Genomic DNA, 57,671 nt, shown 5'->3' with positions numbered 1-57,671 from the left:
GACATGAACCAACGGGTGAAGAATCCGCGGTTGTCGTGGTGATCATCGTGGCCGTGTGCGGCTGCGTCTGCCATACCCGAACTCCCTCAAGCTGTCGTCGATCCGGCCTGGCAGACCGGCATTATCACGCTTTCTTTAACGCACCCGTGATCACCGGGCAATGCGTCACGGTGGCCTGTTGGTGCGCCTCTGCCAGAATACCACAGTTGGCAGAGGCTGGTTTTGCGTTACCTGCGGCGGATTGCCGCAACGGCTGTCACTTCGCGGGGGACACGCTGGTCAGATATGCCGCGATGTCGGACTGGTTGCGGTTCAGCTTGAAGGTCATCTTGCTGCGGACGCTGTCATCACCGGATTTATCCTCGACCCATTGCGTGGGGTCGGTGACATAGGCCACCAGCTCTTCCTCGGTCCAGTCCATGTCGGGGTTGGCTGCGGCGGCCGCCAGAATACCGTCGCCATAACGGAAACCTTCCTGCGACGCGATTTTTCGACCCATCAAGCCCCAGAGGTTCGGACCGACCGCGCCGCCCCGGACGATGTCGGTGCCACTGTCGTCCTTGATCATATGGCAGGCGCGGCATTTGCGGAATTCTTTTTCACCGGCAGCCACATCGCCCGCATCCTGTGCAACGGCGGGAATGGCTAGGGTCGCGCCCAGAAGGGCGCCAACAATGGTTGATTTCATAATAATATCCTCGCTGGACCCGAGGTCGGGTCAGTATCTGATGCCGATCCTACAATCAGCTAGGACGGGAAATCCAGTCAGCGAAACGTCGCATTCCGAGAATTGATCAGGTCTGGCTGAAAACGCTGGTAAATCCGTGACGCAACGCCACGTCCAGATCGGCCATCCCAACAGGCAGACCCATATCGACCAGCGACGTGACCCCGTGGCCACTGATACCGCAAGGGACGATCCCGTCATAATGGTCCAGATCGGGGTCCACATTAATAGAGATCCCGTGGAAGCTGACCCAGCGACGCAGTTTCACCCCGATGGCGGCAATCTTGTCTTCGCGCGCACTGCCGTCGAACAGGGCCGGCTTGTCAGGGCGGGGGACCCAGACGCCGACGCGCCCTTCGCTGATGTGGCTGCTGACGCCGAATTCGGCCAGCGCTGCAATCACCCATGCTTCAAGCTGGCCGACAAAGGCGCGGACGTCGCGGCCCCGTTTGTTCAGGTCCAGCATGACATAAACGATTCGCTGGCCCGGACCGTGATAGGTATATTGCCCGCCGCGCCCTGTCGCATGGACAGGAAAGCGCGGGTTCAGCAGATCCTGCGGTTTGGCGCTGGTGCCGGCGGTGTACAGCGGCGGATGTTCGACCAGCCAGATGCATTCATCGGCCTCGCCCGCCAGAATTGCGGCAACGCGGGCTTCCATGAAGGCCACGGCCTCGTCATGACCTGTCAGGCCGTCACTGATAATCCATTCAACCATGGGGCAGGATGTGGCGCGACTGGCGTGGTTCGTCAATCCTGTTCGACAAGGCTGACGGGTGACAAAAACCTCTTTTCTTTGTCTGAAGGCTCGGTTATGACGCGGCTACCTCAAGATGCGGCCGTGGCGGAATTGGTAGACGCGCAGCGTTGAGGTCGCTGTTCCTTAACCGGAGTGGAAGTTCGAGTCTTCTCGGCCGCACCAGATGTACCATTAAAAAAGCGCCTGCCCTGATGTTCAGGGCGGCGCTTTTTTCGTTTTGATCTGCAGGCAGACGGAAAAGCGGCTGCATCGGGATACAGCCGCTTGTCGCGATCAGTTGACGATTTTTTCGACCGCAGCGCCCGCACCTGTGGCGATTTGTAGAACGGCCCATTCCTTGGCTGCATCATTGCGTGCCGATGCCGCTGACAGACGGGCGGCCGCACGCTGGCGGTCGGCGTCCAGAAGGTCCACCAGTTCCAAAGCGCCGGCTTCGAAATTGGTGCGTGCCAGCTGGTAGGCCCGATCATAAGAGGCCGCAGCCTTATCCAGCGTGGCGACCCGCTGACGATAACGGCGCAGGTTGGACTGGCTGGTCTGCACATCTTCGACCGCGGCGGCGATCTGGGTGCGATAGGCGATATCGGCCTGACGCGCCTCGGAGATACGACGGCTGCGTGTGGCCTGCAACAGACCCTGATTTGCGATCGGCAGCGAAATTCCCGGACCGAAGCCCCAGCTGTTCGAACCGCTGGAATCGCTGACTGTTCCGTTGAGGGTCAGCGATGGCAGCATATCCGCTGTGGCCACGCCGATTTCGGCCAGTGCCTCGACCAGATCCTGTTGGGTGGACAGGATGTCGGGGCGGTTGCGAAGCAGATCCGCAGGAACGCCGGTGCCCGGGCCGGGTGGAATGCGCAGCGCACTGGAACCGGATTTCATGCGCCTCATCAGCGGGTTGGCTTGCTGGTTCAGCAGCGTCGAAAGACTATAGACCTCGGCGTTGAACAGAGCCTCGTAGTTGGGCAGATCCGCGCGGGCGGTTTCCAGCAGGGCCTGCGTCTGTGCGGTATCATATTCGGTCGCCAGACCCAGCGACAGCATATTGTTGGTGACCTGCAGCGTGCTTTCGCGCGCATCGATCGTGTCGCGGGTCAGCGCCAGCGCCTGCTGGTAATAGCGGGCGTCGGAATAGGCGCTGATCACCTCGGCCAGCCATGCAAGGCGGGTGACCTGTGCCTCGGCTTCTGCAGATGCATAGGCGGCATTGGCGCTTTCGCGGGCGCGGCGTGCGCCCCCGAACAAGTCGAAGACATAGGTGGCCGTCAGGCTGCCCGATGTGGAATAACCGGTCGAGGACCCGTCGCTGCCGACACGCTGGCGGCCAAGGCTGGCGTCGCTGCCCGAAACCTGCGCGGCCAAGGGCGCGGCGGCGCGCACATCCGCTGCGGCGGCGCGGATACGTTCGTTCGCAGCCAGAATATCCAGACTTGTGCCCAGACCTTCCGCGATCAGCTGTGACAGGATCCGGTCCTGATAATTCGACCAGAAGGCTGTCGTCGTGGTTTGCGCCGGGGCCGTGCCTTCGCCTTCGACAAAGCCGGCCGGCACTTTGGTTTCCGGCAAATCGGTGGGGTCAGGCCCCACCGCAGCACAAGCAGAGATCAGCAGCAAAGCCGTCAGCGACAGCGCCGCGCGCCGTGGAAAACGTGGGAGGATCACGAGGTTTTTTCCTTTCGCGACAGGAAGTTGCGTGTTTTCAACACGACGATATAGAAGACAGGAACAAGGAAGATGCCGATGACTGCGGATGCTGTCATACCGCCCAGAACCCCGATCCCGATCGAATTTTGTGCACCTGCACCCGCGCCGGTGGCTTTTGCCAGTGGCAGCACCCCCAGCATAAAGGCAAAAGTGGTCATCAGGATAGGACGCAGACGCTGGCGCGATGCGATCAGGGCCGCATCCAGCATGGATTTACCCTCTTTAATCTGGGCTTCGGCAAATTCGACGATCAGAATGGCGTTTCGCGCGGCCAGACCGATTGTCGTCAACAGGCCGACCTTGAAGTACACGTCGTTCGTTTGGCCGAAATACAGCGCAGCCGCCAAGGCCCCCATGATCCCGATGGGCACCGTCATCATGACGGCAATGGGTACTGCCCAGCTTTCATAAAGTGCGGCCAGCGACAGGAAGACGACCAGCGCCGAAAGGGCGAACAGGATAGGGGCCTGATTGCCCGACAGCCGTTCCTGATAGGAAAGGCCGGTCCATTCCGCCGCATAATTGCCGTCCAGTTCGCCGACCATTTCTTCCATCGCATTCATGGCCGCCCCCGAGGACAGGCCCTGCACCGCAGAACCGCTAAGTTCCAGCGCGCGGGTGCCGCCGAAGCGGGCCAGTGCGTTGGGTTCCTCGTCCCATGTCTGGGTCGAGAAGGCCCCGAAGGACACCATTTCGTCGTCGGAATTGCGGGCATACCAGTTCTCGATATCGTCAGGCTGGGACCGGCTTGCAGCCTCGCCCTGAACGATGACCGGACGCAGGTCGGTGCCCAATGCGAAGTCGTTCACATCACTGCCCGAGAAGATGACCGACAACATAGCGTTCACTTCCGAAATCGACAGTCCGAAAGCCGCGGCCTTCTGCTGGTCGATATCCAGCCGCAAAGATGTCTGGGTTTTGGATTCATTGCCACGCAGTCCCGTGACACGCCCGTCATCCTGAGCGGTTGCGACCAATTCGTTCGCAGCCTCCATCAGGCGTTCCTGACCCTGTCCCGACTGGTCGACCAGATACATGGTAAAGCCCGAAGACGATCCAAGACCCTGGATTGCAGGCGGTTGCAGGAAGAAGACCTGTCCCTGACGGTTGTTCATGAAGAAATGCGTATTGGCGCGCGACACCAGCGAGGGCAGGTCAAAGCCTTCGCGGTCTTCGTAATCACGCAGCTTCATGAAGACCATAGCATAGCTTTGGCCCGAACCCGCAAAACTGAAGCCCAAGGGGGCAAAGACGGATTGCACCGTCTCGGATTCCTCGTTCAGCAGATATTGCTCGATCTTTTCGACGGTGGCACGGGTCTGGTCGGTGGTTGCCCCATCGGGTCCCTGAACGATGGCAAGGGCGACGCCCTGATCCTCGTTCGGCAGGAAGGATTCCGGCAGGCGTTCATAAAGCAGGCCGATGCTGAACAGGATGGCTGCCAGAACCACCAGCATGCGGAAGGGCCGCTTGATCCAGCGCCCCACGACGCTGGCATAGCCATTGGTCACACGGTCCAGATTGCGGTTGAACCAGCGTGCGGGTGCAATCGCGTCGCCATGCTTGCGCGGACGCAGCAGGCTGGCACACATGGCGGGCGTCAGGATCAGGGCCACTGCCAGCGACAACCCCATGGCGGTGATGATCGTGACCGAGAACTGTTTATAAATCACGCCCGTCGAACCGGTCATAAAGGCCATGGGCAGGAACACCGCCGACAGGACCAGCACAATGCCGACCAGTGCCGAGGAAATTTCATCCATGCTTTTTTCGGTGGCCTCGACAGCGCTCAGGCCCTCTTCCTCCATCACGCGTTCGACGTTCTCCACCACAACGATGGCGTCATCGACCAACAGACCGATGGCCAGCACAAGTGCGAACATCGTCAGTGTGTTGATGGTAAAGCCCGCTGCTGCCAGCACGGCAAAGGTCCCCAGCATAACAACCGGAATCGCGATGACCGGAATGATCGTGGCGCGCCAGCTTTGCAAAAAGGCCAGAATTACGAAAAAGACCAGCAAAACGGCTTCGCCCAAGGTGTGATACACCTGTTCGATCGATTCCTCGACAAAGGGCGAGGTGTCATAGGGATAGACAACCTCGACGCCGGTCGGCAGGGCCGATGTGATCGTTTCGATGGTTTCGCGCACGGCATGGGCGGTGTCGACCGCATTCGCGCCGGTGGCAAGGTTCACGGCAAAACCGGCGGCAGGGTTGCCGTTGTAACGGGCCGAGCCGCCATAGCTTTCCTGCCCGATCTCGATCCGCGCAACATCGCCCAGAAACACCGTCGAACCATCGGTATCCACGCGCAGCAGGATGTTTTCGAATTCTTCGACAGTGGACAGCTGCGATTGTGCCGACAGGGTCACGGTCATCCGCTGACCCTGCATGGTGGGCTGTGCACCCAGATCACCGACGGTGACATTGGTGTTCTGCGCCGCGACAGCTGCGGTAATATCGGATGGCGTGACCTGATACTGGTTCATTTTTGACGGGTCCATCCAGACCCGCATGGCATAACCGGACCCGAAGGTGCTGATCGACCCGACGCCGGGGGTCCGCTTGACCGGATCCTCGATCAGCTGGGAAATCAGATCGCCCAGTTCCACCGACGAAAAATCGTCATTCGCAGCCGTCAACGCCCCGACCAGCAAAATAGAGGAAGTCGAGCGTGTGACCGAAACACCAGCATCCTGCACACGGTCCGGCAGCTGCGATGTGACCAGCTGCAGTTTGTTCTGCACCTGCACCTGCGCGATATCGGCATCGACCGTGTCGTCAAAGACCAGTGACACCGACACGCTGCCCGGTGTTGAATCCGACGTCATATAGGTCAGACCGTCGATGCCGGTCATGGCATCCTCGATCACGGTGGTGACGGATGTTTCCACAATATCCGCGGAAGCACCGGTATAGGTTGCGCTGATACGCACGGTCGTCGGGGCGATCTGGGGATATTGTTCGATGGCAAGGCTGTTCAGGCCGATGGCCCCGATCAACATGGTGATCAGGGCAAGAACCCATGCGAAAACAGGGCGGTGAATAAAGAAGCGGGCCATACGGGGTTACTCCGTCGCGGTCGCGTCGGCAGCCGCTGGCGTGCCTTCGGGGGTGTCTGAAGCGGCGGCCTGATCGTCGGTCACTTCGCGGATAACGCCGTTTTCGTCGAAGGTCACAGGAATGGTTGTCACCTCGGTTCCTTCTTGCAGGCCGGTCAGGCCGTCAACGACCAGAACGTCGCCGTCTTCCAGACCCTCGGTGATGATCCATTGCTGCTGATAGCTGCCTTCGTCTTCCAGCTGCCGTTTGCTGACCTTGCCATCGACGACGACCCATGCCGTCAGTGTGCCGACCTTGTCCCGCGTGGCAGAGGACTGCGACACCAGCAGGGCCGATGTGGTGCCCAGTTCAACCTGACCGCGCAGGAACATGCCCGGCAGAATGATGTTTTCGGGGTTTTCGAAACGGAACCGCGTGTCGATCGCCCCCGTCGAGGTCGAAACCGTGACACCGGGCGCCACCATTTCGCCGATGGCCTGATACGTCCGCCCGTTTTCCAGCGTCAGCGTCGCGTTCAATTCGTCATTGATACGCAGGCTGCCGTCCTTGATTTCGTCCATCACCTTCAGGATACGGGACGAGGGTTCGTACATATCGACCTCGATCGGGTCCAGCTGTGTCACGGTCGTCATTGCGTCGGTCTGGTTTTCGGTCACCAGATCGCCGACAGACACATCGGCCACACTGGCGATGCCGTTGATCGGACTTGTGATCGTCGTGCGGTCCAGATCCTGCTGCGCCAGCGTCAGCGCCGCCTGCGCTGATTGCAGGGTGGCATTGGCCTGATCCAGCGTCGCCAAGGCGGTTTCGACCTGTGACTGCGTCGTGCCCGAACCCAGCAGCTTGCGATTGCGTTCATAGGACGACTGGGCCTGCGTGACCTGCGCCTGCGCCGAGGAGACATCGGCCTCGGCACTGGCCAGATTGGCCTGATAGGTCGTATCCTCGATGCGGAACATCGGGGTGCCTGCCTCGATCTGTTTGCCCGGCTCATACAGGATTTCGGTCACAATCCCGCTGACGCGCGGGCGGATATCTGTGCTTGCGGCCGCAACTGCGCGGCCCGGAAGGGTCACGATGCGCGGGACGTCCTGCAAGGATAACGTCACGACACCGACCGATTTGGGGGGCATACCACCGGGGGCCTGTGCCCAGACAGGTGCTGCAATGAAAATGGCAGCAGCCGCTGCCACGCCTGCTGTAAGGTTGGTCTTGCGCATGATCCGGTTTCCCGATTTTTGCCCATTTGGGGGCGCCACTGTTGGCCGCTGATTGCATAGAATTGCGGAGTGTGCAATGTTTGCCCGCACTGCAGATTAAAGGCTGCCTAGGATATGAACACAGATCTTCGTGACAAACGCAGGCGTCAGACCGCCCGCGACATCCAGCTGGCCGCATTATGGCTGGCGACCCGTCACGGCTACGGGGCCATTACGACCGAGGCGATCGCTACCGAAGCAGGGGTCAGTCCACGGACGTTCTTCAATTATTATAACAACAAGCAGGCCGCGATCATTGGCCAGCCGACCTTGTTGAACGCTGCCGACAACGCATGGATTATCACGTCCGACCAACCGTTGATTGACGATCTACTGAAAGTTCTAACACATTTGCTTGAAAACGATCAGCCTGATCGTGAATTGATCCGGATGATCAAGCATCTGTCAGATTGCTGCCCCGAGCTTTTTGCGATTTTCCGCGACTCGATGGATCAGATCGCATCCGTGCTTGGCGGGCTTCTGGTCGAGCGTCTGGGGTCCACGCACCATCTGGCCGCGCAGTTGCTGGCGGATATGGCGGTCGAGGCGTTTTGCGCCGCCGTTATGCAATGGGCCGTTGATGACACCATGACCGAGGCTGAAATCCCCGAGCTGGTACGCAGCCAGTTGACGCAGGTGCGGGATTATCTAGGCACTGCGTGATTTTTCCAGATCGAAACGCAGCCGCGTCCGGCGGCAGCGGGGCGTTTGCGCGATATCCAGTTCGCTGCCGATCTGTGCGGCCGCACCCTCTAGCAGGACGGAACCGAAGCCGCCGCCATCGCTGTGTTCGGGCTGGTCGCTGTCATATTCTTCGGCCCAGTCAAGAATGACCTGATTGCCTTTGACCTGCCATGTCACCCTCAGCGTCCCGTCCGTTGGACCCAGAACGCCGTATTTGAACGCATTGGTCGCCAGTTCATGCATGATCAGTGACAAAGGCACCACCTGCGACGGCTGGACAACTGTCTCATCGCCGGATGTATCGACCCTTGCGCCGCGATAGGGGGCCAGCGTCGTAGTCACCAGACTTTCCAGCTTGATCTGTTCGTTACGACCGCGCGACGTGGTCAGCCCGTGCGACCGTGCCAAGGCGTTGATGCGGCTGGACACCTCGTCCACGACTTCTTGTGCGTCATCGGTTTCACGGGCCGCCATCCGCAACATTGCGGAAATCTGGGTGAACAGGTTTTTGACGCGGTGGTCCATTTCGGAAATCACCGCCTCGCGCAGCTTGGCCGCCGATTGCGCCGAGGTGACATCGACCATAACCCCTAGCACCCGCTTAGCTTCATCCGCCGTGCCAAAGACCTGACCAGAGGTTTCCAGCAAAACATCCGACAGGGCATTGGACGATGGTGCGATCACGCGGCGGAAATCACGGCCCGTGCCGCAGGCGGTCAGATCATCGACCAATGCCGCGCGGTCATGGGGGGCAATCAGTGCCGCGAAGGCCGACAACGGCAATTGCGCCGTCTGTCCGACCCCCAGCAGGTTAGAGCTGTCGTCGATGGTGATCTTCTGCGTTTCGGTATCGAACTGCCAGACGGCAATCCGCGCAAGGGACCGCACGGCTTTCAACCGTTCGTCCTGCCGTTCAACCTCGACCCGCAGATCGCGCAAGTCGGTGACGTCTTCAAAGACCAGCATTGCGCCGTCCAGATATCCTTCGGGTCCGCGATAGGGTTTCACATCGACGCGCCAGACGCGGTCGCGATCTGCCTCGGACAGTTCGGTGCTTTGGGCTTCACCGCTGCTGACGACATCATTGGCCATCCGCAACAATGCGCCGCTGGTAAATACGTTCGAAACATCGGCCAGAGGTCGCCCGTGATCGGATTTACGCAGCGGGAAGATCTGCGTTGCGGCGTTGGTGAAATTGCGGACCCGTACGTCGCGGTCCACGACCAGCAAGGGGATTTTCGTGGCCAGAAAGAAGTTCTGCAGGTCCGAATTTGCCGCGGTCAGATCGTCAATCTTGGATTTCAGTTCGTCGTTGACGGTGCTCAGTTCCTCATTCGTGGACTGAAGCTCCTCGTTCATCGACATCATTTCTTCGTTCGAGCTTTTCAGTTCCTCGTTGGTGGTCTCCAACTCCTCGACCGCGCCGTTCAGCTCGATCTGGACCAGACGCAGCTCTTCCTCCAGCAGGTCATTGCGCGATTCGCGGACATGCAATTCGTCGATATCATCGCTTTCGGGAACGGCGCGGTGGTCGCCTGTTTCCGAAAAGACCAGCAGTACGCTGCGATCGGTCAGCGGTTCTGCAAACAGTGTTACCGGCTGGGACCCCATATCGGAACGTGCGGTCAGGTTGCGCACGATCACGGCGCGCCCCGTGCTGTTGACCTGATCCAGTGCCGCTGCAACGGCATCTTTCAGACCGGCATGCACGATCGAGGATGCCAGAACCGGCTTGCGGGCTGTTGGATCGACCGTAATAAAACGGCCAAGCCTGCCTGCGGTCCACAATACCTCGCCCGCACGCGATACCTGTAAGGATGCGGGGGCGAAGCGGTCCAGTACGCGGCGCTGCGCGGTCTGGATCTGTTTGTCGGGGCCGGATGAAACGCGCGCGGGCGTATTGGTGGCGGGGGTGATCCTATCGCCACCCTCGTGCCGTGCGAAGGGCAGGTCCAGCGGCAAGCGGGCGACACTGTCATCGCGCTGGAACAGCCGTGCGGCGCGATCCAGTTCGCTGAAATGCACCGATTCCCGACGCACCCCTTCGGATGGCCCCAGAAACAGAAAGCCCGAGGGCCGGATTGCATAATGGAAAAGCGGCAGGATCCGCGATTGCAGGTATTCATCCAGATAGATCAGCAGATTGCGGCAGGAAATCAGATCGACCCGCGCAAATGGCGGATCACGCAACAGGCTGTGCAGGGAAAACCGCACGCGGTCGCGCAACTGCGGGGTGATCTGCATCAGGGAATCGCGATGGGTGGTGTATTCGGCGCGGAATTCTTCGGGAATATCGGCCATGGCGCTGATGGGATAGCTGCCCGCCCGCGCCATCTCGATCATCTTCTTGTCGATATCCGAGGCAAAGACCGTAAAACGGGGCCGCACGCCCGCAGCGCGCATTTCGGCATCGATGACCATCGCGATGCTGTAAGCCTCTTCCCCGCTGGAACAGCCCGCCACCCAGACGCGGATTTCTTCGCCATCCGCCGCCTGCACCAAAGGCCGGATCGCCTTTTCGCGCATGGACTGGAACATTTCAGGGTCACGGAAAAAGCGGGTGACGTTGATCAGAAATTCGTTCAGCAGGGCGTCGCATTCTTCGGGCTTGCGCCGCAGGTGGCGCAGGTAATCCTTGGTGCTGGTCATATTCAGCACCTGCAGGCGGCGGCGGATGCGCCGGACCAGCGTGGACATCTTATAGCCGGAAAAATCATGACCGGTCTGGTCCAGCAGATGCTGGCAGATCAGACGGGCATCGGCCAGCATCACATCCTCGGCCAGTTCGGTATCGCTGGATTGGAAGAATTGCAGGATCGACGGCACGATCCGGTCGGGCGGTAGGACGAAATCCACCAGTCCGGTCGATTCCGCCGACATCGGCATCCCGTCATAACGGGCCGTGCGCGGTTCCTGCACCACACATATGCCGCCGTTTTCCTTGATTGCGCGCAGACCCAATGTGCCATCGGCACCCGTTCCCGACAGGATCACGCAAGCCGCCGCCGGTCCCATATCCTTGGCCAGACTTTCAAAGAAATCATCAATGGGACGACGCAATCCGCGTGGCTGGTCGAATTCCGTCAGTTGCAGACAGCCGTCGTGGATGGTCATGCCGACGCCGGGAGGAATGGTATAGACATGGCCGGGTTGCAGGCGTGTGCCTTCTTCGGCCTGCTGGACCAGCAAGGCAGTGCGGCGGTCCAGCAATTCGGCCAGCACGCTGTCATGCGTCGGGTCCAAATGCTGGATGATCACATAGGCGGCAGGGTCATCCCGCCGTGCATCGCGCAACAGATCCTGCAGCGCCTCCAATCCGCCCGCCGAGGCACCGATGCCGACGACGGCAAAGCCCTGGCGGTGTTGCGAGCGTGGGGGTGAGGCGTCATTCATCGCGGACCGTAATCTTTGCAAGTGTGCTGATCGACCTTGCGATCAGTTCGGTGGAATCGGACATGATCAGCCCAAGCTGGTCAGCAGCAAGCCGGACGTCATTCACGCTGCGGGTCAGTTGGCGATCATTGCCGGACTGCGACCCCGTCCGCATCTCGAACTGCGAGGCAAGGACGAATTGCAGATCGCCTGCCAGATCGCGCAGCTTGGACAGAAAGACCAGATTGAGAAAGGCACGACCATCGCGGGTCCGGTTCAGAACCGGAAAGCGACCGTCATTGCGGTCCTTGTCGTGCAGGAATTCCGACATGGCGGCGATCTGGTCAAGCGGAGTGTCAGCGTCCTGCATAAAGCGGCAGTTGCGACCTTCGGCCTGATGCCTGTCGTATCCGGTCAGGCGGGTAAAAGCATCATTGACCAGACATAACGGCATATCGTCAGCCGCTGTCGCAAGCGACAGCGCAATTTGTGACCTTGCGAATTGTGTTCGCAAGATGTCCGGTATTTGGGTAGCGGCCATTACATTCCTGTCATAAACGGCACAAAGCCGTCCGTTGTCGATAAAGTAAGAACTTGGTTCGGTCCGGACAAGCAGAGATTTGTTAGCTTGCGGCCTTTGCGCCAACGGGCGCTTGCAAGGACCGGCAGGACATTCGCCGTTCCATGAATGTGGCCGGTTGATCATTGACGCAATCCGCCCTAGGCACCCGCTGCCCCATAACGAGGACATTATGGCCCAGAACGACCTAGAAGCCCGCCATCTGGACACGCTGGATCGTGACCTTGGCAGATTTTCGAAACTTGAATTGGCGACGGCCTATGTCTCGCGGCCATTGGTTGCGCCGGGCATTGCGCTGGCCTTTGTGCTGCTGGCCGGTCTGGGGTCGCTGATGGCCTTCGGTCAGGCCAGCAATGGTCTGGTGGTGGCAATCGCTGCGGTTTTCGGGGCCTATATGGCACTGAACATCGGGGCCAATGATGTTGCCAACAACATGGGTCCGGCGGTCGGCGCGAATGCCCTGACCATGGGTGGCGCGATTGCCATCGCAGTAATCTTCGAAACCGCAGGGGCGCTGATTGCGGGTGGCGATGTTGTCGGCACCATCTCGAAGGGGATTATCGCGCCCGAGAGTCTGGGCACGCAGCAGGTCTTCATCTGGGCGATGATGGCCGCATTGCTGTCGTCGGCGCTTTGGGTGAACCTTGCAACATGGATCGGCGCACCGGTATCGACCACACATTCGGTTGTCGGTGGCGTCATGGGCGCAGGCATCGCCGCTGCGGGTTTCAGCGCGGTCAGTTGGCCGACGATGGGTCTGATCGCGGCCAGCTGGGTGATTTCGCCTTTGCTGGGCGGTCTGATTGCTGCGGGATTCTTGTGGTTCATCAAGGCGCGCATCATCTATCGCGATGACAAGATCGCAGCGGCCCGCATCTGGGTGCCGGTGCTGATCGGCATTATGGCAGGGGCGTTCTCATCCTATCTGGCGCTGAAGGGGCTGAGCAAAGTCATCAAGATATCCTTCGGCACGTCGCTGGTCATCGGTCTGCTGATCGGGTTGGCTTGCTGGATGGTCATGATCCCCGTCGTGCGGCGTCAGGCGCGCGGATTGGAAAACCGCAACAAATCGCTGAAGATCCTGTTCGGCATTCCGCTGGTCGTTTCCGCTGCACTGCTCAGCTTTGCACATGGGGCCAATGATGTGGCCAACGCTGTTGGACCACTGGCGGCCATCGTTCAGGCATCGCAATCTGGCAGCGTGACCGAGGCTGTCTCTATCCCGTTCTGGGTGATGCTGATCGGGGCCTTCGGGCTGTCCTTCGGGCTGTTCCTGTTCGGCCCCAAGCTGATCCGTATGGTCGGCAGCCAGATCACAAAGCTGAATCCGATGCGCGCCTATTGCGTGTCGCTGTCGGCGGCGTTGACGGTGATTGTGGCCAGCTGGCTGGGACTGCCGGTCAGTTCGACCCATATCGCGGTCGGCGCAATCTTTGGCGTCGGCTTTTTCCGCGAATGGGACGCCGAACGCCGCCTGCGTGCGACCCAAGGCGCCGCGCCCGAACGTCCGCGTGTGGCATCCGATGAACGCCGCCGTCGGAAACTGGTGCGGCGTTCGCATGTGATGACCATCGCGGCGGCATGGGTCATTACCGTACCGGCGGCGGCTTTCCTGTCAGGTGCGCTGTTCCTGATGCTGCAGGCAATCGGCGGTTAAACCGCGCGACAGGCGTCCAGCCAGCGGTTGATGACCGCGATGGCGGGCGGCTCGTCCAGCCAGGGGATATGGGCACGGTCGGGGATCGTGGCCATATCCAGATCGGGGCGGCGTTCCAGCATCTTATCTACGGTTTCCACCGACAACAGATCCGAATTCGCCCCGCGCAGCAGCGCCACGGGCAAGCCTTTGGTCGCATCCCACAAAGGCCACAGATCGACCGGAGCCCCCGAAAACGCCGCCAGAAAGGCATCGCGCAGGGCAGGGTCGTAATTGATCTGCAGGCCCTCGGGCGTGACGTTGTAATGCTTATGCACATCCGCCAGCCAGCGCCCTTCGGGGACATTGGCAAAGCCCGTCATCAGATCGGGCAGGCGGTCCGCCAAAGCCAGCGGCGTTTTGGCTGCAGGGTTGCGGCCCAGATAGTCGAAAATCTTCTGCAAACCGGTGTGGGCAATTTCGGGCCCGACGTCGTTCAGGCACAGACCCGACATCCGGTCATGGGCCGTGGTGGCCATGAACAACCCGTTCAGTCCCCCGCGCGATGTTCCAAGAATGGCGGCACGATCAATGCCCAGATGATCCAGCAGTTCGACCGCATCGCGCGATTCGCGCGGCACGGTATAGCTGTCGGCACCGGTCCATTCCGAGGCACCGCGCCCACGGTAATCCATGCGGATCATGCGGACATCGGCCAGATGCGGCGCGACATAGTCGAAATCGGCCATTGTCCGTGTCAGCCCCGCAAGGCATAGGACGGGCAGACCTTTGCCCTGATCGGTAAAGGCCAGTCTGGCCCCGTCGCTGGCGTGAAAAAACGGCATGAAGTCACCTTTCCAGTTAATGCGCAGGGGCCGGAACAGTCCTTACAGGTTTTCGCTTTGGGGCATGCCCAGCACGTGATAGCCGCCATCGACCGTTACGATTTCACCGGTGGTGCAGGCACCCCAGTCCGACAGCATCCAGACAGCGGTGCCGCCGATTGCCTCAAGCGTGGCATTGGCGCGCATGGGGGCGTTGGCCTCGGTGTGGCGGAAGGTCTTGCGCGCACCGCCAATGGCAGCACCGGCCAGCGTCTTCATCGGGCCGGGGCTGATGGCATTGACGCGGATGCCGTCGGGGCCAAGGTCGTTGGCCAGATAGCGGACGCTGCTTTCCAGCGCGGCTTTGGCAACACCCATGACGTTATAGAAGGGCGTCACGCGGTTCGACCCGCCATAGGTCAGTGTGATGATCGACCCGCCCTCGGCCATCAGGGGATGGGCGCGGCGTGCGACCTCGATCAGGGAATAGCATGAAATTTCAAGACTGTGCTTGAAGTTGGCGCGGCTGGTGTTCATGAACCGGCCGGTCAATTCGTTCTTGTTGGAAAAGGCGACGGCATGGATCACGAAATCCAGCTTGCCCCAGCGTTCGCCGATAGAGGCAAAGGCAGCATCCAGCGATGCGTCATCGGTCACATCGACATCGACCAGAAAGTCCGATCCGACGGATTGGGCAAGCGGTTCGACCCGCTTGCCGAAAGCCTCGCCCTGATATGAAAAGGCCAGTTCGGCCCCTTCTGCGGCGGCGGCTTTTGCAATGCCCCACGCAATGGACCGCTCATTGGCGACCCCCATTACAAGCCCGCGCTTGCCTTTAAGAAGATCGCCCATGACCGGCTCCAATGTTTTTGTTGTTATTCCAGATAGCGGGACATCAGCAGCGATGCATTCGTTCCCCCGAAGCCGAAGCTGTTGGACAGAATCGAATCCAACCCTGCGTTGTCCACACGGTTGGTCGCAATTTCACCCGATTGAATCTCGGGGTCCAGTGCAGTGACGTTCGCCGAGGCCGCGATGAAGTCATTTTGCAACATTAGCAGACTATAGATCGCTTCGTGAACGCCCGTGGCACCCAGCGAATGGCCGGTCAGCGATTTGGTCGAACTGACGGGGGGCGTATTGCCTTCGCCGAAAATACGACGGATCGCCTTGATTTCGCCCAAATCCCCCACGGGGGTCGAGGTGCCATGCGCATTCACATAGCTGACCTTGCGGCCTTCGGGCAGGGTGTCCATCGCCACGCGCATCGCACGTTCGCCGCCCTCACCTGACGGTGCAACCATGTCGTAACCGTCGCTGGTCGCGCCATAGCCGGTGACTTCGGCATAGATTTTCGCACCGCGTGCCAAAGCGTGGGACAGTTCTTCCAGCACGACGACACCGCCGCCGCCCGAAATGACAAAGCCGTCGCGGGTCGTGTCATAGGGACGCGACGCGGTTTCCGGCGTGTCGTTATACTTGGACGACATGGCCCCCATCGCGTCGAACAGGCAGGACAGGGTCCAGTCCAACTCCTCGCCACCGCCGGCAAAGACGATGTCCTGCTTGCCCATCTGGATCTGTTCGACACCATTGCCGATGCAATGCGCGGATGTCGCGCAAGCCGAGGTGATCGAATAGTTGACGCCCTTGATCTTGAAAGGCGTTGCAAGGCAGGCAGAATTGGTGGACGACATGCAGCGGGTCACCATGAAGGGGCCCATGCGCTTGGGCGCACCTTTTTCGATGACGATCCGGTGCGCGTCAAAGAAGTTCGAGGTGGACGGACCACCCGACCCCATGATCAGGCCGGTGCGGGGGTTGGAAACGTCTCCGTCTTCCAATCCGCTGTCCTTGATGGCCTGTTCCATAGCGATGAAATTATAGGCCGCACCCGGACCCATAAAGCGCAGGTTGCGCTTGTCGATATGATCTTCCAGCGTGATCTGCGGCATGCCGTGGACCTGACTGCGAAAACCGTGTTCCGCATATTCAGGTGCAAAAACAATGCCGGATTTGCTGCTTTTCAGGCTTTCGGCAACCTCATCGGCGTTGTTGCCAATGGGTGAAACAATCCCGAGCCCGGTGATGACGACGCGTCGCATGGGGGCCTCCTTAGATGTGAATAATATCAGCTGGCCGAAAGGGCCACTTTCATGTCCTTGACCAGATAGATGACCTCTCCGTCGGCCTCGACCTTGCCATCTGCCACGCCCATGGTCAGGCGACGGGTCTGGATGGCCTTGGTGAAATCAACGGTATAACGCAGCATCTTGCGTTCGGGGCGGACCATGCCGGTCAGCTTGACCTCGCCCACGCCCAAGGCATAGCCGCGGCCTTCCCAGCCACGCCAGCCCAGATTGAAGCCGGTCAACTGCCACAAACCGTCAAGGCCAAGGCAACCCGGCATGATCGGGTTGCCGGGAAAATGGCAGCCAAAGAACCACAGGTCCGGATTGATGTCGAATTCGGCAACGATATGGCCTTTGCCATGTTCGCCGCCGTCTTCCGATACTTCGGTGATGCGGTCCATCATCAGCATCGGGGGTTCGGGCAGCTGCGCATTGCCGGGGCCGAACAGCTCTCCGCGTGCGCAGGCGAGCAGGTCGTCGCGGTCGAAGCTGGTCTTGGTCATCGCCATGCGTATCTTGCCTTCCATAGTCCGGCCTTGGGGCCGTAGGGTTTTCATATTGCCCAAGCATCTATCATCTGGGGTCAAGATGGCGCAAGGGCAAGCCAGTTGCTATTAGAACCATTGCCCCGGTTCCATCAGGCCCAGATCCATCAACTGCTGGCTGTTCCAGTCAAAGCGGTGCGAGTTGCGCCATGTCATATCGCCGATCCGGTCGCGTGAACCGGGATTCGTCGCCAAAGCCTTGGCAACGCGGAACGATCCGATGGCCGCTGTCAGGTTATGGTGCCACGGACAGGCATAGGTGTTATATTCGGGAACCGAAAAGCGGTGGTCGGCGGTCACCTGCAGATCGGGCGCGCTGCGGAACAGGGCGATCCGGTCGATGCGGCGACGGTCGGGGGGCAGAAATTCCTCGTACCGCCAGCGCAGGCCGCCGTGGAAATCCAGCTGGCGTTCCAGATCGTGCCCGTCGCTGCCCTTTCGTCCCAAGGCATAATAACCCGTTTTGTCGAACATGGCGTTATCCATATCAACGGCATTGGGTGTTTGTGTCATATCCGGCGCATAGAGGTCGATCACATAGGTCAACATGGCGCGGCGCCGTTCTTCGGTGTGAAAGCCAAGCATTTCACCGACGGTGCGGCTTTCACTGAACGGATAGAACAGGAATTCGCCGTTGAAGCAGTAATACATCCATGTGCCTGCTGGCACGGCGTGGATTACGGCATTGACCCCTTCGACATGCGCGTCGGGGCGGCGCGTATCATAGGCAAGCTGTGTGACCATGGCGTGCAAGTCTTCGGGCAGATCGATCCGCAGGCGCGACAGCAACAGGATATGGCGGAACCCGCGGTCCAGATGGTGCTGGATGGTCTGTGTGACAGCAACATCATCCTCGACCAGTATAATCGCCAGCGGACCTTTGGCCAATTGGGCCGGTTTCTGGGCCAGAAAGCTGTCAAAGTCGCGAAGGGGAATAACCGGCATCAGCGCATAACCTCTTTGACCTGTTCCAAAGCGGCGCGCAGCAGTTGCGGGTTTACGGCGGCGGTTTCCACCAGACGGCGCAAGGTGGCTTTTTGCGTATCGGGGATTGCGGCATCGCTGATCAGGTTGTCCACGGCCGTGGCGTCAAAGCCTTCGGGTGTCAGCAAAGCCTCGATCCGGGCGGCGACGGATGCGGCATCAGCAGTTTCAGCTGTGGCTTCGGCTGCGTCCTGCGCGGCTTCTGCGGCGTCTTCTGCGGCGTCGGGGGTTGCTGCGGCCTCGGCTGCGCGGTCGGCGGCGCTGATGGCCGCCTCGGCGGCATCTTCGGCGGCTTGGGCTGCATCATTGACCGGATCGATATTCGCCTGATCCGAGGCGCGCGCTGCTTCGGCTGCGGCATCGGCGGCAATGGCTGCGGCATCGGCTGCCGCATCCGCTGCAGCGTCGGCCGCCGCCTGACTTTCTTCGGCGGATGCGGCGTCGGCGGCTTCATCCGCACTGGTGGCGGCCTGATCTGCGGCGCGGGCTGCATCGCCAGCTGGCGTTTCGGGCAATTGTGTCACATCGGGTTCTGCGGGGTCCGACGCATAGTTTTCCATCCATGCCCATCCGCCGGCAACAGCCAGCAAAAGAATCACGACGATCGGCAGTATTTTTGACATCATGCACCCTGAAACCGGAAAACCTGTCTTCCTTTTGGTATATGGCACAGGGGCAGCCGTCAGAAAAGCCGCCCGCGCCTGTCCATTCACCCCTGATCTGACAAAACATGGCTGTTTGCGCGCTGTTAGCGTCAATTCCGGTTGTAACGGCGGCAATGCGCCCTTATTTTCCTGTCACCTTTCGTATTGGCTATAAAAGGAGCACCGCCATAGCCCGTCGACCGCATAATGCACCGCCCACCCGTGACACCGGACCCCGCGTCAACGACCGTATCCGTGTGGCAGAAATCCGCCTGATCGGCGCTGAGGGAGAAAACGTGGGCGTCGTCACGCCTGCCGTCGGCCTTCAGATGGCGCAGGACGCCGGGCTGGACCTGGTCGAGATTTCGCCCAACGCAGCGCCTCCGGTCTGCAAGATCATGGATCTGGGCAAATACAAATACGAACAGCAAAAGCGTGAAGCCGAGGCCCGCAAGAAGCAGAAAGTCATCGAAGTCAAGGAAATCAAGTTCCGTCCCGGGACCGACAGCCATGACTATGACGTCAAGATGCGCAGCGTGCTGAAGTTTCTGGAAGGTGGCGATAAGGTCAAAGTGACCCTGCGCTTCCGCGGCCGCGAGATGGCCCACCAGGATCTGGGTCTTGAACTGCTGAACCGTGTCCGGACAGATGTTGAAGAATTGGGCAAAGTCGAATCCATGCCCAAGCTTGAAGGTCGCCAGATGGTGATGATGATCTCTCCGCGCTGATTTTCCGGCGCTGATGTGACATTTTGGGGGCCGCGTGGGGATTGCCGCGCGGCCTTTGCTTTTGCAAGGTGCCTGCATGATGACCGATATACCCCCGATCCGGATAATGCGGCTGGCTGATGGCGATGCCGCGCTGCCTTTGCCGTCCTATCAGACCGCAGGTGCGGCAGGCGCCGATCTTTGCGCCAACCTGCCTTCGCAGTTACGCGCGATCGGCATCACCCTGCCACCGCTGGGTCGCGCAGTGATCCCCACCGGACTGGCATTGGCCATCCCCCAAGGGTGGGAGGTGCAGATCCGCCCCCGTTCCGGTCTGGCGCTGAAACATGGCATCGCATTGCCCAATGCGCCAGGCACCATCGACAGCGATTATCGCGGACCACTGGGGGTGATCCTGATTAATCTTGGTAATCAGTCTTTCACCGTCGCGCATGGCGACCGCATCGCCCAGATGGTTGTCGCACCGGCCCCGCAGGTGCAATTTGCACTGGTGGATAGCTTGGATGACACCACACGCGGGCACGGCGGTTTTGGTTCGACCGGAGGGCGCGGGTAATGCTGGGCCTGTGGATCATCGCTTTGTTGCTGGTCTTTGGCCGCATCACCCGTTTGCCAGCGCGTGTGATGTGGGCGCTGCTGGGCGGGGTCTGGGCGCTGATGCTGGCACTGCAACTGACTGTGCCTGACAGCGGCCTTGCGCGGGCTTTTGGTGGAAATGCGGCGGGGTGGCTGGTTCTGGCGGGGTTGGTCGCCGTGGTTTTTGCCTATCGCGCCGGATTACGCCGATTGCGTCAGCGTGCCACCCCGGAAATCGAACCGGTTGCAGAACCGGATATGCTGTCCGACAGCGAGATCGACCGCTATGCCCGTCATCTGGTGCTGCACGAAATCGGCGGCTCGGGCCAGATGCGCTTGCGGCAGGCAAAAGTGCTGGTCATCGGCGCGGGGGGCTTGGGGTCGCCCATCTGTCTGTATCTGGCAGGGGCGGGTGTGGGGAATGTCACGCTGGCCGATGATGATGTCGTCAGCCTGTCGAACCTGCAACGGCAGGTCATCTTCCGCGACGATCTGCGCGGCGAACCCAAAGCCTATGCCGCGGCCGAGGCGATGCTGCGCTTGAACCCCCATATCAAGGTGACGCCACTGATCCGCCGCATCATTGCTAAAGATGCCGATCTGATCGCGGGCCTTGATCTGGTCATTGATGGCACTGACAGCTTTGCGGGCCGCGCGGCCATCAACGCCGCCTGTGTGGCGGCGGGTGTGCCGCTGTTGTCCGGTGCGATCGGGCAATGGGAAGGGCAGATCACCCTGTTCGACCCCGCGCGGGGCGGTCCCTGCATGAACTGTCTGTTCCCCACTGCGCCCCAACGCGACGCCCCCTGCGCCGAGGCGGGTGTCGTCGGCGCCCTTCCCGGCGTTATCGGCAGCATGATGGCGTTGGAGGCGATCAAGCATCTGACCGGCGCAGGGCAGGGGCTGCGGGGCCGGATGATGATCTTTGACGGACTTTATGGCGAAAGCCGGATGATCGGCACATCACAAAATCCTGCCTGTCGGGTTTGCGGGCAATAGCCTCTGGCACCCTTCGCGCGACACTTCTAGGGTGGCGGCAATCAAGGAGGTCCTGATGAACCCAGAGCTTTTGCAGTGGTCCGGCCCTGAAGGGCTGCCGCGTTTCGATCTGATCCGCGACACGGATTTCGCCCCCGCCTTCGACCAACAGCTTGCCGCCGCCGAGGCCGCAGCCGAGGCGATTGCCGCCAACCCCGAACCCGCAACTTTCGCCAATACCGTCGCCGCGATGGAAACGGCGGATGACGGCCTGAACCGGCTGTTGTCGATCTTCTATACGCTGGCATCGGTTGATTCGAATGATGCGCGACAGGCGCTGCAGCGTGATTTCGCGCCGCGTCTGGCCGAATACGGCAGCAAGATCAGCATGGACCCGCGGCTTTATGCGCGCGTCAAAACGGTTGCCGAAAATATCGCCGATCTTGGGCCGGAAGATGCGCGTATTACCGAACTGGCCCTGCGCGATCTGACCCGCGCAGGTGCGGGGCTGGATGATGCGGGACGCGCCCGCATGGCGCAAGTCCGCAGCCGGATGGCGGTTCTGACGACCGATTTCACCCAGAACGTCCTGACGGATGAACGTGATTTTGTCATGGCGATCCCCGATGATCGCCTGCAGGGGCTGCCTGACTGGTTACTGCGGTCGATGCGTGCTGCCGCCAAGGAACGCGGGATGACGGGGCAGGTGGTGACGCTGAACCGGTCGCTGATTGTGCCGTTTCTGGAAAATGCGACCGACCGGACGTTGCGTGAAACGGCCTTCCGTGTGTGGACGGCGCGCGGGTCGGGGTCGGGTGCAGGCGGCGATGCGACCAACAACCTGCCCTTGGTGGCCGAGGTTCTGGCCCTGCGCCACGAACGCGCCCAGCTGTTGGGCTATGCCGATTTCGCGTCATGGAAGCTGGAAACCCAGATGGCGGGGAATGCGGGTCATGTGCAGGATCTGCTGTCGCAGGTCTGGACCGCCGCCAAGACCCGCGCCGATCAGGATGCGACCAAACTGACCGCGATGCTGCATGATGACGGTGTGAATGGCACGCTGGAGGCTTGGGATTGGCGTCTTTACGCTGAACGTCTGCGCCGCCGTGACCATCAGATCGACCCTGATCAGGTTGCGCCATATCTGACGCTGGAAGCGATGCTGGGCGCGGTCTTCGATGTCGCCAACCGCCTGTTCGGGTTGGAGTTCCAGCCGGTTGACGCCCCCCTGTGGGACGATCAGGCACGGGCATGGCGTGTGACGCGCGATGGCCAGCTGATGGCGATTTTCGTCGGTGATTTCTTTGCCCGTCCGGCCAAGCGGTCGGGGGCGTGGTGTTCCTCGCTTCAGGTGCAGCACAAACTGGGTGACGGACAGCGGGCGATTGTCGTGAATGTCTGTAATTTCACCCCGCCCGAACAGGCCGGATCGCCTGCCTTCCTGTCATGGGATGACGCGCACACGCTGTTCCATGAATTCGGCCATGCCACGCATCACATCCTGTCAAACGTGACTTGGCCGTCGATTTCCGGCACCTCGGTTGCGCAGGATTTTGTGGAATTGCCAAGCCAGCTTTACGAACACTGGCTGGAACAGCCCGCCGTACTGGACGCCCATGCCCGCCATCACGAAACGGGAGAGGTTTTGCCCGCCGAATTGCGTGACAAGATGTTGGCGGCTGGTAAGGCAGATGCGGGCTTTTCCACGGTGGAATATCTGGAAAGCGCGCTGGTCGATCTTGCCTTTCACCGCGGCACGCCGCCGAGCGATGCGATGGCAAAACAGGCGCAGGTGTTGCAGGAACTGGACGGACCGGCGGCCATTCCGATGCGCCATGCCACACCGCATTTCGCGCATGTCTTCGCGGGCGACAGTTATGCCAGCGGATACTACAGCTATATGTGGTCCGAGGTGATGGACGCGGATGCCTTTGCGGCATTCGAGGAAACCGGCAACATTTTCGACGCCGACACCGCCAAGCGGTTGGAGGAAACGATCCTGTCGCGCGGTGGTTCGGCCCCTGCCGATCAGTTATGGATCGACTTCCGTCAGCGGATGCCGGGTGTCGATGCGCTGTTGAAAGGCCGCGGGCTGGCGTGATGGTGACTGAGGGTGCCGACCGTTGGTCGGCGTCCTGCCGGCCCGGCGTCAGGCGCGCCGCTGACGCGGCGCTCGTGCGGTGTCAATCGCGCAATTCGTCCGCATCCACACCCCAGATGGTGGTTTTCGGAACCCAGCCCCGTTGACCACCACCGGAAACGCGACACCATTCGGGTTCGCATTCGTTCAGCCGCAGAATCGCCCCCAGTTCGGCGCGTGCCACGATATCGGCATCTATATGCGGGCGGGTGCGAAGGGGCAGCATATCCTCGGTCACCAAGGCTGTGCGGACGCCAGACAGCAAGGCGTAATGGACCCAGCCACCGGCACCGTCCTTATCTTCGACACGCCGCCAATGGCCGAATTCGGCCACAACGCGCAGGGGCATGCCGGCATGGCGGAACACCCAGTCGATGCGGTGGGACAGGCTGGGGCCGCGACGGGCATTGCCTTCACTGCCTTTCAAACTGACATAGCGGGGCAGGGGCAGATTCGTGACCGCACCGCGCTGGATCTGCGCGTCACTGTCTTGTGCCTGCGCTGCGGGGGTGCCGCTGTTTTGTGCCATGACAGCACCGGCAAATCCTATCATCGCCATCATTATCGATACGGCGATGGCACGCATGGCCCCATGTCGTTTGCCCGTCAGTGCTATCATCGGCTGTCCGTTCCTGTTTCCTGCGGTGCGACAGGCCGGATCAACAGACCCGATCATGCACCCTTCTGGGGTCTTGTGCCTGCCCCTCAACGCGGGCAGTTTGCCAAAAGAGACCCGCCATTGGAAGTGCAGCCCTGCCACGACATCGAGAAAGTGAGGTGACCCATGTCCTCCAACCCGTCCTCGACCCGCCAGAAGTTGCGCGTGGCCGTGACCCGTCGCCTGCCCGAAGCCGTCGAAACGCGCATGTCGGAATTATTCGATGTGGTTCTGCGTGATGATGACGCAAAGCTGTCGCGCGATGAACTGGTGTCATTGATGCAGGGTGCTGACGTTCTGGTGCCGACCGTGACCGACCAGATCGACGCCAATATGCTGGCCCGCGCAGGCGAACGTCTGAAATTGATCGCGAATTTTGGCGCGGGGGTGGATCACATCGATGTTCTTTCGGCCCGCCAGCGCGGAGTGCTGGTCAGCAATACCCCCGGTGTCGTGACCGAGGATACTGCCGATATGACACTGGCGCTGATTCTGGCCGTCACGCGGCGTATTCCCGAAGGCATGTCGGAAATGCAGACCGGCCGCTGGTCGGGCTGGTCGCCGACATCGCATCTGGGCGGGCGTGTCGGGGGGCGTCGTTTGGGGATTCTGGGCATGGGGCGCATCGGTCAGGCCGTTGCCCGTCGCGCGAATGTGTTCGGCATGCAGGTCCATTACCACAACCGCAAACGCCTGCGCCCCGAGGTCGAGGACCAGTTGCAGGCGACCTATTGGGAAAGTCTGGACCAGATGTTGGCCCGCATGGATGTGGTCAGCGTAAATGCGCCGCATACGCCCGCGACCTTCCATCTGCTGAATGCGCGGCGGCTGAAACTGATGAAGCCGTCAGCGGTCATCGTCAACACCTCGCGCGGTGAGGTGATTGACGAAAATGCACTGACGCGGATGCTGCGGGCGGGTGAAATCGCTGGCGCCGGTCTGGATGTTTTCGAACACGGGCATGAGATCAACCCTCGTCTGCGCGAATTGCCAAATGTCGTTTTGCTGCCACATATGGGGTCGGCCACCGTCGAAGGGCGCGCCGAGATGGGCGAAAAGGTCATCATCAATATCAAGACCTTCGCCGATGGCCACCGGCCATCCGATCTGGTGGTTCCTGCGATGTTGTAAACGATGCGTCTGTCATTCCGGGCTGCGGTGTCGATCCTATTCCTGATCAATGGAATGATGATCGGCAGCTGGGCCCCCAAGCTGCCTGCGTTAATGGAACGGCTGTCGATATCCGAAGGGACGGCAGGTTTGGTCGTGCTGTGCCTTGGCGCGGGATCAATGTGCATCATGCCGGTCTTCGGGGCGATGGTGGCCCGGCGCGGGTCGGCGCGGGCGGTTAGGGTCGCGGCATCGGTGGCCGCGCCGACGCTGCTGCTGATTTCGGTTGCGCCGGATGTCTGGACGGTGGGGGCTGCGGTCTTTTTCTTCGGCGGTTTGCTGGGCGGCATGGATGTGGCGATGAACGCCAATGCCGTTGCGGTCGAACGCGCGCGCAAGCGCGCCATCATGTCATCCTGCCACGGATTCTGGAGCCTTGGTGCCTTTGCCGGCGCCGCCAGCGGTGGCAGCATGATCCAGCATCTGGGCGAATTGGCCCATGGGATGGCGGTCTTTGCGGTCTTTGCCCTTGGCCTGCTGATCGCATTGCCGCGCTTGTTGCAGGATGCCCCTGCTGCGGACCAACCCCGCACATCCCTGCGTCTGCCGGTGTCACCGGTGCCCTATCTTCTGGGGCTGATGGCGCTGACCGCAATGGTGCCCGAGGGTGCGATTCTGGATTGGGCGGCGGTTTATCTGCAACGAGAGATGGGAACCTCGCTTTCTGTGGCGGGCTGGGGCTTTGCGGGATGCGCTGCGACCATGGCGGTCATGCGCTTTCTGGGCGACAGGTTGCGGCAACAGCTGGGCGCAGTGCTGACGTTGCGGATCAGTGCAGGTGTGGCCATGACAGGGCTGGGTTTGGCGGGGCTTTCAGGGACGCCGGTTCTGGCCATTGCCGGCTTTGCGCTGGCGGGGATCGGCATTGCAAATATGGTGCCCATCGCCTTTTCGGCGGCGGGGAATCTGCCGGGGCTGGCCTCTGGGATGGGATTATCGGTTGTGACGATGATGGGCTATTCCGGTATCCTGCTGGCACCGGGCATGATCGGCTGGCTGGCTGAACATATCAGCCTTGGGCGGATCTATCTGGGCTTGGCGCTGTTGTTGACGGTACCGCTGGCCTTGTCGCGGCTGGCCCGCAGCGCCGATTTCGACGCAGGTTAACGGTAAAGCTGGCCTTCGTCGGGGAAGCTGCGGTCGCGCACGGCGGCGGCATATTGGGCGATGGCATCTTCCGCACGCGGACCAAGGTCACCGAATTTTTTGACAAAACGCGGCACGCGGCCCGACAGGCCCAGCATATCGTCCAGCACAAGGATCTGCCCGTCACAGCGGGCCGAGGCACCGATGCCGATGGTCGGCACGCTGATGCTGTCGGTGATGCGGTCGGCCAACGGTTCCATCACGCCCTCGACCACGACGGCAAAGGCACCGGCATTGGCGACATCGACGGCGTCCTGAATATGGGCGGGCCATGTCGATTCGTCGCGCCCTTGGGTTTTGAAGCCGCCCATGACATTGGTCGATTGCGGGGTCAGACCGACATGGCCCATGACTGGGATGCCGCGTTCGACCAGAAAACCGATGGTCGGGGCTATGCGGGTGCCACCCTCCAGCTTGACCGCGCCGCAACCGGTTTCACCCATCACGCGGGCGGCGTTGCGGAATGCTTGCTGGGGGCTTTCCTCATAGCTGCCAAAGGGCATATCGATGACGACCATCGCCCGTTGCGATCCGCGCATGACCGCCTGTCCGTGCAGGATCATCATCTCCAGCGTCACGCCGATGGTGGATGGCAACCCGTGGACCACCATTCCAAGGCTGTCGCCCACAAGGATGACATCGGCATGGGCATCGACCATCGCGGCCATCGGGGCGGTATAGGCGGTCAGCGACACGATGGGCGTTGCACCCTTGCGGTCGGCAATCTGCGGAACCGTGATACGTCTGATCGGGGCTTGGGCGGACATTGCAGCCTCCTTACGGGTGGGCGACGCGCTGGTCGATCAGCAGCACATCGCCAAAGCGAACGGCCAGCAGGATGACGACGGGGCGGGAAAATGCGGTCGGTTGTGACAGATCATCGGCATCACGGATGTCGATGGATTGCGTATCGGCCCGCGGTTCGGTTGCCAGCATGTCCCGCAGCCCGTCATGGACCGCCTGCAAGGTTGCACCTGCCGCGACCTGTGCTTGCGCCTGATCCAGAGCGCGGGCCAGCACAGTCGCCGCCGCGCGGTCTTCGGGTGTCAGGCGACGGTTGCGCGATGACATGGCAAGCCCGTCTGCTTCGCGCACCGTCGGGACAGGCAGGATATCGACGGGAATATCCAGATCGGCGACCATCTGCCGGATCAGGGTCAGCTGCTGGTAATCTTTTTCGCCAAAGGCCGCGACGTCGGGTTGGGTGATGTTGAACAGCTTGGTCACAACAGTGGCCACCCCGCGGAAATGCCCCGGACGCAGTTCGCCCATCAGCATGCCGCCCAGGCCCGCCACCTCGACATGGGTCTGGGCATGGGGGCGATAGATGTCGTGGACTTGCGGCAGGAACACCGCATCGCAGCCGACCGACCGCAGCAGGGTCAGATCGTTTTCCTCGTCACGCGGGTATTTGGCCAGATCCTCGTTCGGACCGAATTGTGTCGGGTTCACAAAAATCGAGGTGACAACCCGTCCCCCGCCATGTGCGTCCAGCCATGCCCGTGCACGCGTCACCAACGCCAGATGCCCTTCGTGTAGCGCGCCCATGGTGGGAACCAGCGCCAACTGTGCGCCATTCTGACGCCAGTTCCGGATGCATTCGCGCATGGCCTGTGTGCTGCGGCAGATCTGCATATCAGGCGCTTTCCTTGAATCGTGACGCAGAACCTAACCTTTGGCGACGGGTCGGGCAAGTGCCGCATCATGGATGTCGTTTTTCGCCCGCATTGGTCGGGGCCTTCTGACGCACGGTTTCCGCGATCATGCATCACTGGTGAAACAAGGCCTTCAAGGAGTCGCGGGATGAAGTCGCATGTTAAGGTTCTGGTGGTCGGGGGCGGCGCGGTCGGTTGCGGCATCGCGCTGCATCTGGCGCGGGCAGGGTGGGATACGCTGCTTGTCGAACGCGACGAACTGACGGCGGGGTCCACATGGCATGCCGCAGGTCTGCTGCCGCTGTTCAACATGGGCTATGCAACCAGCCATATCCACGATTATTCGGTCAAGCTCTATGCAGGGCTTGAGGCGACGACCGGCCTGAACGCGGGCTTTAGCCGTTGCGGCAACCTGCGGATGGCCCAGACCGATGCGCGGATGGACGAATACATGCTCTATTCCGCCACGGCCGAAACCGTGGGGATCGAGCATGAATTCCTGACCCCCGCGCAGATTCGCGACCGCTGGCCGTTGGTGCATACCGATGACCTGAAAGGCGCGCTGTTTCACCCGACCGACGGTTATATCAACCCCGCCGACGTGACGCAGGCGATGGCCAAGGGCGCGCGGATGGCGGGCTGCGCGATCGAACGCAAGATTCAGGTCAACGCCTATGCGTGGACCGGATCAGAGTGGATCGTGACCTGCGAGCGTATGGTCGAAAAAGGGGGTAACCTGATTTCTTCGGGCGAGACCTTTGAAATCCGAGCGGAACATGTCGTCACCGCCACAGGCAACCACGCGCAGCGCACCGCGCGTCTGTTGGGTATCCGCATTCCTGCGATCCCGGTCGAACACCAGTTCATCGTGACTGAACCCGACCCCGCGCTGTTGAAATGGCGTGCCGAGGGCAATCCCGAACACCCCGTTCTGCGCGACGCCGATGCAAAATGGTATGTGCGCGAGGAACGCGGTGGCTGGATTCTGGGCCCCTACGAGAAAGGCGCCCCCGCGCGCTTCCCCTATGGCGTGCCTGACAGCTTCCGTGCGGATCTGTTCCCGCTGGATCTGGACCGGATCGAGGAGGAATATATGGCGATGATCCACCGGATCCCGACTTCGGAAACGGTGGGCCTCAAGGACGATTTCAACGGTCCGATCTGCTATACCCCCGATGGCAACCCGCTGGTCGGCCCTGCGCCGGGCCTGCGCAACATGTGGCTGGCCGAGGGGTTCAGCTTTGGCATCACCGCGGCGGGCGGTGTCGGGCATTACCTTGCCCAGCTGATGACCGAGGGTGAGGCCGAGATCGACATGGCATCGCTGGACCCGCGCCGTTTCGGGTCGTGGATGACCACCGAATATGCGGTGAAAAAGAACGAAGAAGCCTATGACCACGTCTTCATCCTGCACCACCCTGACGAAGAACGCCCCGCCGCGCGTCCTTTGCGGACATCGCCCGCCTATGACCGTCAGGCCGCCCGCGGGGCGCAGTTCGGTCAGGTGAACGGGTGGGAACGTCCGAATTACTTCGCGCCACAGGGGTTTGACGACCACGGCGCGCGCAGTTTCCGCCGCGGCGGCTGGTGGCAATATGCCAAGGCCGAGGCCGAGGCCATCCGCAACACCGCCGGTCTGATTGATGCCACCGCATTCGCCAAACATGTCGTCACAGGGCCGGGGGCGACGGCGTTCCTTGACTGGTTCACCACCAACAAGCTGCCCAAGGTTGGCCGCATCAACCTGACCTATGCCCTGACAGATGCAGGTACCACGCGCACCGAATATACCATCGTCCGGCGGGCCGAGGATGACTACTATCTGGTGTCAGCCGGTGCATGGACGGATTACGACGCCGACAACCTGATCAAATCCGCGCAGGATTTTATGGCGGCGGGCGGTGCCTATGTCGCCATTCAGGATGTAACCACGCAATGGGGCGTCTTTGCCATCGCGGGCCCGCAATCGCGCGCGATTCTGTCCAAGCTGGTTCGCGACGCCGAACCGGAAACCGCCCTGTCAAACAAGCGCTTCCCGTGGCTGTCCGCGCGCCGGATCGAACTGGGCATGGTGCCGGTACAGGCGATCCGCGTTGCCTATACCGGCGAATTGGGCTGGGAATTGCATCACCCGATCGAGATGCAGAATCACCTGTTTGACCAGTTGATGGCTGCGGGCGAACCATTGGGGCTGAAACTGGTGGGGGCGCGGGCGCAGAACTGGCTGCGTCAGGAAAAATCCTATCGTGCCTTCGGGACCGAACTGGGCCGCGATGCGACGCCGCTAGAGGCTGGTCTGGATCGCTTCGTCGATCTGTCCAAGGATTTCAAAGGCAAGGATGCGATGCAGGCCAAGGGTATCCGGTCGCAATGCGTGACGTTGCTGATCGACGGGCCGGATGATGCCGACCCTTGGGGCCGCGAAGGGTTGTTTTTGGATGGTGCCCGCGTGGGTCGCCTGACCTCGGGCGGGTATTCGGTGGGCTTTGGCAAGCAGATCGGCATGGGCTATGTCCGCCCTGATCTGGCCGTACTGGGCACAAAGTTGCAGGTACGGATGTTCCGCCAGCTCTTCGACGCCGTCGTGGCCGAGGACAGCCCCTTTGATCCGCAAAACGCGCGCATCCGTATCGACGGGTGACTGGAATGACAAAGGCCGGATCCAAAGATCCGGCCTTTTGTAATCTGGAGCGGGCGAGGCGATTCGAACGCCCGACCCTAACCTTGGCAAGGTTATGCTCTACCCCTGAGCTACGCCCGCTCCGTTCCGTCTGCATTCCGTTTCCGGCCTGCCTTCGGTAAGCGGTGATTTAGTGAAAGCCATCCGGATACGCAAGGGGGCAAAACGCATGATTTTTGCCGCGCGGTCAGAATTTTGTCTTGGTGAATTGTAATGTGGAAAGGGCTGAAACGACAAAAGCCAGATCCGAAGATCTGGCTTTTTGTTTATCTGGAGCGGGCGAGGCGATTCGAACGCCCGACCCTAACCTTGGCAAGGTTATGCTCTACCCCTGAGCTACGCCCGCTCCGTTCCGTCTGCATCCCGTTTCCGGTCTGCCTTCGGTAGGCGGTGATTTACGGAAAGCGCCCGCGCTCTGCAAGAGGAAAAATCGCCATTTTCAGCTTTTTTCCGAACCAGCTTCGCCCAACTGCCCCAAATGCGTGTCAACGAAGCCTGAAATCCGCTTCAGCCCCATCCCAAAGGCACGATCCGCGCCCACATGGACCATCCAGATTGCCCCTGCCGCAATCAGCCCCGTCAGTCCCAAAGCAACACCGATCAGCGCCAGCAGCAGGCCGGTGCCGTAAAGATGGGTGACATTATAGGTGAATGCACCAATTCGGCGGTTGGCCAGATATCCCGCCGCGCCCAAATCAGGTGCCAGTAAAGCCAAAGGCCATACCCACCAAGGCCAGCCGTTCTGCGTCATCACTGCCAAGGGAAGGGCGCCCAGAACAATCAAGGCGCCTTCGATCCTTTGCCATGCAACAGGGGTCATTCGGCGGCGCGCATGCGGGCAGGGGTCAGCATATCGCCCAGGTAACGGCCTGTGTGGCTGGCCTCGACCTTGGCAACGGCCTCTGGGGTGCCATGCGCCACGATAACGCCGCCACCATCGCCACCTTCGGGACCGATGTCGATCAGCCAGTCAGCTGTTTTGATGACATCCAGATTGTGTTCGATGACCACCACCGTATTGCCCTGTTCAACCAGTTCGTGCAGCACTTCCAGCAGCTTGCGGACATCTTCGAAATGCAGGCCGGTGGTCGGTTCGTCCAGAATATATAATGTCCTGCCTGTGGATTGGCGCGACAATTCCTTGGACAGCTTCACACGCTGTGCCTCGCCACCCGACAGGGTCGTTGCCTGCTGGCCGACCTTGATATAGCCCAGCCCCACCTGCATCAGCGCGTCCATCTTGGTGCGGATCGACGGCACCGCGGCAAAGAAGGTCTGCGCGTCCTCGACCGTCATATCCAGCACGTCGGCGATGGATTGACCTTTGAAAGTCACTTCCAGCGTTTCGCGGTTATAGCGTTTGCCCTTGCAGGTTTCGCATTCGACATAGACGTCGGGCAGGAAGTGCATCTCGATCTTGATGACACCATCGCCCTGACACGCCTCGCAGCGGCCACCTTTAACGTTAAAGCTGAAGCGACCGGGCTTATAACCACGCGCCTTTGATTCGGGCAGACCGGCGAACCAGTCGCGAATCGGGGTGAACGCTCCGGTATAGGTGGCCGGATTCGAACGGGGTGTGCGGCCGATGGGGCGTTGGTCGATGTCGATGACCTTATCCAGATGCTCCAACCCTTTGATGGTTTCGCATGGGGCAGGGGTCTGACGCGCACCGTTCAGGCGCATGCTGGCGGTCTTGAACAGGGTTTCAATTGTCAGGGTGGATTTGCCGCCACCAGACACGCCGGTCACACAGACAAACTTGCCAAGCGGAAAGTCCGCTGTGACTTTCTTCAGATTGTTTCCGGTCGCCTTGACGACAGTCACCTTCTTGCCGTTCCCCTTCCGGCGCTTTTCAGGAACCGCAATTGACCTACTTCCCGACAGATATTGCCCCGTCAGGCTGTTCGGATCGGCGGCAATCTGGTCCGGCGTGCCGTGGCTGACCACGGCCCCGCCATGGACGCCTGCACCCGGACCCATATCGAAGACGTAATCGGCATGCCGGATCGCGTCTTCGTCATGTTCGACGACCAGAACCGAATTGCCCTGATCGCGCAGGTTTACCAGCGTGGTCAGCAACCGGTCGTTGTCACGCTGGTGTAATCCGATCGAGGGTTCGTCCAGAACATAAAGCACACCTGTCAGGCCGCTGCCGATCTGGCTGGCCAGACGGATGCGCTGGCTTTCGCCACCCGACAAAGTGCCTGCAGCACGTGACAATGTCAGATAATCCAGACCGACATTGACCAGAAACCCGAGGCGTTCGCGGATTTCCTTAAGGATCGCCGTGGCGATTTCGTTCTTTTGCTTGGACAGATGGTTCGGGGCGTCCGTAACCCATGCCAATGCGTCCTTGATCGACAGTTCGACCACCTGTCCGACGTGGTCGCCCGCGATTTTGACGGCCAAGGCTTCGGGTTTCAGGCGATAACCGGTGCAGGCACCGCAGGGGCGGTTGTTCTGGTAACGCTCGAATTCGTCGCGAACCCATTGGCTGTCCGATTCGCGAAGACGGCGTTCCATGTTGGGAATCACCCCTTCGAACACGCGGGCGATTTCATAGACGCGACCGGCATCGTCAAAGCGGAACTTGATTTCCTCTTCGCCCGAACCGCGCATGAACAGATCCTGTGCCGACTTGGGCAGGTCTTTCCACGGGGTCTTCTTGTCAAAGCCGTAATGCTTGGCCAGCGCATTGACGGTTTGCGTCAGATAGGCCGATTTCGATTTGGCCCACGGGGCAATCGCGCCCTTATCGACCGAAAGCGTGGCATCCGGCACGACTAGGCGTTCGTCAAAGAACAGCTCAACTCCCAGACCGTCACAGACGGGGCAGGCACCGAAGGGGGCGTTAAAAGAAAACAGCCGCGGTTCGATTTCTGGAATCGTGAAGCCGCTGACCGGACAGGCGAATTTTTCGCTGAAGGTCAGATGCTCGGGGTCACCCTCGGACGGGGCGGTTTCCAGATTGGCAATGCCGTCGGCCAGATCCAGCGCGGTACGAAGACTGTCGGCCAGCCGCGTTTCCATGCCTTCACGCACAACGACCCGGTCAACAACCACGTCGATATTGTGGCGGAATTTCTTGTCCAAGGTCGGCGGTTCGTCCAGATCATAGAATTCGCCGTTGACCTTGATGCGCTGGAACCCCTGCTTGCGCAGTTCCAGAAACTCCTTGCGGTATTCGCCTTTGCGGTCGCGCACGATGGGGGCCAGCAGGAAAGCGCGGGTGCCGTCGGGAAGGGCCATGATGCGGTCGACCATGTCCTGCACTTGCTGCGCCTCGATCGGCAGGCCGGTCGCGGGGGAATAGGGCGTGCCGGCGCGCGCGAACAGCAGGCGCATATAGTCATAGATCTCGGTCACGGTGCCGACGGTCGAACGGGGGTTCTTGGACGTGGTCTTCTGTTCGATACTGATGGCGGGGGACAAGCCGCTGATGTGGTCCACATCCGGCTTGCCCATCATATCCAGAAACTGGCGCGCATACGCCGACAGGCTTTCGACATAGCGCCGCTGCCCTTCGGCATAGACAGTGTCGAACGCCAGTGATGATTTGCCTGAACCCGACAATCCGGTGATCACCACCAGCTTGTCGCGCGGAATGTCCATATCGACATTCTTCAGATTATGTTCGCGCGCGCCGCGCACTTCGATGAACTTCTGTTCCATGCCGTGTCCCTGATGCCCAAGCGTCTCAGATATGAATGCACAGACGAAAAGCAAGTTCATTATGCGAACATAATGTGAACGAATTGCGGCAAAGCTGCCTTTGCGGGTATTCGCCGACCATTCCGCCAGGCTTCGCTGCACTTGCAAGATGTATGGCACATATTTTCACCAACACTTGCGCTGCAACGCGGCACCGCTAGGATGCTGTGAAATTGAGTAGGGGGCTTTTCGCATGTTTGAGAAAATATTGATTGCGAACCGTGGTGAGATCGCGATCCGTGTGATGCGTGCCGCGAATGAATTGGGAAAACGAACGGTTGCGGTTTACGCCGAGGAGGACAAGCTTGGTCTTCACCGTTTCAAGGCAGATGAGGCATATCGCATCGGCGAGGGTCTGGGCCCCGTTGCGGCCTATCTGTCGATTCCCGAAATCATTCGTGTCGCAAAGGAATGCGGCGCGGATGCGATCCATCCGGGCTATGGCCTGCTGTCGGAAAACCCCGAATTCGTGGATGCCTGTTTCGAGGCGGGCATCACATTCATCGGTCCCAAGGCGGAAACCATGCGTGCGCTTGGCGACAAGGCCAGCGCCCGTCACGTTGCCATCAAGGCTGGCGTCCCCGTCATTCCCGCGACCGAAGTGCTGGGTGAGGATTTCGATGCCATCAAGGCCGAGGCCGCCGAAGTCGGCTATCCCTTGATGCTGAAGGCCAGCTGGGGCGGTGGTGGTCGCGGCATGCGCCCGATCAACAACCCCGAAGAGCTGGTCGAAAAAGTCCGCGAAGGCCGCCGCGAGGCTGAAGCCGCCTTTGGCAATGGCGAGGGTTATCTGGAAAAGATGATCATCCGCGCCCGCCACGTCGAGGTGCAGCTGCTGGGCGACACGCATGGCGGTCTGTATCACCTGTTCGAACGCGATTGCACGGTCCAGCGCCGGAACCAGAAGGTCGTGGAACGCGCGCCCGCACCCTATCTGACCGAAGAACAGCGCGCCGAGGTATGCGGCCTTGCGCTGAAAATCGGGCAGGCGGTCGGATACCAGAACGCTGGCACCGTCGAATTTCTGATGGATATGGACGATGAGAAATTCTATTTCATCGAGGTGAACCCCCGCGTTCAGGTCGAACACACCGTGACCGAAGAGGTCACCGGCATCGACATCGTCCAGTCCCAGATCAAGATCGCCGAAGGCGCGACGCTGGCCGCGGCCACCGGCCATGACAGTCAGGACCAGATCACCCTGTCGGGCCACGCGCTGCAGTGCCGCGTCACGACCGAGGACCCGCAGAACAACTTTATCCCTGATTATGGCCGTATCACTGCCTATCGCAGCGCGACAGGCATGGGCATCCGTCTGGATGGCGGCACCGCCTATGCAGGTGGCGTGATCACCCGCTATTATGATTCGCTGCTGGTCAAGGTGACAGCATGGGCACAGACGCCCGATCAGGCCATCAAGCGGATGGACCGTGCCTTGCGCGAATTCCGGGTGCGCGGTGTCAGCACGAATATCGATTTTGTCATCAACCTGTTAAAACAGCCGACCTTCCTTGATGACACCTATACGACCAAATTCATCGACACGACGCCTTCGCTGTTCACGTTCAAAAAGCGTCAGGACCGCGCGACCCGCATCCTGACCTATCTGGCCGATATCAGCGTCAACGGGCATCCTGAAACCACGGGGCGTGCCTTGCCGCCCGCACAGGCGCGCCAGCCTTTGCCGCCGGTTGCCACCGCCGAACCCGCCGCTGGCACCCGCCAGTTGCTGGAATCGCAAGGGGCGCAGGCTGTTGCCGACTGGATGGGTGCGCAGAAGCAGCTGCTGATCACCGACACCACCATGCGTGACGGTCACCAGTCGCTGCTGGCCACGCGGATGCGCTCGATCGACATGATCCGCGTCGCGCCAAGCTATGCCGCCAATCTGCCGCAGCTGTTCAGCGTCGAATGCTGGGGCGGGGCGACATTCGATGTGGCCTATCGTTTCTTGCAGGAATGTCCGTGGCAGCGCCTGCGCGACATCCGCCAGCATATGCCGAACCTGATGACGCAGATGCTGCTGCGCGCCAGCAATGGCGTCGGATACACCAACTATCCTGATAACGTCGTGCAGTCCTTTGTGCGTCAGGCCGCCGAAACCGGCGTCGATGTCTTCCGCGTTTTCGACAGCCTGAACTGGGTCGAGAATATGCGCGTCGCCATGGATGCGGTCATCGAATCGGGGAAAATCTGCGAAGGCACGGTTTGCTATACCGGCAATATGCTGGACCCCGACCGGTCAAAATACGATCTGGCCTATTACGTCAAAACCGCCAAGGATCTGAAGGCGGCCGGCGCACATGTGCTGGGTCTGAAGGATATGGCAGGCCTGCTGAAGCCCGCCGCCGCCACCCAGCTGATCACCGCCCTGAAGGAAGAGGTCGGCCTGCCGATCCATTTCCACACGCATGACACCAGCGGCATGGGTGGCGCGACCATCCTTGCGGCGGCTGCTGCCGGTGTGGACGCCGTCGATTGCGCGATGGATGCGCTGTCGGGCAACACCAGCCAGCCGACCATGGGTTCGGTCGTGGAATCGCTGGCACAGACCGACCGCGATACCGGACTGGACATCGGCCATATCCGCGCCATCAGCAACTATTGGGAACGGGTCCGCGAAAGCTATGCCGCCTTCGAATCCGGCCTGCAGGCCCCCGCATCCGAGGTTTATCTGCACGAAATGCCCGGCGGCCAGTTCACCAACCTGAAAGCGCAGGCGCGTTCGATGGGGCTGGAAGATCGCTGGCACGAGGTCGCGCAGGCTTATGCCGATGTGAACCAGATGTTCGGCGATATCGTCAAAGTCACGCCGTCCTCCAAGGTGGTCGGTGATATGGCGCTGATGATGGTGGCCCAGAACCTGACACCGCAGCAGGTGATGGACGCCGAAACGGATGTCAGCTTCCCTGACAGCGTTGTCGATATGATGCGCGGCAATCTGGGCCAACCTCCCGGTGGCTGGCCGCAGGCGATCCAGTCCAAGATCCTGAAGGGCGAGGAACCCTTTACCGATCGTCCCGGCGCCCATCTGGAACCCGTCGATCTGGAAGCCGTGCGTGCCAAACTGTCCGAAGAACTGGGTGGCAAGACCATCGATGATGAGGATCTGAACGGTTATCTGATGTATCCCAAGGTCTTTACCGACTATATGGCACGTCACGAAACCTATGGCCCCGTCCGCACCCTGCCGACCCGCAACTTCTTTTACGGAATGGAACCAGGGCAGGAAATCAGCGTCGAGATCGACCCCGGCAAGACCCTTGAAATCCGCCTGCTGACCTTGGGCGAGACGGATGAAAAAGGCGAGATGAAGGTCTTCTTCGAGTTGAACGGCCAGCCGCGCAGCATCCGGGTCCCTAACCGCAAGGCCACGGGCACCGCCGCTGTGCGCCCCAAGGCCGATCCGGCGAACGAAGGTCATGTCGGCGCACCCATGCCGGGCGTTGTCGCATCGGTCGGCGCGGTTGCAGGCGCCAAGGTCAATCAGGGCGACCTGCTTCTGACGATCGAGGCCATGAAGATGGAAACCGGTCTGCACGCGGATCGGGACGGCGTCATCAAGGCCGTCCATGTCACCCCCGGCCAACAGATCGATGCAAAAGACCTGCTGGTCGAAATCGAATAGAATCATTCGGGGCAGGGCGGTGAAAACGGCCTTGCCCCGGACTGACCAGTTAAGATGCAGCGACTTTTAATTGGGCAAATGCAACGATTAGCCGCAGGATCGTTGATTTCGGCCCGTTGACCCCGCTGCTTGGCAGGTCTAAACCCGCAAACAGCCAACCCGTCGCGAGGTGAGCCATGATCCCCGCGACCGACAATGGGGATCAACGCCCGTGGAAAACCTTTTGCAGGATTATCTGCCCATTCTCGTCTTTGTGGGAATGGCGTCAGCACTTGCACTGCTCTTGTTGCTATCAGCCATCTTGATCGCTGTTCGTAACCCGGACCCCGAAAAGGTCAGCGCATATGAATGCGGTTTCAACGCCTTTGACGATGCACGGATGAAATTCGACGTGCGCTTCTATCTGGTGTCGATCCTTTTCATCATTTTCGACCTTGAAGTGGCCTTCCTGTTTCCCTGGGCGGTCAATTTCCAGAACCTCAGCGATGTGGCCTTCTGGTCGATGATGGTCTTTCTTGGCGTGTTGACCGCAGGCTTTGCCTATGAATGGAAGAAGGGGGCGCTGGAATGGGCGTGATGGCCGGAGCAAATACAGCCGGTCCCGACCGCGAGGTCGCGACCGCCGCGCTGAACCACGAATTGCAGGACAAGGGCTTCCTGCTGACCACGACCGAAGACATCATCAACTGGGCGCGTAACGGTTCGCTGCACTGGATGACCTTCGGTCTGGCCTGCTGCGCCGTCGAGATGATGCACACCTCGATGCCGCGCTATGACCTTGAACGCTTCGGGACCGCACCGCGCGCATCACCGCGCCAGTCGGACCTGATGATCGTTGCCGGTACGCTGACCAACAAGATGGCACCCGCTTTGCGCAAGGTCTATGACCAGATGCCCGAACCGCGTTATGTCATCAGCATGGGCAGCTGCGCCAATGGCGGCGGTTATTACCATTACAGCTATTCGGTGGTGCGTGGATGTGACCGCATCGTTCCGGTGGACATCTATGTTCCCGGTTGCCCGCCGACAGCCGAAGCGCTGCTTTATGGCATCCTGCAACTTCAGCGCCGCATCCGGCGCACCGGAACGTTGGTGAGGTAACGATGGCGCATTATCCCGACATAGACGCGCTGGAACAGCTGGCCGAGCACATCAAGATGCGTCGCCCTGGCGAAGTTCTGGATGCCACCGTGGCATTCAACGAACTGACCGTGACGGCAACGGCCACCGGCATTCTGGACCTGATCGAATTTCTGCGCAGCGATAGCAGTTGCCGTTTTTCGACGCTGGTGGACATCACTGCCGTTGACCACCCCGAACGCGCACAGCGTTTCGACGTGGTTTGGCATTTCCTGTCGATGTACCAGAATCACCGCATTCGCGTGAAAACCGCGATTCGCGAAGATGAAATGCTGCCGACGCTGGTGAAAATCTATCCCGCCGCCAATTGGTTCGAGCGTGAGATTTTCGACATGTTCGGCATTCTGTTCACGGGCCATCCCGACATGCGTCGCCTGTTGACCGATTATGGTTTTTCGGGCCATCCGCTGCGGAAAGATTTTCCGACCACCGGTTATGTCGAGGTTCGCTATGACGAAGCTGAAAAGCGCGTTATCTATGAGCCTGTAAATCTGGTGCAGGAATACCGCCAGTTCGATTTCCTCTCTCCGTGGGAGGGCGCGAAATACGTCCTGCCCGGCGACGAAAAGACCAAGGGGTAAGGCCATGGACGGCGATATCCGCGTGAACCATTATGACGACGGCAGCGAGGATTTGCTGACCGGCGAACAGCGTATCCGCAATTTCAACATCAACTTTGGCCCTCAGCACCCCGCCGCACACGGCGTGTTGCGGATGGTGCTGGAGCTGGACGGTGAAGTTGTCGAGCGCGCCGATCCGCATATCGGTCTGCTGCATCGCGGCACCGAAAAGCTGATGGAAAGCCGCACCTATCTGCAAAACCTGCCGTATTTCGACCGGCTGGATTATGTGTCGCCGATGAATCAGGAACACGCATGGTGTCTGGCGATCGAGCGTCTGACCGGTACCGTAGTGCCGCGTCGCGCCAGCCTGATCCGTGTGCTCTATTCGGAAATCGGCCGTATTCTGAACCACTTGCTGGGTCTGACGACAGGTGCGCTGGACGTAGGTGCGCTGACGCCGCCGCTTTGGGGCTTTGAAGCGCGCGAAGAGTTGATGATTTTCTATGAACGCGCCAGCGGTGCGCGTTTGCACGCAGCCTATTTCCGGCCCGGTGGCGTCCATCAGGACCTGCCGCCCGATTTGCTGAATGACATCGAAGCATGGTGTGAAAAGTTCCCCAAGGTTCTGGACGATCTGGACACGCTGCTGACCGAAAACCGGATCTTCAAGCAGCGTCTGGTCGATATCGGCATTGTCAGCGAACAAGATGCGCTGGATTGGGGCTTTTCGGGCGTCATGGTCCGTGGGTCTGGCATGGCGTGGGATTTGCGCCGCAGCCAACCCTATGAATGTTATGATGAATTTGATTTCAAGATTCCGGTCGGCACTAATGGTGATTGCTATGACCGTTTCCTGTGCCGGATGCAGGAAATGCGCGAATCAACCAGCATTATGAAGCAGGCGATCACCAAGCTGCGGGCTGAACCCGCAGGTGATGTGATGGCCCGTGGTAAGCTGACGGCCCCCAAGCGCGCGGATATGAAGCGTGATATGGAAAGCCTGATCCACCACTTCAAACTCTATACCGAAGGCTTCCGCGTTCCGGCGGGTGAAGTCTATGCTGCCGTCGAGGCCCCCAAGGGCGAGTTCGGTGTTTATCTGGTCAGCGACGGGTCGAATAAACCCTATCGCGCCAAGCTGCGGGCGCCGGGCTTCCTGCACCTGCAATCAATGGACTGGATGTCGAAGGGCCATTTGCTGGCCGATGTCCCCGCCCTCATCGCCACCCAAGACATCGTGTTCGGAGAGGTTGACCGCTGATGCTGCGCCGCCTTCACCCTGTCCAGCCGGACAGCTTTACCTTTACGCTTGCGAACCTTGAATGGGCGCAGGCACAGATCACCAAATATCCGGAAGGTCGCCAGCAATCGGCGATCATCCCGCTGCTGTGGCGTGCACAGGAACAGGAAGGCTGGCTGTCACGTCCGGCCATCGAATATGTCGCTGAATTCCTTGGCATGGCCTATATCCGTGCGCTTGAAGTTGCGACCTTCTACTTTATGTTCCAGCTTCAGCCGGTTGGCACCATTGCCAATATCCAGATCTGCGGAACCACCACCTGCATGATCTGCGGTGCCGAGGATCTGATCGAGGTTTGCAAGCGCAAGATCGCGCCGACCCCGCATACCCCTTCGGCTGATGGCAAGTTCAGCTGGGAAGAGGTCGAATGTCTGGGTGCCTGCGCGAATGCCCCGATGGCCCAGATCGGCAAGGATTACTATGAAGACCTGACGCCCGCTTCGCTGGAGGCGCTGATCGACCGCATGTCGGCGGGCGAAGTTCCACAAGCAGGGTCGCAGACCGGTCGCTTCGCATCCGAACCTGTCACCGGACTGACCAGTCTGGAAGCGGCCAAAGGTGGTCATGATCACAACGCCAGCGTCCAGCTGGCTAATGATCTGGGCGAAACGCTGAAGCGGATCGATGGAACCGAGGTTCCGATCCTGACCAAATGGCAGCGCAACCAGCCCGAAGCGGCTGTGGACGACCAGACGGGGCATGATGCGACCCCTGATAACGAACCGCGCCCCGCCGATGGCCAGCCTGCCGATAAAACGGGTGTGACCGAACAGGAAGCGCAGGCCAGTTCGGCGGCGCGTCCGGTATCGGATCGTGAACCTGCCGGCATCCGCGCCGAGGATAAAAGCGACAGTAAGAAGGACTGATCGACAATAGGGGCCTCTGGTCCAAGGGATACAGCAAAGGGATACCAGTCACGATGCAAAGCTCTAGCCGCATGACCGCGTTGGGAACATTCGTTCTTGTAACAGTTGCGCTTGGATTCTTTGGCTCGACCGGCTGGCTTGGCGCGGTAGTCATGGGACTTGTGATGGGCGCGCTTCTAGGCGCGATCATCTTCGGGCTTGTCGAGAGTGGGACGATGGCAATGGATGGTTCAGATTGGGCACCGGCGGTGCCGACTGCTTTGCCGGGGGCGGCCCCGATGGCCGAAGCGCTTGGCGACCCAGAAGTTGCCGCTGTCGTATCCGAAGACATCGGACCTGCGGGCGACGCCCAGCTGGACACCCCGCGTGAAGGGATGGCCGAAGGGCGCAACATCTATGACCGCCTGCCCCCCGAACCCGAGGCGCAGGCGGAACCTGACAACCTTCGCGCCATCAAAGGCGTGGGCGTCAAGATCGAAGGTGCATTGAACGACGCGGGTATCACCCGTTTCGAACAGATTGCCGCCTTGGACGACGCCAGGATCGACGAACTGTCGAACCAGATCGGTCGCGGTGCTGCACGCATCCGTGGCGATGATTGGGTCGGACAGGCCAAGGAATTGGCAAGAAATACCAAGGGCACGGCCTGATGGCAGCGCCTGCGGATAAGGATGCCAAGCAGATGCGGCAGGTGGCGATCGTGATTGCGGTCGCAATGCTGGTCTGGCTCGCCATTCAGGCGCTTGGTCAACAATACGAGTGGGCGGGAAAGTGGGCTTATCTGGCCGACCTTGCCGCCATCGGCGCTTTTGTCTGGTCGCTGATTGTGACCTGGCGTATCTGGCGGCGCAGGAATGTGTGACGCCCGGATGAGAGGATCGAGGAACGGATGCTGAAAGACCAGGATCGCATTTTCACCAACCTCTATGGGATGGGTGACCGCAGCCTGAAAGGCGCGCAATCGCGTGGCCATTGGGATGGCACGTCCGAGATCATCGGCCGTGGACGCGACAAAATCATCGAACAGATGAAGGCATCCGGCCTTCGCGGACGTGGGGGCGCAGGCTTCCCGACGGGCCTGAAATGGTCCTTCATGCCAAAGGAATCAGATGGACGTCCGTCCTATCTGGTGATCAACGCTGACGAATCCGAACCCGCGACGTGCAAGGACCGTGAGATTATGCGTCACGATCCGCACACCCTGATCGAGGGTGCGTTGATCGCCAGCTTCGCGATGAATGCGCACGCCTGCTATATCTATCTGCGCGGCGAATATATCCGCGAGAAAGAGGCCCTGCAGGCGGCGATCGACGAATGCTATGACGCGGGTATGCTGGGCGCGAATGCGGCCGGTTCCGGTTGGGATTTCGACGTCTATCTGCATCACGGTGCGGGCGCCTATATCTGTGGTGAAGAAACCGCATTGCTGGAAAGCCTTGAAGGCAAGAAAGGCATGCCGCGGATGAAACCGCCGTTCCCCGCCGGTGCCGGTCTTTATGGCTGCCCGACGACGGTGAACAATGTTGAATCCATCGCCGTAGTGCCGACAATCCTGCGTCGCGGGCCGGAATGGTTCGCAGGTTTCGGTCGTCCCAACAACGCGGGCATCAAGCTGTTCGGCCTGACCGGACATCTGAACGCGCCTTGCGTGGTCGAAGAGGCCATGTCTATCAGCATGAAAGAGCTGATCGAAAAACATGGCGGCGGTGTGCGCGGCGGGTGGAAAAACCTGAAAGCGATCATCCCCGGTGGCGCATCCTGTCCTGTCCTGACGGCGGAACAATGTGAAACCGCGATCATGGATTACGACGGCATGCGCGATCTGAAGTCCAGCTTCGGGACGGCCTGCATGATTGTGATGGACCAGAACACGGATGTGATCAAAGCCGTCTGGCGTTTGTCCAAATTTTTCAAACACGAAAGCTGCGGCCAATGCACGCCCTGCCGCGAGGGCACCGGCTGGATGATGCGCGTGATGGAACGACTGGTTTCGGGCGAGGCGGAGGTCGAGGAAATCGACATGCTGCTGGACGTGACCAAACAGGTCGAAGGTCACACGATCTGCGCCTTGGGGGATGCCGCTGCTTGGCCGATCCAAGGGTTGATCCGCAACTTCCGCGGTGAAATCGAAGACCGCCTGAAGGCGAAGAAAACCGGACGTATGGGGGCGATGGCTGCGGAATGATCTGGTCGGGTCATCATAACGCTCACGCGCGGAACACGGGTTCGTTTCGAACCATCCGCGCCGGCGATGATTATGTGGGGACACATCTTCATCATAAGGACCGTTATATGACCCGTTCGATCATGGCCGCCCTGGCCATTTCAGCCTCTTTGATTTCTGGCCCTGCCGCCGCGTTGGAACCGCTGTCGCAGGAAGCCTATGTCAACGACCGCTTGGTGCAGGCGCGCGTGGCGGATATGCTGCGTCGTGGCTGCCCGACAATCAGCGCGCGTCTGGTCCGCGCCTTTTCCGAAGCCCGCGCGCTTAAGCGCTATGCCTTGGACAAGGGTTACAGCGACAGCCAGATCGATGCGTTTCTGGACAGCAAGGACGACCGCAAGCGCATCTATGCTGCGGCTGACCGCTATATGGTTGAAAACGGCGTGGTCAATGGACAGCCGGATACATTTTGCCGCCTCGGGCGGGACGAAATCGCACGGCAGACGGTCGCAGGATCGCTGCTGAGTGCCAGGTAAGGAAGAAATCATGGCCGACTTGCGGACAATCAAGATCGATGGCAACGAAATCGATGTCGATCCGAACATGACCCTGATCCAGGCCTGCGAGCAGGCCGGAATCGAGATCCCGCGCTTCTGCTATCACGAGCGTTTGTCGATTGCCGGCAATTGCCGCATGTGTCTGGTGGAAGTCGTTGGCGGCCCACCCAAGCCCGCCGCAAGCTGCGCCATGCAGGTCAAGGATCTGCGGCCGGGGCCGGAAGGTGCCCCGTCGGAAATCCGCACCAACAGCCCGATGGTCAAGAAGGCCCGCGAGGGCGTGATGGAATTCCTGCTGATTAACCACCCGCTGGATTGCCCGATTTGTGACCAAGGTGGCGAATGCGACCTTCAGGATCAGGCCATGGCCTATGGCGTCGATTTCAGCCGTTATCGCGAACCCAAGCGTGCATCCGAGGAACTGAACCTTGGCCCGCTGGTCGAAACCCATATGACGCGGTGCATCAGCTGCACCCGTTGCGTGCGCTTTACCAGCGAAGTCGCGGGTATTACCCAGATGGGCCAGACCGGTCGCGGCGAAGACAGCGAGATCACAAGCTATCTGAACGAAACGCTGGCCTCGAACATGCAGGGCAATATCATCGATCTGTGCCCCGTCGGTGCGCTGGTCAGCAAACCCTATGCCTTTACAGCCCGCCCTTGGGAACTGACCAAGACCGAGACGATCGACGTCATGGACGCACTTGGCAGCGCGATCCGTGTTGATACCAAGGGCCGCGAAGTTATGCGTATTCTGCCGCGTAACAATGACGACGTGAACGAGGAATGGATCAGCGACAAGACGCGCTTTGTCTGGGACGGTCTGCGTCGCCAGCGTCTGGATAAGCCCTATATCCGTGAAAACGGCAAGCTGCGCGCGGCCACCTGGCCCGAGGCACTGGCAGCCACCGCCCGCGCGATGACCGGCAAGAAAGTTGCGGGTCTGGTTGGCGATCTGACCTCGGTCGAGGCGGCATACAGCCTGAAAACCCTGATCGAGGGTCTGGGCGGCAATGTCGAATGCCGCACCGATGGCGCGAAACTGCCTGCTGGCAACCGTTCAGGTTATGTCGGGAATGCGACGATTGCCGATCTGGACAGCGCCTCCTCGATCCTGCTGGTCGGGACGAACCCGCGCGAAGAAGCGCCGGTGCTGAATTCGCGCATCCGCAAAAACTGGGTGCGTGGCGCGGATGTCACGCTGGTCGGTGAAGCGGTCGATCTGACCTTTGATTACACCCATGCCGGCACGGATCGTGCGGCGCTGTCCAAGCTGTTGGACGATGCGACCGCCGCCGAAGAACCCGGCGTCATCATCGTGGGGCAGGGCGCCCTGCGCGAGGCTGATGGCGAGGGTGTTCTGGCCACTGTCATGGCATTGGCCGAGGTGACAAATGCCCGCGTGCTGGTCCTGCACACTGCCGCGGCCCGTGTGGGTGCGATGGATATTGGTGCGGTGACCCAAGGTGGTCTGGATGCGGCCATCGACGGTGCGCAGGTCATCTTCAACCTTGGCGCGGATGAGGTGGAAATCGCCGCCGGTGCCACGGTCATCTATCAGGGCAGCCATGGTGATCGCGGCGCACATCGCGCCGACATCATCCTGCCTGCTGCCTGCTATACCGAGGAAATGGGCCTGTTCGTCAATACCGAAGGTCGCCCCCAACTGGCCATGCGCGCGAATTTCGCACCGGGAGAGGCCAAGGAAAACTGGGCGATCCTTCGGGCCCTGTCTGCCGAACTTGGCCAGACCCTGCCTTGGGACAGCATCGCGCAGCTGCGCCGCAAAATGGTCGAGGTTGCGCCGCATCTGGCGCAGGTCGGTCAGGTCGTCGAAAGCGATTGGCAGCCCTTGCCCCGAAAGGATCTGGGCCGCGCAAGCTTCGTCAATCCGGTCAAGGATTTCTATCTGACCAACCCGATCGCGCGCTGTTCGCCACTGATGGGGGAATTGTCGCGCATGGCGGCGGCGCGTTTGGCGCCCGCCCATGCAGCGGAGTAGGCCTATGCGGATAATCCCCAGATCCACTTGTCTTGGCGGCGCAGTACTTGCTGCGCTGACCCTGCTAAGCGGCTGCTTTATCGGGACACAAGACACATCCGACGGGCGGCCCAAGGCCAAACCCGAACAGATCAGCACGCGCGTTGCAGCCCCCGGTCGCAAAGCCGGATCGTCGACCTTGTCGTCGGCGCGTATTTCAACCAAATCGGGCGAGATTCTGATTCTGGAAGAAGACGGCAGCGTCACGACGATGGATCTGGACAGTCCGGAAGGACAGGACGCCTTTACGATCAGCGAAAATGATCTTGCGGCGTTAAACGCGAATCTGGATCTGGATTTCGGCGGTCTGGTGGCAGCAAGCTTGCCCAAGGAAAAAACCGCACAGGAAAAAGCGCTGGAGGCTTTTGCAGCCCGTCGCGGACCTGCTTTGCCGACCCTTCGGTCCGGTCAGATCATCGACCCGCAATCCTTCATTGCTGCCAAAGTCGAGCCGTTCAACAGCGGTCGGCAATCCGATCTGGTCGAAGTGACGGCAAATCTTCGCGAAGGGGTGGACGCCGATATCGCCTTTTCGTATGCCACCTGCGCGCTTGCCGGCTGGGCAAAAGACAATGGCACCCCGTACGGGCGTCATATCCGGACCCTACAGGCTGAACGGAATGGCAAATTACTGATTGGATCCGCCTTCATCTTGTCGCAGGACAAGCCGTTGGGGCTGCGGGTCATGGAAACTGAAGAGACCTTGCAGGAATGCAAGGCGCGCGGCATTCCCGCGGCATAAGGAAGAGGACAGGCATCATGGCTGATTTTTGGGCATCTTCCTGGGGTATCGCGATTATTTTGCTGGCTCAGGGTGTGGCGGTTATCGCCTTTGTGATGCTGTCGCTGGTCTATATGGTCTATGGCGACCGTAAAATCTGGGCTGCTGTGCAGATGCGCCGCGGCCCGAACGTCGTCGGACCCTGGGGCATCCTGCAGACCTTTGCGGACGCACTGAAATTCGTCGTCAAGGAAATCGTCATTCCGGCGGGCTCGGATAAATTCGTGTTCTTCCTGGCCCCGTTCCTGTCGATGATGCTGGCTTTGCTGGCCTTCGTGGCGATCCCTTTTGCACCCGGCTGGGTGATGGCCGACATTAATGTCGGCATCCTGTTCATCTTCGCGGTCTCCTCGCTCGAGGTGTATGGCGTGATTATGGGTGGCTGGGCCTCGAACTCGAAATTCCCGTTCCTCGGGTCGCTGCGTTCTGCGGCGCAGATGATTTCCTATGAGGTCAGTATCGGTCTAATCATCATCGGTGTGATCATCTCGACCGGTTCGATGAACCTTTCCGTTATCGTCGAGGCGCAAAGTGGCGCGGGTCTGCTGTCGTGGTACTGGTTGCCGCACTTCCCGATGCTGGTGTTGTTCTTTATCTCGGCACTGGCCGAAACGAACCGCCCGCCTTTCGACCTTCCCGAAGCGGAATCCGAACTGGTTGCGGGCTTCATGACCGAATATTCCTCGACGCCCTATCTGCTGTTCATGGCTGGTGAATATATCGCCATGTGGCTGATGTGTGCACTGATCAGCCTGCTGTTCTTTGGTGGCTGGCTGTCGCCCATCCCCGGCATTCCGGACGGTGCGCTGTGGATGTTCATCAAGATGGTTGGCTGGTTCTTCATGTTCGCCATGGTGAAGGCCATCGTCCCGCGCTATCGCTATGACCAGTTGATGCGGATCGGTTGGAAAGTCTTCCTGCCGCTGTCGCTGGGTTGGGTCGTGATCGTTGCATTCCTTGCACGGTTCGAGGTTCTTGGCGGTTTTTGGGCCCGTTGGGCAGGGATGTGATCGATATGGCCTATTCCAACAAGATCGCTGAAATTCTGGCCTCGGCCAGCGAACAGGATAAGGCAGAGTTTGCCCACTTCCTGGCCAATAATCTGGACACGGCCGAACAGGCCCATGACAGCGCCAGGGTGCGTGACTATGTGGCGGCTTTCGACCGCTTCTCGGCACCCAAGCAAGGAGAGCAGTTCTGATGGCTTTCGACATCGCGCGCGCCACCAAGTATTTCTTGATGGTCGATTTTATCAAAGGCTTCGGTTTGGGAATGAAGTATTTCTTCGCTCCCAAGGCGACCGTGAACTATCCGCACGAAAAGGGACCATTGTCGCCGCGCTTCCGCGGTGAACATGCCCTGCGCCGTTACCCCAACGGCGAAGAACGTTGCATTGCCTGTAAACTATGCGAGGCGATTTGCCCTGCGCAGGCGATCACCATCGATGCCGAACCGCGTGATGACGGCAGCCGCCGCACGACGCGTTATGACATCGATATGACCAAATGCATCTATTGCGGTTTCTGTCAGGAAGCATGCCCTGTTGACGCCATCGTGGAAGGTCCGAACTTCGAATTCGCGACCGAAACCCGCGAGGAGCTGTTCTATGACAAGGCCAAGCTGCTTGATAACGGCGACCGCTGGGAAGCCGAGATTGCGCGCAACCTAGCCATGGATGCGCCCTACAGATGACCGACGTATTCCAGAAAATGTTCCAGCAGATGATGTCTCAGGGTCAGGAAATGGCCCGGGCGTTCAACCCTGCCGTGGAACATTTCGATACCAAGGCGTTCGAGAAAATGTTCCCGACCATGCCGGCAGATATGCTGGAAATGTGGTTTGGCAAGACATTCAACCGCGACGGGCTTGATGCCAAGACGCGGATGCTTGTCACGATCGCGGCCATGACGGTTCAGGGCGCTTTGGCCGAACCGCAGCTGCGGTTGACCATTCGCCACGCGATCGAAGCCGGGGCAACGCCGCGCGAAATCGCCGAAGTGATTTCTCAGATGGGGATGTTCGGCGGACTTCCCGCGATGCAGAAGGCGCTGGAAATTGCCAAGGGCGTCTTTACCGAATCCGAGGGGAGCAGCCCAGAATGATGACTTTTGCCTTTTACCTCTTTGCCATCACGGTCTGCATCGCAGGCTTTATGGTGGTCCTGTCGCGTAACCCCGTGCATTCGGTGCTGTGGCTGATCCTGTCGTTCATTTCGGCGTCGGGGCTGTTCGTTCTGCTGGGCGCCGAATTTGTCGCCATGTTGCTGATCATTGTCTATGTCGGTGCGGTCGCGGTTCTGTTCCTGTTCGTCGTAATGATGCTGGACGTGGATTTCGCCGAACTGAAAGGCGAACTTGCACGATACCTGCCGCTGGCCGGCTTGATCGCCATTATCCTTCTGGCACAGCTGGCGATTGCCTATGGTGCCTGGCAGTCCTCGGATCAGGCAGCGACGCTGCGGGCGGTTCCGATCGACGGTGCGCCGATGAACACCAATCTGATCGGGACAGTGATGTATGACCGCTATATCCTGCCGTTCCAGATTTCGGGATTGATCCTGCTGGTCGCCATGATCGGCGCGATTACCCTGACAATGCGTCACCGCCGCGACATCAAGCGTCAGAACGTGATCCACCAGATGCATCGCGATCCTGCCAAAGCGATGCAGCTGCGCGACGTCAAGCCCGGGCAGGGGTTGTAAGTTGGGGGCGTTCGCGCGCCCCCGGCCAACGGAATTTCAACGGGTGACAGACCCGAAGGGACTGAAAAGATGATCGGATTGACACATTACCTTGTCGTGGGGGCGATCTTGTTCGTTGCCGGGATCTTCGGCATCTTCGTTAACCGCAAGAACGTCATCGTCATTCTAATGTCGATCGAATTGATGCTGCTGGCGGTCAATATCAACTTTGTCGCCTTTTCGGCCCATCTGGGCGATCTTGGCGGCCAGATCTTCACCATGTTCATCCTGACCGTTGCCGCAGCCGAGGCTGCGATCGGTCTGGCGATCCTGGTCGTCTTCTTCCGGAACCGCGGCACGATCGCGGTGGAAGATGTCAACGTGATGAAGGGATAGGGGAACATGCCGCAATTCATCCTTTTTGCACCGCTACTTGGCGCGCTGATCGCTGGCTTTTGCTGGCGTCTAATCGGCGAGCGTGGCGCGCAAATCCTGACCACGGGCATCCTGTTCGCGGCAGCTTTCCTTAGCTGGATCGTGTTCCTGACCTTTGACGGTCAATTACAGCACCTTCCGGTCATGGACTGGATCGTTTCGGGCGATTTCACCAGTCAGTGGGGCATCCGTCTGGACCGCCTGACCGCGATCATGCTGATCGTGATCACCTCTGTTTCGGCCTTGGTTCATCTTTATAGCTTCGGCTATATGGCCCACGACGAAAACTTCAGCGATGAAGAGCCTTACCGCGCCCGCTTCTTCGCCTATCTGTCCTTCTTCACCTTCGCGATGCTGATGCTGGTGACTTCGGACAACCTGCTTCAGATGTTCTTCGGATGGGAAGGCGTGGGCGTTGCGTCCTATCTGCTGATCGGTTTCTATTTCAAAAAACAATCAGCGGGCGCTGCGGCCATGAAGGCCTTTATCGTCAACCGCGTCGGGGACTTCGGCTTCCTGCTGGGCATCTTTGGCCTGTGGTGGATGACCGGTTCGATCCAGTTCGATGATGTCTTCGCTCAGGTGCCGATGCTGGCGGACAGCCAGATCAGCTTTCTGTGGACCGAATGGAATGCCGCGAACCTGCTGGCGGTTCTGTTGTTCATCGGTGCGATGGGCAAATCGGCGCAATTGTTCCTGCACACATGGCTGCCCGACGCGATGGAGGGTCCGACGCCTGTGTCGGCCCTGATCCACGCAGCAACCATGGTCACCGCCGGTGTTTTCCTTGTCTGCCGGATGTCACCGCTGTTCGAATTTGCCCCTGATGCCAAGGCGTTCATTGTGATCGTCGGTGCCTCGACCGCATTTTTTGCAGCGACTGTCGGTCTGGTCCAGAACGACATCAAGCGCGTCATCGCCTATTCGACCTGTTCGCAGCTGGGCTATATGTTCGTGGCTGCCGGTGTCGGTGTCTATTCGGTCGCCATGTTCCACCTGCTGACGCATGCTTTCTTCAAGGCCATGCTGTTCCTTGGTGCCGGTTCGGTCATCCATGCGATGCATCATGAACAGGACATGCGGAACTATGGCGGTCTTCGCAAAAAGATCCCGCTGACCTTCTGGGCGATGATGATCGGTACGCTGGCCATTACCGGCGTCGGTATTCCGCTGACCCATATCGGTTTCGCAGGCTTCTTGTCCAAAGATGCCGTTATCGAAAGCGCCTATGCTTCAGGGTCTGGTTATGCCTTCTGGATGCTGGTCATCGCCGCGGCCTTCACCAGTTTCTATAGCTGGCGCCTGATGTTCATGACCTTCTTTGGCAAACCGCGCGGCGATCATCATACACATGACCACGCGCATGAAAGCCCTCGTGTCATGACCATTCCGTTGGGTGTGCTTGCGCTTGGTGCCATCTTCTCGGGGATGGTGTGGTATAACAGCTTCTTCGAGGTCGAGGGCGTCCAGAAATTTTTCGGCATGCCCGAAGTCGCCGCCGCCCACGGGGAAACCCATGACGAGGTTGAGGCAGGCCACGCCGAAGTTGCCGACCACGCCGAAGTTGCCGACCACGCCGAGGCTGATGGCGAACATGCCACCGCTGTCGATCCCGCGACCGTGGGGCAGGGGGCCATCTATATGCACCCTGATAACCATGTCATGCACGAGGCCCATTCGGTCCCCGCCTGGGTGAAGGTATCGCCTTTCATCGCGATGCTGTCGGGTTTCGCACTGGCTTGGCTGATGTATATCCGCAATCCAGGTGCACCGGCGAAGCTGGCCGCACAACAACCGGGGCTGTACCAGTTCCTGTTGAACAAGTGGTATTTCGACGAACTCTATAATGCCGTCTTTGTCCGTCCGGCGCGCTGGATCGGGTCCAAGCTGTGGACGGCTGGCGACGGAGCCGTTATCGACGGTGCCATCAACGGGTTGGCCTTGGGAATCATCCCTCGGATGACCCGCTTTGCCGGACGTGTTCAGTCCGGTTATCTGTTCCACTATGCCTTCGCGATGGTAATCGGCATTGTGGGCTTGCTGATCTGGGTGATGCTGCGGGGCGCGCAATAACATGACGAACCTTCTTTCAATCATCACCTTCCTGCCGATTGTTGCGGCAGGAATACTGGCCCTGTTTCTGCGCGGCGATGATGCTGCCGCACAGAAAAACGCCAAATGGCTGGCCCTGATTGCCACCAGCGCAACCTTCCTTGTGTCGCTGTTCCTGCTGGCGGGGTTCAATCCTGCCGACACGGGCTTCCAGTTCGTGGAAGATCATGCGTGGATCATGGGCCTGCGTTACAAGATGGGTGTGGATGGCATCTCGATCCTTTTCGTGATGTTGACGACCTTCCTGATGCCGCTGACCATCCTGTCCACATGGACGGTCAGCACGCGCATCAAGGAATATATGATCGCCTTCCTGGTGCTGGAAGGGCTGATGATCGGCGTTTTTACCGCGCTGGACCTGATCCTGTTCTATCTGTTCTTCGAAGCCGGTCTGATCCCGATGTTCCTGATTATCGGGATCTGGGGTGGAAAGAACCGCATCTATGCAGCGTTCAAATTCTTCCTCTATACTTTTATTGGCTCGGTGCTGATGCTGGTGGCAATGATCGCGATGGCGCGGATGGCGGGAACGACCGATATCGCGCAGCTGCTGGCATTCGACTTCCCGTCGGAAACCACGCGGGTGCTGGGCTTTACGGTTGTTGGCGGTGTGCAGACGCTGCTGTTCCTTGCCTTCTTTGCCAGCTTTGCAGTGAAAATGCCGATGTGGCCGGTCCACACATGGTTGCCTGACGCACACGTTCAGGCGCCAACGGCAGGTTCGGTCGTGCTGGCGGCTGTGCTGTTGAAAATGGGCGGCTACGGCTTTCTGCGCTTCAGCCTGCCGATGTTCCCCGTCGCAAGCCACCTGCTGCAGCCGATGGTTATGTGGATGTCGGCAATTGCCATCGTATATACGTCGCTGGTTGCCTTGGCTCAGTCGGATATGAAGAAGCTGATCGCTTATTCGTCGGTCGCCCACATGGGCTATGTGACGATGGGGATCTTTGCGGCCAATCAACAAGGTGTTGATGGCGCGATCTTCCAGATGCTGTCGCACGGCTTTATTTCGGGCGCGCTGTTCCTTTGCGTCGGCGTTATCTATGACCGTATGCATACGCGGGAAATCGACGCCTATGGCGGCTTGGTGAACCGGATGCCGGTTTATGCGCTGGTCTTCATGTTCTTCACCATGGCCAACGTCGGCCTGCCGGGAACATCGGGCTTTGTGGGTGAATTCCTGACCCTGATGGGTGCGTTCCACGCCAACACATGGGTGGCCTTTGTTGCTGCGACCGGTGTGATCCTGTCGGCGGCCTATGCGCTGTGGCTCTATCGCCGCGTGACCATGGGATCGCTGATCAAGGAAAGCCTGCGGATGATCACCGATATGACTCCGCGCGAAAAGTGGATCTTTGTGCCGCTGATCGCCATGACCCTTATTCTAGGCGTTTATCCGCGCCTGGTGACCGACATCACGGGCCCTGCGGTCCAGGCGATGCTGGTGAATGTTAACGACGCGCTGCCCGAAGAGGCAGCCACCGACGATATGGCTTCGGCCACCGTCAGCCATTGAGGAAAGCAAGATGAACGCGCTCGATATTTCGACCATCCTGCCCGAGCTCTGGCTTGCGATCTATGCGCTGGCAGCGCTGATGGCGGGGGCCTATTTCGGCAAGGACCAGATTGCGAAACCGATCCTATGGGCCAGTGTACTGGCCCTGCTGGTTGCAGGTCTTTACGTCGGTCTGGCCGATCGGCCCCAACAGACTGCTTTCTTCGGAATGTTCATCGACGATTCCTTTGCCCGTTTTGCAAAGGTAACGATCCTGCTGTCCGGCGCCGCCGTTCTGGCGATGAGCGCGGACTATCTGGACCGTCACGGGTTGATGCGTTTCGAATATCCGATCCTGATCGTGCTGGCGACCGTCGGCATGATGATGATGGTTTCGGCGGGTGACCTGCTGTCGCTGTATATGGGGCTGGAGCTGCAATCGCTGGCACTTTACGTCGTCGCGGCAATGCGCCGTGAAAGCGTCAAATCTTCGGAAGCGGGTTTGAAGTATTTCGTTCTGGGCGCGCTCAGCTCGGGTCTGCTGCTTTATGGTGCGTCGCTGGTTTATGGTTTTTCGGGCACAACCAGCTTTGCAGGCATCATTCAGGCGGTGAATGCGGATGTGATGCCCATGGGTCTGCTGTTCGGTCTGGTCTTCCTGCTGGTCGGTCTGGCGTTCAAGGTCTCGGCTGTGCCGTTCCATATGTGGACGCCCGACGTTTACGAAGGGTCGCCTTCGCCGGTGACCGCGTTCTTTGCCACCGCCCCCAAGGTTGCGGCCATGGCACTGATCGGTCGTCTGATGTTTGATGCCTTTGGCAATGCGATTGCCGATTGGAGCCAGATCATCGCGGTTCTTGCGGTCCTTTCGATGCTGCTGGGGTCAATCGCAGGTATCGGTCAGCGCAACATCAAACGTCTGATGGCCTATTCCTCGATCGCGCATATGGGCTTTGCCCTTGTCGGTCTGGCGGCGGGCACGGCTTACGGCGTGCAAGCGATGCTGCTGTATATGGCCATCTATGCGCTGATGAACGTCGGTGCCTTTGCCTTTATCCTGTCGCTTGAACGCGATGGACGGCCCATCACTGACCTGCAAAGCCTGAACCGCTTTGCCCAGACCGAGCCGCTGAAAAGCTTTGCCGTGCTGTTCCTGATGTTTAGCCTTGCCGGTGTGCCGCCCTTCCTTGGCTTCTTTGCCAAATACGGTGTGCTGACGGCTGCTGTCGGGGCAGGGCTGTCCTGGCTTGCGGTCATTGGTGTGATCGCGTCGGTCATTGGTGCGTTCTATTACCTGCGCATTGTCTATTACATGTTCTTCGGTGACGAGGTCGAGCCGGTGACCAGCCGCATGGGTGCCGTTCAATATGCGGCATTGGTTGTGCCTGCAGCGGCGCTATTGCTGGGCGCTGTGACGATGCTAGGGATCGACGATGCTGCAGCAACCGCAGCCCAATCGCTGGTCGGCGAGGTTATCGCCCCCGTTGCGGGTGAATAACGCAGCGCCGTCCATCTGGCCCGACAATGTGGCACGCCACATTCTGGATCGTGTGGACAGCACCAACGCCGAGGCTTTCCGTCTGGCTCCGTCATTGACGGGGCCAGCATGGATTATGGCCCGTAAACAAGAATCGGGCCGTGGCCGTCGGGGACGTGCGTGGACCGACCCCCCTGGAAATTTTGCCGCGACGCTGGTGTTGCGTCCGGCGGGCGGGCCTTCGGACGCGGCGCGGTTGTCTTTCGTGGCAGCTTTGGCTGTTCACGATGCGCTAAAGACCCTTTGCGGCCCATCGCTGAATATCGCGCTAAAATGGCCGAATGACGTTCTGCTGAATGGCGGTAAGCTGTCAGGTATTTTGCTGGAAAGCACGGGGGCTGCAGGGCAGGTGGCGACACTTGCGATCGGCATCGGCATCAATCTTGCTGCTGCCCCTGATCAAGCGGCTGTCGAATCCGGTGCCACCCGTCCGGTCAGCCTGCTGGGGGAAACCGGCCTTACCGTCGCCCCCGAGGATTTTCTGGATGCTTTGGCCGCGCAATTCGATGCATGGCATCGCCAGATGCTGGCCTATGGCTTTGCGCCGATCCGCTCCGCATGGCTGGCACGGGCGGCGAAGCTGGGTGAAACGATTGTCGCCCGTACAGGCGGGACCGAAACCACAGGCCGGTTTGACGGCATTGATGAAACCGGCGCTTTGATCCTGACCGGCCCGCGCGGGCGTCACGTGATCCCCGCCGCAGACATCTATTTCAGCGGGGCCTAAGTTCATGCTGTTGTGCATAGATACCGGCAATACCAATACCGTCTTCTCGATCTGGGACGGGTCGAAGTTTCTGGCCCATTGGCGTATCAGGACCGATCATCGCCGGACGGCGGATGAATATTTCGTCTGGCTGTCCACGCTGATCGCCGTGCAGAAATTCGATCTGACAATCAACGCCTGTATTATCAGCGCCACGGCACCGCGCGTGGTGTTCAACCTGCGCGTTCTGTGCAACCGTTATTTCGACACGCGCCCCTTGGTGGTCGGTAAGCCCGACTGCATGTTGCGTGTGCCGCCGCGTGTCGATGGGGGGACCACCGTCGGTCCGGACCGCCTGGTGAACACTGTCGGTGCCTTCGACCGGCATGGTGCAGATCTGATTGTGGTGGATTTCGGAACCGCAACCACCTTTGATGTCGTTGATGGGGACGGGGCATATATCGGGGGTGTCATTGCCCCCGGCGTGAACCTGTCGTTGGAGGCTTTGCACATGGGGGCGGCATCGCTGCCGCATGTCGATGTGACCATGCCGGCGCAGGTGATCGGGACGAATACAGTTGCATGTATCCAGTCGGGCGTGTTCTGGGGGTATGTGGGGCTTGTCGAAGGGATTGTGCGCAAGATACGCGCCGAACGTGACAGGCCGATGAAAGTAATAGCAACCGGCGGGCTTGCGCCGCTGTTCGATCAGGGCTTCGACCTGTTCGATGCAATTGAAGACGATCTAACGATGCACGGGTTGCGTCTAATTCACGATTACAACAAGGAGATGGGCAATGGCTGAGCGCCTGATCTATCTGCCGCTAGGCGGCGCGGGCGAAATCGGCATGAACGCCTATGTTTATGGCTATGGTGCGCCCGGTAAGGAACGACTGATTCTGGTCGATCTGGGTGTTACTTTTGGTGACATGGACGGAAGCCCAGGTATCGACCTGATCATGCCGGATTTAACGTGGCTGGAACAGAACAAGGACCGGCTGGATGCAATCTTCGTCACCCACGGGCACGAGGACCACATCGGTGCCCTGGGTCACCTGTGGGGCCGTCTTGAGGCACCGATCTATGCACGCCGCTTCACCGGCACGCTGGTTCGCCTGAAGATGGAAGAAATGGGTCTGCCCGGTGCAGACGCCGTGAACATCACCGAGGTGCGCCCTGCCGTAACCAAAGTCGGTCCGTTCTCGGTGCAATTCGCGCCGATCAGCCACTCGATCCCCGAAAGTTCGGGGTTGGTGATCGATACGCCTGCGGGCCGTATCGTGCACACGGGTGACTTCAAGGTCGAT

Annotated in this window: 52 protein-coding genes and 3 tRNA genes (2 of these 55 cut by a window edge); 34 read left to right on the top strand and 21 right to left on the bottom strand. The window is 60.0% G+C overall.

What is annotated here, in order from left to right; translation table 11 throughout:
- From DWB67_RS02550 to lipB, 3 genes are all read right to left on the bottom strand, one after another.
- Window positions 1-74 carry the 5' end (the start) of a cytochrome c oxidase subunit 1 gene (locus DWB67_RS02550; RefSeq protein WP_119805911.1) on the bottom strand. Its footprint begins 1,603 nt before the window's first position, so 74 of the gene's 1,677 nt are visible here — the first part of the coding sequence; the start codon lies at window positions 72-74; the stop codon falls past the left edge of the window.
- A 182-nt stretch (window positions 75-256) separates the two neighbouring features.
- Window positions 257-688, bottom strand: coding sequence for a cytochrome c family protein (locus DWB67_RS02545; protein ID WP_119805910.1), 432 nt, complete (start codon window positions 686-688; stop codon window positions 257-259).
- Window positions 689-794: 106 nt separating this feature from the next.
- Window positions 795-1,481: a lipoyl(octanoyl) transferase LipB gene (lipB, locus tag DWB67_RS02540; RefSeq protein ID WP_255418512.1), complete on the bottom strand. Its 687-nt coding sequence runs from the start codon at window positions 1,479-1,481 to the stop codon at window positions 795-797.
- Between the two features lie 81 nt (window positions 1,482-1,562).
- On the opposite strand from lipB, the gene DWB67_RS02535 reads away from it, so the two are divergent.
- A tRNA-Leu gene (locus tag DWB67_RS02535) sits at window positions 1,563-1,649 on the top strand.
- A gap of 111 nt (window positions 1,650-1,760) precedes the next feature.
- On the opposite strand, the gene DWB67_RS02530 is transcribed toward DWB67_RS02535, so the two are convergent.
- Genes DWB67_RS02530 through DWB67_RS02520 form a run of 3 tightly spaced genes read right to left on the bottom strand, consistent with a single transcriptional unit; the run spans window position 1,761 to window position 7,474 of the window.
- Entirely contained in the window at window positions 1,761-3,149 is a 1,389-nt protein-coding gene (locus DWB67_RS02530; RefSeq protein ID WP_255418511.1) for an efflux transporter outer membrane subunit, read from the bottom strand.
- Complete coding sequence (locus DWB67_RS02525; RefSeq protein ID WP_119805909.1) at window positions 3,146-6,253, bottom strand: efflux RND transporter permease subunit; 3,108 nt, start codon at window positions 6,251-6,253, stop codon at window positions 3,146-3,148. The genes DWB67_RS02530 and DWB67_RS02525 overlap by 4 nt, the downstream gene beginning before the upstream one ends.
- A 6-nt stretch (window positions 6,254-6,259) precedes the next feature.
- Window positions 6,260-7,474 (bottom strand): efflux RND transporter periplasmic adaptor subunit, encoded by a 1,215-nt coding sequence (locus tag DWB67_RS02520; protein ID WP_119805908.1) that lies wholly within the window; start codon window positions 7,472-7,474, stop codon window positions 6,260-6,262.
- A 114-nt stretch (window positions 7,475-7,588) separates the two neighbouring features.
- On the opposite strand from DWB67_RS02520, the gene DWB67_RS02515 reads away from it, so the two are divergent.
- Complete coding sequence (locus tag DWB67_RS02515; protein ID WP_119805907.1) at window positions 7,589-8,176, top strand: TetR/AcrR family transcriptional regulator; 588 nt, start codon at window positions 7,589-7,591, stop codon at window positions 8,174-8,176.
- Here DWB67_RS02515 and DWB67_RS02510 read toward each other — a convergent pair.
- Window positions 8,162-11,590 (bottom strand): chemotaxis protein CheB, encoded by a 3,429-nt coding sequence (locus DWB67_RS02510; protein ID WP_119805906.1) that lies wholly within the window; start codon window positions 11,588-11,590, stop codon window positions 8,162-8,164. The two genes, DWB67_RS02515 and DWB67_RS02510, sit on opposite strands and share 15 nt — an antisense overlap.
- Window positions 11,583-12,110, bottom strand: coding sequence for a PAS domain-containing protein (locus DWB67_RS02505; protein WP_182911464.1), 528 nt, complete (start codon window positions 12,108-12,110; stop codon window positions 11,583-11,585). Before DWB67_RS02505 ends, DWB67_RS02510 begins: the two co-directional genes overlap by 8 nt.
- A gap of 211 nt (window positions 12,111-12,321) precedes the next feature.
- Between DWB67_RS02505 and DWB67_RS02500 the strand changes: the two genes are divergently transcribed.
- On the top strand, window positions 12,322-13,806 hold the full coding sequence (locus DWB67_RS02500; protein ID WP_119805904.1) for an inorganic phosphate transporter: 1,485 nt from the start codon (window positions 12,322-12,324) through the stop codon (window positions 13,804-13,806).
- Here the strand turns inward: DWB67_RS02500 and DWB67_RS02495 are convergent.
- The 6 genes from DWB67_RS02495 to DWB67_RS02470 all read right to left on the bottom strand — a co-directional run bounded on the left by DWB67_RS02495 (window position 13,803) and on the right by DWB67_RS02470 (window position 18,893).
- Window positions 13,803-14,630: an alpha/beta fold hydrolase gene (locus tag DWB67_RS02495; protein WP_119805903.1), complete on the bottom strand. Its 828-nt coding sequence runs from the start codon at window positions 14,628-14,630 to the stop codon at window positions 13,803-13,805. The two genes, DWB67_RS02500 and DWB67_RS02495, sit on opposite strands and share 4 nt — an antisense overlap.
- A 42-nt stretch (window positions 14,631-14,672) precedes the next feature.
- On the bottom strand, window positions 14,673-15,461 hold the full coding sequence (locus DWB67_RS02490; RefSeq protein WP_119805902.1) for an enoyl-ACP reductase: 789 nt from the start codon (window positions 15,459-15,461) through the stop codon (window positions 14,673-14,675).
- Between the two features lie 23 nt (window positions 15,462-15,484).
- Window positions 15,485-16,714 (bottom strand): beta-ketoacyl-ACP synthase I, encoded by a 1,230-nt coding sequence (gene fabB / locus DWB67_RS02485; protein WP_119805901.1) that lies wholly within the window; start codon window positions 16,712-16,714, stop codon window positions 15,485-15,487.
- A 26-nt stretch (window positions 16,715-16,740) separates the two neighbouring features.
- A complete protein-coding gene (gene fabA, locus DWB67_RS02480; RefSeq protein ID WP_119806166.1) occupies window positions 16,741-17,250 on the bottom strand; it encodes a bifunctional 3-hydroxydecanoyl-ACP dehydratase/trans-2-decenoyl-ACP isomerase in 510 nt (169 codons plus the stop codon).
- Window positions 17,251-17,355: 105 nt separating this feature from the next.
- Window positions 17,356-18,231 carry a glycosyltransferase family 2 protein gene (locus tag DWB67_RS02475; protein WP_119805900.1) on the bottom strand — a complete coding sequence of 292 codons (876 nt, stop codon included), beginning with the start codon at window positions 18,229-18,231 and terminating at the stop codon, window positions 17,356-17,358.
- On the bottom strand, window positions 18,231-18,893 hold the full coding sequence (locus tag DWB67_RS02470; protein ID WP_182911463.1) for a hypothetical protein: 663 nt from the start codon (window positions 18,891-18,893) through the stop codon (window positions 18,231-18,233). The genes DWB67_RS02475 and DWB67_RS02470 overlap by 1 nt, the downstream gene beginning before the upstream one ends.
- Before the next feature lie 209 nt (window positions 18,894-19,102).
- On the opposite strand from DWB67_RS02470, the gene infC reads away from it, so the two are divergent.
- The 4 genes from infC to DWB67_RS02450 all read left to right on the top strand — a co-directional run bounded on the left by infC (window position 19,103) and on the right by DWB67_RS02450 (window position 23,297).
- Window positions 19,103-19,642: a translation initiation factor IF-3 gene (gene infC, locus DWB67_RS02465; RefSeq protein WP_220475095.1), complete on the top strand. Its 540-nt coding sequence runs from the start codon at window positions 19,103-19,105 to the stop codon at window positions 19,640-19,642.
- A gap of 79 nt (window positions 19,643-19,721) precedes the next feature.
- Window positions 19,722-20,198, top strand: coding sequence for a dUTP diphosphatase (gene dut / locus DWB67_RS02460; protein ID WP_119806165.1), 477 nt, complete (start codon window positions 19,722-19,724; stop codon window positions 20,196-20,198).
- Window positions 20,198-21,217: a HesA/MoeB/ThiF family protein gene (locus DWB67_RS02455; RefSeq protein ID WP_119805898.1), complete on the top strand. Its 1,020-nt coding sequence runs from the start codon at window positions 20,198-20,200 to the stop codon at window positions 21,215-21,217. Before dut ends, DWB67_RS02455 begins: the two co-directional genes overlap by 1 nt.
- Before the next feature lie 55 nt (window positions 21,218-21,272).
- Entirely contained in the window at window positions 21,273-23,297 is a 2,025-nt protein-coding gene (locus tag DWB67_RS02450; RefSeq protein ID WP_119805897.1) for a M3 family metallopeptidase, read from the top strand.
- Between the two features lie 82 nt (window positions 23,298-23,379).
- On the opposite strand, the gene DWB67_RS02445 is transcribed toward DWB67_RS02450, so the two are convergent.
- Window positions 23,380-23,955 (bottom strand): SH3 domain-containing protein, encoded by a 576-nt coding sequence (locus tag DWB67_RS02445; protein WP_182911462.1) that lies wholly within the window; start codon window positions 23,953-23,955, stop codon window positions 23,380-23,382.
- Window positions 23,956-24,120: 165 nt separating this feature from the next.
- On the opposite strand from DWB67_RS02445, the gene DWB67_RS02440 reads away from it, so the two are divergent.
- On the top strand, window positions 24,121-25,125 hold the full coding sequence (locus DWB67_RS02440) for a D-glycerate dehydrogenase (protein ID WP_119805896.1): 1,005 nt from the start codon (window positions 24,121-24,123) through the stop codon (window positions 25,123-25,125).
- 3 nt (window positions 25,126-25,128) lie between these two features.
- Window positions 25,129-26,271: an MFS transporter gene (locus DWB67_RS02435; RefSeq protein WP_119805895.1), complete on the top strand. Its 1,143-nt coding sequence runs from the start codon at window positions 25,129-25,131 to the stop codon at window positions 26,269-26,271.
- Here the strand turns inward: DWB67_RS02435 and panB are convergent.
- Window positions 26,268-27,077, bottom strand: coding sequence for a 3-methyl-2-oxobutanoate hydroxymethyltransferase (panB, locus tag DWB67_RS02430; protein WP_119805894.1), 810 nt, complete (start codon window positions 27,075-27,077; stop codon window positions 26,268-26,270). The genes DWB67_RS02435 and panB overlap by 4 nt on opposite strands.
- 10 nt (window positions 27,078-27,087) lie before the next feature.
- Window positions 27,088-27,945: a pantoate--beta-alanine ligase gene (panC, locus tag DWB67_RS02425; RefSeq protein WP_119805893.1), complete on the bottom strand. Its 858-nt coding sequence runs from the start codon at window positions 27,943-27,945 to the stop codon at window positions 27,088-27,090.
- Window positions 27,946-28,113: 168 nt separating this feature from the next.
- Between panC and DWB67_RS02420 the strand changes: the two genes are divergently transcribed.
- Entirely contained in the window at window positions 28,114-30,606 is a 2,493-nt protein-coding gene (locus tag DWB67_RS02420; protein ID WP_119805892.1) for an FAD-dependent oxidoreductase, read from the top strand.
- Between the two features lie 45 nt (window positions 30,607-30,651).
- Here DWB67_RS02420 and DWB67_RS02415 read toward each other — a convergent pair.
- From DWB67_RS02415 to uvrA, 4 genes are all read right to left on the bottom strand, one after another.
- Window positions 30,652-30,726: transfer RNA gene (locus DWB67_RS02415), tRNA-Gly, on the bottom strand.
- Between the two features lie 190 nt (window positions 30,727-30,916).
- A tRNA-Gly gene (locus tag DWB67_RS02410) sits at window positions 30,917-30,991 on the bottom strand.
- 93 nt (window positions 30,992-31,084) lie between these two features.
- Window positions 31,085-31,465, bottom strand: a complete 381-nt coding sequence (locus tag DWB67_RS02405) for a DUF4260 domain-containing protein (protein WP_119805891.1) — start codon at window positions 31,463-31,465, stop codon at window positions 31,085-31,087.
- On the bottom strand, window positions 31,462-34,320 hold the full coding sequence (uvrA, locus tag DWB67_RS02400) for an excinuclease ABC subunit UvrA (protein WP_119805890.1): 2,859 nt from the start codon (window positions 34,318-34,320) through the stop codon (window positions 31,462-31,464). The genes DWB67_RS02405 and uvrA overlap by 4 nt, the downstream gene beginning before the upstream one ends.
- A 232-nt stretch (window positions 34,321-34,552) precedes the next feature.
- Between uvrA and DWB67_RS02395 the strand changes: the two genes are divergently transcribed.
- The 24 genes from DWB67_RS02395 to DWB67_RS02280 all read left to right on the top strand — a co-directional run.
- Window positions 34,553-37,987 carry a pyruvate carboxylase gene (locus tag DWB67_RS02395; protein ID WP_119805889.1) on the top strand — a complete coding sequence of 1,145 codons (3,435 nt, stop codon included), beginning with the start codon at window positions 34,553-34,555 and terminating at the stop codon, window positions 37,985-37,987.
- A 211-nt stretch (window positions 37,988-38,198) separates the two neighbouring features.
- The gene (locus DWB67_RS02390; protein ID WP_119805888.1) at window positions 38,199-38,564 is read left to right on the top strand and encodes an NADH-quinone oxidoreductase subunit A; all 366 of its coding nucleotides are present in this window, start codon (window positions 38,199-38,201) and stop codon (window positions 38,562-38,564) included.
- On the top strand, window positions 38,555-39,088 hold the full coding sequence (locus tag DWB67_RS02385; RefSeq protein ID WP_119805887.1) for an NADH-quinone oxidoreductase subunit B family protein: 534 nt from the start codon (window positions 38,555-38,557) through the stop codon (window positions 39,086-39,088). Before DWB67_RS02390 ends, DWB67_RS02385 begins: the two co-directional genes overlap by 10 nt.
- A 2-nt stretch (window positions 39,089-39,090) precedes the next feature.
- Window positions 39,091-39,708 carry an NADH-quinone oxidoreductase subunit C gene (locus DWB67_RS02380; protein WP_119805886.1) on the top strand — a complete coding sequence of 206 codons (618 nt, stop codon included), beginning with the start codon at window positions 39,091-39,093 and terminating at the stop codon, window positions 39,706-39,708.
- Between the two features lie 4 nt (window positions 39,709-39,712).
- On the top strand, window positions 39,713-40,951 hold the full coding sequence (locus DWB67_RS02375; RefSeq protein WP_119805885.1) for an NADH-quinone oxidoreductase subunit D: 1,239 nt from the start codon (window positions 39,713-39,715) through the stop codon (window positions 40,949-40,951).
- Complete coding sequence (gene nuoE / locus DWB67_RS02370) at window positions 40,951-41,856, top strand: NADH-quinone oxidoreductase subunit NuoE (RefSeq protein WP_119805884.1); 906 nt, start codon at window positions 40,951-40,953, stop codon at window positions 41,854-41,856. Before DWB67_RS02375 ends, nuoE begins: the two co-directional genes overlap by 1 nt.
- Before the next feature lie 53 nt (window positions 41,857-41,909).
- The gene (locus DWB67_RS02365; protein WP_220475087.1) at window positions 41,910-42,506 is read left to right on the top strand and encodes a hypothetical protein; all 597 of its coding nucleotides are present in this window, start codon (window positions 41,910-41,912) and stop codon (window positions 42,504-42,506) included.
- Window positions 42,506-42,718, top strand: coding sequence for a DUF5337 domain-containing protein (locus DWB67_RS02360; protein ID WP_119805882.1), 213 nt, complete (start codon window positions 42,506-42,508; stop codon window positions 42,716-42,718). Before DWB67_RS02365 ends, DWB67_RS02360 begins: the two co-directional genes overlap by 1 nt.
- A gap of 27 nt (window positions 42,719-42,745) precedes the next feature.
- Complete coding sequence (gene nuoF / locus DWB67_RS02355) at window positions 42,746-44,041, top strand: NADH-quinone oxidoreductase subunit NuoF (protein WP_119805881.1); 1,296 nt, start codon at window positions 42,746-42,748, stop codon at window positions 44,039-44,041.
- 107 nt (window positions 44,042-44,148) lie between these two features.
- Window positions 44,149-44,556 (top strand): DUF5333 domain-containing protein, encoded by a 408-nt coding sequence (locus DWB67_RS02350; RefSeq protein WP_119806163.1) that lies wholly within the window; start codon window positions 44,149-44,151, stop codon window positions 44,554-44,556.
- 10 nt (window positions 44,557-44,566) lie between these two features.
- The gene (gene nuoG / locus DWB67_RS02345; RefSeq protein WP_119805880.1) at window positions 44,567-46,579 is read left to right on the top strand and encodes an NADH-quinone oxidoreductase subunit NuoG; all 2,013 of its coding nucleotides are present in this window, start codon (window positions 44,567-44,569) and stop codon (window positions 46,577-46,579) included.
- Window positions 46,580-46,583: 4 nt separating this feature from the next.
- Window positions 46,584-47,360, top strand: coding sequence for a hypothetical protein (locus DWB67_RS02340; RefSeq protein WP_119805879.1), 777 nt, complete (start codon window positions 46,584-46,586; stop codon window positions 47,358-47,360).
- A 17-nt stretch (window positions 47,361-47,377) separates the two neighbouring features.
- The gene (nuoH, locus tag DWB67_RS02335; RefSeq protein WP_119805878.1) at window positions 47,378-48,409 is read left to right on the top strand and encodes an NADH-quinone oxidoreductase subunit NuoH; all 1,032 of its coding nucleotides are present in this window, start codon (window positions 47,378-47,380) and stop codon (window positions 48,407-48,409) included.
- 5 nt (window positions 48,410-48,414) lie between these two features.
- A complete protein-coding gene (locus tag DWB67_RS02330; RefSeq protein ID WP_119806162.1) occupies window positions 48,415-48,600 on the top strand; it encodes a hypothetical protein in 186 nt (61 codons plus the stop codon).
- Complete coding sequence (nuoI, locus tag DWB67_RS02325) at window positions 48,600-49,091, top strand: NADH-quinone oxidoreductase subunit NuoI (RefSeq protein WP_119805877.1); 492 nt, start codon at window positions 48,600-48,602, stop codon at window positions 49,089-49,091. Before DWB67_RS02330 ends, nuoI begins: the two co-directional genes overlap by 1 nt.
- Entirely contained in the window at window positions 49,088-49,501 is a 414-nt protein-coding gene (locus DWB67_RS02320; protein WP_119805876.1) for a carboxymuconolactone decarboxylase family protein, read from the top strand. Before nuoI ends, DWB67_RS02320 begins: the two co-directional genes overlap by 4 nt.
- Window positions 49,498-50,100, top strand: coding sequence for an NADH-quinone oxidoreductase subunit J (locus DWB67_RS02315; RefSeq protein WP_119805875.1), 603 nt, complete (start codon window positions 49,498-49,500; stop codon window positions 50,098-50,100). The genes DWB67_RS02320 and DWB67_RS02315 overlap by 4 nt, the downstream gene beginning before the upstream one ends.
- Window positions 50,101-50,169: 69 nt before the next feature.
- Window positions 50,170-50,475 (top strand): NADH-quinone oxidoreductase subunit NuoK, encoded by a 306-nt coding sequence (nuoK, locus tag DWB67_RS02310; RefSeq protein WP_042248542.1) that lies wholly within the window; start codon window positions 50,170-50,172, stop codon window positions 50,473-50,475.
- Window positions 50,476-50,481: 6 nt separating this feature from the next.
- Window positions 50,482-52,587 carry an NADH-quinone oxidoreductase subunit L gene (gene nuoL, locus DWB67_RS02305; protein ID WP_119805874.1) on the top strand — a complete coding sequence of 702 codons (2,106 nt, stop codon included), beginning with the start codon at window positions 50,482-50,484 and terminating at the stop codon, window positions 52,585-52,587.
- A gap of 1 nt (window position 52,588) precedes the next feature.
- Entirely contained in the window at window positions 52,589-54,142 is a 1,554-nt protein-coding gene (locus DWB67_RS02300) for an NADH-quinone oxidoreductase subunit M (protein ID WP_119805873.1), read from the top strand.
- 10 nt (window positions 54,143-54,152) lie between these two features.
- Window positions 54,153-55,619 (top strand): NADH-quinone oxidoreductase subunit NuoN, encoded by a 1,467-nt coding sequence (gene nuoN / locus DWB67_RS02295; protein WP_119805872.1) that lies wholly within the window; start codon window positions 54,153-54,155, stop codon window positions 55,617-55,619.
- On the top strand, window positions 55,555-56,385 hold the full coding sequence (locus tag DWB67_RS02290) for a biotin--[acetyl-CoA-carboxylase] ligase (RefSeq protein WP_119805871.1): 831 nt from the start codon (window positions 55,555-55,557) through the stop codon (window positions 56,383-56,385). The genes nuoN and DWB67_RS02290 overlap by 65 nt, the downstream gene beginning before the upstream one ends.
- Window positions 56,386-56,389: 4 nt before the next feature.
- On the top strand, window positions 56,390-57,169 hold the full coding sequence (locus DWB67_RS02285) for a type III pantothenate kinase (RefSeq protein ID WP_119805870.1): 780 nt from the start codon (window positions 56,390-56,392) through the stop codon (window positions 57,167-57,169).
- Window positions 57,162-57,671: the 5' end (the start) of a ribonuclease J gene (locus DWB67_RS02280; RefSeq protein WP_119805869.1), read on the top strand. 1,170 nt of this gene lie beyond the right edge of the window; only the first 510 of its 1,680 coding nucleotides appear in the window; it begins with the start codon at window positions 57,162-57,164; its stop codon lies off the right edge, out of view. The genes DWB67_RS02285 and DWB67_RS02280 overlap by 8 nt, the downstream gene beginning before the upstream one ends.

Source organism: Paracoccus sp. JM45 (assembly GCF_003590715.1).
In the GTDB taxonomy this organism is placed as follows: domain Bacteria; phylum Pseudomonadota; class Alphaproteobacteria; order Rhodobacterales; family Rhodobacteraceae; genus Paracoccus.
This window is presented reverse-complemented; position numbering and strand designations above follow the sequence as displayed.

Coding starts and splice junctions, on each gene's coding strand:
- DWB67_RS02380 (WP_119805886.1), top strand. CDS start 39,091: ATGGCGCATTATCCCGACATAGACGCGCTGGAACAGCTGGCCGAGCAC.
- DWB67_RS02490 (WP_119805902.1), bottom strand. CDS start 15,461: ATGGGCGATCTTCTTAAAGGCAAGCGCGGGCTTGTAATGGGGGTCGCC.
- DWB67_RS02350 (WP_119806163.1), top strand. CDS start 44,149: ATGACCCGTTCGATCATGGCCGCCCTGGCCATTTCAGCCTCTTTGATT.
- DWB67_RS02455 (WP_119805898.1), top strand. CDS start 20,198: ATGCTGGGCCTGTGGATCATCGCTTTGTTGCTGGTCTTTGGCCGCATC.
- DWB67_RS02285 (WP_119805870.1), top strand. CDS start 56,390: ATGCTGTTGTGCATAGATACCGGCAATACCAATACCGTCTTCTCGATC.
- DWB67_RS02365 (WP_220475087.1), top strand. CDS start 41,910: ATGCAAAGCTCTAGCCGCATGACCGCGTTGGGAACATTCGTTCTTGTA.
- DWB67_RS02545 (WP_119805910.1), bottom strand. CDS start 688: ATGAAATCAACCATTGTTGGCGCCCTTCTGGGCGCGACCCTAGCCATT.
- DWB67_RS02360 (WP_119805882.1), top strand. CDS start 42,506: ATGGCAGCGCCTGCGGATAAGGATGCCAAGCAGATGCGGCAGGTGGCG.
- DWB67_RS02405 (WP_119805891.1), bottom strand. CDS start 31,465: ATGACCCCTGTTGCATGGCAAAGGATCGAAGGCGCCTTGATTGTTCTG.
- DWB67_RS02520 (WP_119805908.1), bottom strand. CDS start 7,474: ATGCGCAAGACCAACCTTACAGCAGGCGTGGCAGCGGCTGCTGCCATT.
- DWB67_RS02475 (WP_119805900.1), bottom strand. CDS start 18,231: ATGCCGGTTATTCCCCTTCGCGACTTTGACAGCTTTCTGGCCCAGAAA.
- fabB (WP_119805901.1), bottom strand. CDS start 16,714: ATGCGACGCGTCGTCATCACCGGGCTCGGGATTGTTTCACCCATTGGC.
- DWB67_RS02420 (WP_119805892.1), top strand. CDS start 28,114: ATGAAGTCGCATGTTAAGGTTCTGGTGGTCGGGGGCGGCGCGGTCGGT.
- DWB67_RS02395 (WP_119805889.1), top strand. CDS start 34,553: ATGTTTGAGAAAATATTGATTGCGAACCGTGGTGAGATCGCGATCCGT.
- DWB67_RS02450 (WP_119805897.1), top strand. CDS start 21,273: ATGAACCCAGAGCTTTTGCAGTGGTCCGGCCCTGAAGGGCTGCCGCGT.
- uvrA (WP_119805890.1), bottom strand. CDS start 34,320: ATGGAACAGAAGTTCATCGAAGTGCGCGGCGCGCGCGAACATAATCTG.
- DWB67_RS02300 (WP_119805873.1), top strand. CDS start 52,589: ATGACGAACCTTCTTTCAATCATCACCTTCCTGCCGATTGTTGCGGCA.
- DWB67_RS02290 (WP_119805871.1), top strand. CDS start 55,555: ATGCTGCAGCAACCGCAGCCCAATCGCTGGTCGGCGAGGTTATCGCCC.
- nuoG (WP_119805880.1), top strand. CDS start 44,567: ATGGCCGACTTGCGGACAATCAAGATCGATGGCAACGAAATCGATGTC.
- DWB67_RS02340 (WP_119805879.1), top strand. CDS start 46,584: ATGCGGATAATCCCCAGATCCACTTGTCTTGGCGGCGCAGTACTTGCT.
- DWB67_RS02445 (WP_182911462.1), bottom strand. CDS start 23,955: ATGATAGCACTGACGGGCAAACGACATGGGGCCATGCGTGCCATCGCC.
- DWB67_RS02435 (WP_119805895.1), top strand. CDS start 25,129: ATGCGTCTGTCATTCCGGGCTGCGGTGTCGATCCTATTCCTGATCAAT.
- nuoL (WP_119805874.1), top strand. CDS start 50,482: ATGCCGCAATTCATCCTTTTTGCACCGCTACTTGGCGCGCTGATCGCT.
- DWB67_RS02515 (WP_119805907.1), top strand. CDS start 7,589: ATGAACACAGATCTTCGTGACAAACGCAGGCGTCAGACCGCCCGCGAC.
- dut (WP_119806165.1), top strand. CDS start 19,722: ATGACCGATATACCCCCGATCCGGATAATGCGGCTGGCTGATGGCGAT.
- DWB67_RS02505 (WP_182911464.1), bottom strand. CDS start 12,110: ATGGCCGCTACCCAAATACCGGACATCTTGCGAACACAATTCGCAAGG.
- DWB67_RS02510 (WP_119805906.1), bottom strand. CDS start 11,590: ATGAATGACGCCTCACCCCCACGCTCGCAACACCGCCAGGGCTTTGCC.
- DWB67_RS02330 (WP_119806162.1), top strand. CDS start 48,415: ATGGCCTATTCCAACAAGATCGCTGAAATTCTGGCCTCGGCCAGCGAA.
- nuoE (WP_119805884.1), top strand. CDS start 40,951: ATGCTGCGCCGCCTTCACCCTGTCCAGCCGGACAGCTTTACCTTTACG.
- panC (WP_119805893.1), bottom strand. CDS start 27,945: ATGCAGATCTGCCGCAGCACACAGGCCATGCGCGAATGCATCCGGAAC.
- nuoI (WP_119805877.1), top strand. CDS start 48,600: ATGGCTTTCGACATCGCGCGCGCCACCAAGTATTTCTTGATGGTCGAT.
- DWB67_RS02495 (WP_119805903.1), bottom strand. CDS start 14,630: ATGCCGTTTTTTCACGCCAGCGACGGGGCCAGACTGGCCTTTACCGAT.
- DWB67_RS02385 (WP_119805887.1), top strand. CDS start 38,555: ATGGGCGTGATGGCCGGAGCAAATACAGCCGGTCCCGACCGCGAGGTC.
- DWB67_RS02440 (WP_119805896.1), top strand. CDS start 24,121: ATGTCCTCCAACCCGTCCTCGACCCGCCAGAAGTTGCGCGTGGCCGTG.
- nuoK (WP_042248542.1), top strand. CDS start 50,170: ATGATCGGATTGACACATTACCTTGTCGTGGGGGCGATCTTGTTCGTT.
- DWB67_RS02525 (WP_119805909.1), bottom strand. CDS start 6,253: ATGGCCCGCTTCTTTATTCACCGCCCTGTTTTCGCATGGGTTCTTGCC.
- DWB67_RS02315 (WP_119805875.1), top strand. CDS start 49,498: ATGATGACTTTTGCCTTTTACCTCTTTGCCATCACGGTCTGCATCGCA.
- fabA (WP_119806166.1), bottom strand. CDS start 17,250: ATGGCGATGACCAAGACCAGCTTCGACCGCGACGACCTGCTCGCCTGC.
- DWB67_RS02320 (WP_119805876.1), top strand. CDS start 49,088: ATGACCGACGTATTCCAGAAAATGTTCCAGCAGATGATGTCTCAGGGT.
- nuoH (WP_119805878.1), top strand. CDS start 47,378: ATGGCTGATTTTTGGGCATCTTCCTGGGGTATCGCGATTATTTTGCTG.
- DWB67_RS02375 (WP_119805885.1), top strand. CDS start 39,713: ATGGACGGCGATATCCGCGTGAACCATTATGACGACGGCAGCGAGGAT.
- panB (WP_119805894.1), bottom strand. CDS start 27,077: ATGTCCGCCCAAGCCCCGATCAGACGTATCACGGTTCCGCAGATTGCC.
- DWB67_RS02470 (WP_182911463.1), bottom strand. CDS start 18,893: ATGTCAAAAATACTGCCGATCGTCGTGATTCTTTTGCTGGCTGTTGCC.
- nuoN (WP_119805872.1), top strand. CDS start 54,153: ATGAACGCGCTCGATATTTCGACCATCCTGCCCGAGCTCTGGCTTGCG.
- DWB67_RS02500 (WP_119805904.1), top strand. CDS start 12,322: ATGGCCCAGAACGACCTAGAAGCCCGCCATCTGGACACGCTGGATCGT.
- nuoF (WP_119805881.1), top strand. CDS start 42,746: ATGCTGAAAGACCAGGATCGCATTTTCACCAACCTCTATGGGATGGGT.